Origin of the sequence: Agrobacterium pusense, from assembly GCF_013285525.1 — a bacterium.
GTDB classification, from domain to species: domain Bacteria; phylum Pseudomonadota; class Alphaproteobacteria; order Rhizobiales; family Rhizobiaceae; genus Agrobacterium; species Agrobacterium pusense.
Map to the genome: position 1 here is coordinate 2,096,963 of NZ_CP053856.1, position 57,671 is coordinate 2,154,633.

The 57,671-nt window shown below is 59.2% G+C and carries 48 protein-coding genes and 1 pseudogene (2 of these 49 running past the window's edge); 26 read left to right on the forward strand and 23 right to left on the reverse strand.

Annotated elements, in window-relative coordinates:
- Window positions 1-770, reverse strand: partial view of an endonuclease/exonuclease/phosphatase family protein gene (locus HQN82_RS10355; RefSeq protein ID WP_004443473.1) — the 5' portion only. The gene continues 76 nt to the left of window position 1, outside the view; only the first 770 of its 846 coding nucleotides appear in the window; the start codon lies at window positions 768-770; the stop codon falls past the left edge of the window.
- Between the two features lie 13 nt (window positions 771-783).
- Window positions 784-2,244, reverse strand: coding sequence for a phospholipase D-like domain-containing protein (locus tag HQN82_RS10360; protein ID WP_004443474.1), 1,461 nt, complete (start codon window positions 2,242-2,244; stop codon window positions 784-786).
- A 264-nt stretch (window positions 2,245-2,508) separates the two neighbouring features.
- Between HQN82_RS10360 and pdxY the strand changes: the two genes are divergently transcribed.
- Complete coding sequence (pdxY, locus tag HQN82_RS10365; RefSeq protein WP_004443475.1) at window positions 2,509-3,384, forward strand: pyridoxal kinase PdxY; 876 nt, start codon at window positions 2,509-2,511, stop codon at window positions 3,382-3,384.
- A 174-nt stretch (window positions 3,385-3,558) separates the two neighbouring features.
- A complete protein-coding gene (locus HQN82_RS10370) occupies window positions 3,559-4,200 on the forward strand; it encodes a carbonic anhydrase (RefSeq protein WP_004443476.1) in 642 nt (213 codons plus the stop codon).
- A gap of 176 nt (window positions 4,201-4,376) precedes the next feature.
- Here HQN82_RS10370 and HQN82_RS10375 read toward each other — a convergent pair whose 3' ends face one another.
- A complete protein-coding gene (locus HQN82_RS10375; RefSeq protein WP_173614862.1) occupies window positions 4,377-5,192 on the reverse strand; it encodes a lytic murein transglycosylase in 816 nt (271 codons plus the stop codon).
- A gap of 221 nt (window positions 5,193-5,413) precedes the next feature.
- The gene (locus tag HQN82_RS10380; protein ID WP_003522626.1) at window positions 5,414-6,448 is read right to left on the reverse strand and encodes an aspartate-semialdehyde dehydrogenase; all 1,035 of its coding nucleotides are present in this window, start codon (window positions 6,446-6,448) and stop codon (window positions 5,414-5,416) included.
- 511 nt (window positions 6,449-6,959) lie between these two features.
- Here HQN82_RS10380 and HQN82_RS10385 point away from each other — a divergent pair.
- The 3 genes from HQN82_RS10385 (at window position 6,960) to HQN82_RS10395 (ending at window position 12,077) form a co-directional block, all read left to right on the forward strand.
- Complete coding sequence (locus HQN82_RS10385; RefSeq protein WP_004443480.1) at window positions 6,960-8,843, forward strand: MFS transporter; 1,884 nt, start codon at window positions 6,960-6,962, stop codon at window positions 8,841-8,843.
- 192 nt (window positions 8,844-9,035) lie between these two features.
- Window positions 9,036-10,610 carry a Re/Si-specific NAD(P)(+) transhydrogenase subunit alpha gene (locus tag HQN82_RS10390; protein ID WP_173614863.1) on the forward strand — a complete coding sequence of 525 codons (1,575 nt, stop codon included), beginning with the start codon at window positions 9,036-9,038 and terminating at the stop codon, window positions 10,608-10,610.
- A gap of 21 nt (window positions 10,611-10,631) precedes the next feature.
- Window positions 10,632-12,077, forward strand: coding sequence for an NAD(P)(+) transhydrogenase (Re/Si-specific) subunit beta (locus HQN82_RS10395; RefSeq protein WP_112765887.1), 1,446 nt, complete (start codon window positions 10,632-10,634; stop codon window positions 12,075-12,077).
- 143 nt (window positions 12,078-12,220) lie between these two features.
- Here the strand turns inward: HQN82_RS10395 and rutF are convergent, their stop codons facing one another.
- From rutF to HQN82_RS10430, 7 genes are all read right to left on the reverse strand, one after another.
- A complete protein-coding gene (gene rutF, locus HQN82_RS10400) occupies window positions 12,221-12,745 on the reverse strand; it encodes an NADH-dependent FMN reductase RutF (RefSeq protein ID WP_004443483.1) in 525 nt (174 codons plus the stop codon).
- A gap of 26 nt (window positions 12,746-12,771) precedes the next feature.
- Window positions 12,772-13,362 carry a malonic semialdehyde reductase gene (locus HQN82_RS10405; RefSeq protein WP_173614864.1) on the reverse strand — a complete coding sequence of 197 codons (591 nt, stop codon included), beginning with the start codon at window positions 13,360-13,362 and terminating at the stop codon, window positions 12,772-12,774.
- A gap of 17 nt (window positions 13,363-13,379) precedes the next feature.
- The gene (rutD, locus tag HQN82_RS10410; RefSeq protein WP_162699326.1) at window positions 13,380-14,171 is read right to left on the reverse strand and encodes a pyrimidine utilization protein D; all 792 of its coding nucleotides are present in this window, start codon (window positions 14,169-14,171) and stop codon (window positions 13,380-13,382) included.
- Window positions 14,172-14,184: 13 nt separating this feature from the next.
- A complete protein-coding gene (rutC, locus tag HQN82_RS10415; RefSeq protein ID WP_112765888.1) occupies window positions 14,185-14,571 on the reverse strand; it encodes a pyrimidine utilization protein C in 387 nt (128 codons plus the stop codon).
- 26 nt (window positions 14,572-14,597) lie between these two features.
- Entirely contained in the window at window positions 14,598-15,338 is a 741-nt protein-coding gene (rutB, locus tag HQN82_RS10420; protein WP_004443492.1) for a pyrimidine utilization protein B, read from the reverse strand.
- Window positions 15,335-16,426: a pyrimidine utilization protein A gene (rutA, locus tag HQN82_RS10425; protein ID WP_112765889.1), complete on the reverse strand. Its 1,092-nt coding sequence runs from the start codon at window positions 16,424-16,426 to the stop codon at window positions 15,335-15,337. The genes rutB and rutA overlap by 4 nt, the downstream gene beginning before the upstream one ends.
- A gap of 461 nt (window positions 16,427-16,887) precedes the next feature.
- Window positions 16,888-17,499 carry a biliverdin-producing heme oxygenase gene (locus HQN82_RS10430; RefSeq protein ID WP_112765890.1) on the reverse strand — a complete coding sequence of 204 codons (612 nt, stop codon included), beginning with the start codon at window positions 17,497-17,499 and terminating at the stop codon, window positions 16,888-16,890.
- A gap of 294 nt (window positions 17,500-17,793) precedes the next feature.
- Here HQN82_RS10430 and HQN82_RS10435 point away from each other — a divergent pair, with 294 nt between their 5' ends.
- The 9 genes from HQN82_RS10435 to HQN82_RS10475 all read left to right on the forward strand — a co-directional run bounded on the left by HQN82_RS10435 (window position 17,794) and on the right by HQN82_RS10475 (window position 26,718).
- Window positions 17,794-18,678, forward strand: a complete 885-nt coding sequence (locus HQN82_RS10435; protein WP_112765891.1) for a dihydrodipicolinate synthase family protein — start codon at window positions 17,794-17,796, stop codon at window positions 18,676-18,678.
- 20 nt (window positions 18,679-18,698) lie between these two features.
- Entirely contained in the window at window positions 18,699-19,355 is a 657-nt protein-coding gene (locus tag HQN82_RS10440) for a GntR family transcriptional regulator (protein ID WP_112765892.1), read from the forward strand.
- Window positions 19,356-19,455: 100 nt separating this feature from the next.
- Window positions 19,456-20,784 carry an ABC transporter substrate-binding protein gene (locus HQN82_RS10445; RefSeq protein ID WP_045532247.1) on the forward strand — a complete coding sequence of 443 codons (1,329 nt, stop codon included), beginning with the start codon at window positions 19,456-19,458 and terminating at the stop codon, window positions 20,782-20,784.
- Window positions 20,784-21,722 (forward strand): carbohydrate ABC transporter permease, encoded by a 939-nt coding sequence (locus tag HQN82_RS10450; RefSeq protein WP_004443501.1) that lies wholly within the window; start codon window positions 20,784-20,786, stop codon window positions 21,720-21,722. The genes HQN82_RS10445 and HQN82_RS10450 overlap by 1 nt, the downstream gene beginning before the upstream one ends.
- A 14-nt stretch (window positions 21,723-21,736) precedes the next feature.
- Window positions 21,737-22,558 (forward strand): carbohydrate ABC transporter permease, encoded by an 822-nt coding sequence (locus HQN82_RS10455; protein ID WP_169538611.1) that lies wholly within the window; start codon window positions 21,737-21,739, stop codon window positions 22,556-22,558.
- Between the two features lie 32 nt (window positions 22,559-22,590).
- Window positions 22,591-23,649, forward strand: a complete 1,059-nt coding sequence (locus tag HQN82_RS10460) for an ABC transporter ATP-binding protein (protein ID WP_173614865.1) — start codon at window positions 22,591-22,593, stop codon at window positions 23,647-23,649.
- Window positions 23,650-23,669: 20 nt separating this feature from the next.
- Window positions 23,670-24,629, forward strand: coding sequence for a sugar kinase (locus HQN82_RS10465; RefSeq protein WP_112765893.1), 960 nt, complete (start codon window positions 23,670-23,672; stop codon window positions 24,627-24,629).
- A gap of 143 nt (window positions 24,630-24,772) precedes the next feature.
- Window positions 24,773-25,831, forward strand: a complete 1,059-nt coding sequence (locus tag HQN82_RS10470; RefSeq protein ID WP_112765894.1) for a DmpA family aminopeptidase — start codon at window positions 24,773-24,775, stop codon at window positions 25,829-25,831.
- Between the two features lie 20 nt (window positions 25,832-25,851).
- Entirely contained in the window at window positions 25,852-26,718 is an 867-nt protein-coding gene (locus HQN82_RS10475; RefSeq protein WP_112765895.1) for a D-amino-acid transaminase, read from the forward strand.
- Window positions 26,719-26,771: 53 nt separating this feature from the next.
- Here the strand turns inward: HQN82_RS10475 and HQN82_RS10480 are convergent, their stop codons facing one another.
- From HQN82_RS10480 to HQN82_RS10510, 7 genes are all read right to left on the reverse strand, one after another.
- Window positions 26,772-27,668: a LysR substrate-binding domain-containing protein gene (locus tag HQN82_RS10480; protein ID WP_004443513.1), complete on the reverse strand. Its 897-nt coding sequence runs from the start codon at window positions 27,666-27,668 to the stop codon at window positions 26,772-26,774.
- Between the two features lie 202 nt (window positions 27,669-27,870).
- On the reverse strand, window positions 27,871-29,382 hold the full coding sequence (locus HQN82_RS10485; protein ID WP_112765896.1) for a serine hydrolase domain-containing protein: 1,512 nt from the start codon (window positions 29,380-29,382) through the stop codon (window positions 27,871-27,873).
- A 213-nt stretch (window positions 29,383-29,595) separates the two neighbouring features.
- Window positions 29,596-30,336 (reverse strand): ABC transporter ATP-binding protein, encoded by a 741-nt coding sequence (locus tag HQN82_RS10490; protein ID WP_077987235.1) that lies wholly within the window; start codon window positions 30,334-30,336, stop codon window positions 29,596-29,598.
- Window positions 30,333-31,163 (reverse strand): ABC transporter ATP-binding protein, encoded by an 831-nt coding sequence (locus HQN82_RS10495; RefSeq protein ID WP_004443518.1) that lies wholly within the window; start codon window positions 31,161-31,163, stop codon window positions 30,333-30,335. The genes HQN82_RS10490 and HQN82_RS10495 overlap by 4 nt, the downstream gene beginning before the upstream one ends.
- Before the next feature lie 3 nt (window positions 31,164-31,166).
- Entirely contained in the window at window positions 31,167-32,069 is a 903-nt protein-coding gene (gene nikC / locus HQN82_RS10500; RefSeq protein ID WP_004443520.1) for a nickel transporter permease, read from the reverse strand.
- Entirely contained in the window at window positions 32,066-33,079 is a 1,014-nt protein-coding gene (locus HQN82_RS10505) for an ABC transporter permease (protein WP_034498671.1), read from the reverse strand. Before HQN82_RS10505 ends, nikC begins: the two co-directional genes overlap by 4 nt.
- Window positions 33,080-33,081: 2 nt before the next feature.
- Entirely contained in the window at window positions 33,082-34,677 is a 1,596-nt protein-coding gene (locus HQN82_RS10510) for an ABC transporter substrate-binding protein (protein WP_173614866.1), read from the reverse strand.
- A 231-nt stretch (window positions 34,678-34,908) separates the two neighbouring features.
- On the opposite strand from HQN82_RS10510, the gene HQN82_RS10515 reads away from it, so the two are divergent.
- A complete protein-coding gene (locus HQN82_RS10515) occupies window positions 34,909-35,949 on the forward strand; it encodes a dipeptidase (protein WP_173614867.1) in 1,041 nt (346 codons plus the stop codon).
- Window positions 35,950-36,007: 58 nt separating this feature from the next.
- Here HQN82_RS10515 and HQN82_RS10520 read toward each other — a convergent pair whose 3' ends face one another.
- Window positions 36,008-36,301, reverse strand: coding sequence for a hypothetical protein (locus HQN82_RS10520; protein ID WP_004443527.1), 294 nt, complete (start codon window positions 36,299-36,301; stop codon window positions 36,008-36,010).
- A 276-nt stretch (window positions 36,302-36,577) separates the two neighbouring features.
- On the opposite strand from HQN82_RS10520, the gene mprF reads away from it, so the two are divergent.
- The 5 genes from mprF to HQN82_RS10545 all read left to right on the forward strand — a co-directional run bounded on the left by mprF (window position 36,578) and on the right by HQN82_RS10545 (window position 45,512).
- The gene (mprF, locus tag HQN82_RS10525) at window positions 36,578-39,178 is read left to right on the forward strand and encodes a bifunctional lysylphosphatidylglycerol flippase/synthetase MprF (protein WP_004443529.1); all 2,601 of its coding nucleotides are present in this window, start codon (window positions 36,578-36,580) and stop codon (window positions 39,176-39,178) included.
- An 11-nt stretch (window positions 39,179-39,189) separates the two neighbouring features.
- On the forward strand, window positions 39,190-40,560 hold the full coding sequence (locus HQN82_RS10530) for a virulence factor (RefSeq protein ID WP_210259556.1): 1,371 nt from the start codon (window positions 39,190-39,192) through the stop codon (window positions 40,558-40,560).
- A gap of 224 nt (window positions 40,561-40,784) precedes the next feature.
- Window positions 40,785-42,116, forward strand: coding sequence for a telomere resolvase TelA (gene telA / locus HQN82_RS10535; protein WP_173614869.1), 1,332 nt, complete (start codon window positions 40,785-40,787; stop codon window positions 42,114-42,116).
- A 331-nt stretch (window positions 42,117-42,447) separates the two neighbouring features.
- Complete coding sequence (locus tag HQN82_RS10540) at window positions 42,448-44,835, forward strand: DUF1217 domain-containing protein (protein ID WP_173614870.1); 2,388 nt, start codon at window positions 42,448-42,450, stop codon at window positions 44,833-44,835.
- Window positions 44,836-45,122: 287 nt separating this feature from the next.
- Entirely contained in the window at window positions 45,123-45,512 is a 390-nt protein-coding gene (locus HQN82_RS10545) for a hypothetical protein (RefSeq protein WP_113380802.1), read from the forward strand.
- Between the two features lie 96 nt (window positions 45,513-45,608).
- Here HQN82_RS10545 and HQN82_RS10550 read toward each other — a convergent pair.
- The 4 genes and pseudogenes from HQN82_RS10550 to HQN82_RS10565 form a co-directional block, all read right to left on the reverse strand.
- Window positions 45,609-46,228, reverse strand: a pseudogene (locus HQN82_RS10550) (outer membrane protein).
- 257 nt (window positions 46,229-46,485) lie between these two features.
- Window positions 46,486-47,877, reverse strand: coding sequence for a sensor histidine kinase (locus tag HQN82_RS10555; protein WP_173615015.1), 1,392 nt, complete (start codon window positions 47,875-47,877; stop codon window positions 46,486-46,488).
- 35 nt (window positions 47,878-47,912) lie between these two features.
- Complete coding sequence (locus tag HQN82_RS10560) at window positions 47,913-48,587, reverse strand: response regulator transcription factor (RefSeq protein ID WP_022556873.1); 675 nt, start codon at window positions 48,585-48,587, stop codon at window positions 47,913-47,915.
- A 195-nt stretch (window positions 48,588-48,782) separates the two neighbouring features.
- The gene (locus HQN82_RS10565) at window positions 48,783-49,421 is read right to left on the reverse strand and encodes a TetR/AcrR family transcriptional regulator (protein WP_006698730.1); all 639 of its coding nucleotides are present in this window, start codon (window positions 49,419-49,421) and stop codon (window positions 48,783-48,785) included.
- Window positions 49,422-49,564: 143 nt separating this feature from the next.
- On the opposite strand from HQN82_RS10565, the gene HQN82_RS10570 reads away from it, so the two are divergent.
- The 6 genes from HQN82_RS10570 to HQN82_RS10595 form a co-directional block, all read left to right on the forward strand.
- Window positions 49,565-51,601, forward strand: coding sequence for an NADH:flavin oxidoreductase (locus HQN82_RS10570; protein ID WP_112767042.1), 2,037 nt, complete (start codon window positions 49,565-49,567; stop codon window positions 51,599-51,601).
- A 418-nt stretch (window positions 51,602-52,019) separates the two neighbouring features.
- Window positions 52,020-53,897, forward strand: a complete 1,878-nt coding sequence (locus tag HQN82_RS10575; RefSeq protein WP_004443556.1) for a TRAP transporter large permease — start codon at window positions 52,020-52,022, stop codon at window positions 53,895-53,897.
- A 65-nt stretch (window positions 53,898-53,962) separates the two neighbouring features.
- Window positions 53,963-54,973 carry a TRAP transporter substrate-binding protein gene (locus HQN82_RS10580; protein WP_004443559.1) on the forward strand — a complete coding sequence of 337 codons (1,011 nt, stop codon included), beginning with the start codon at window positions 53,963-53,965 and terminating at the stop codon, window positions 54,971-54,973.
- Between the two features lie 75 nt (window positions 54,974-55,048).
- Entirely contained in the window at window positions 55,049-55,852 is an 804-nt protein-coding gene (locus HQN82_RS10585) for an SDR family NAD(P)-dependent oxidoreductase (RefSeq protein ID WP_004443560.1), read from the forward strand.
- A 1-nt stretch (window position 55,853) separates the two neighbouring features.
- Entirely contained in the window at window positions 55,854-56,711 is an 858-nt protein-coding gene (locus tag HQN82_RS10590; protein WP_004443561.1) for an IclR family transcriptional regulator, read from the forward strand.
- A protein-coding gene (locus HQN82_RS10595; RefSeq protein ID WP_004443563.1) for an acetyl-CoA acetyltransferase crosses the window boundary here: on the forward strand, window positions 56,708-57,671 show its 5' portion. The gene runs 206 nt beyond the window's last position; only the first 964 of its 1,170 coding nucleotides appear in the window; the start codon lies at window positions 56,708-56,710; the stop codon falls past the right edge of the window. The genes HQN82_RS10590 and HQN82_RS10595 overlap by 4 nt, the downstream gene beginning before the upstream one ends.

Here is a 57,671-nt window from a genome sequence, read left to right on the forward strand (position 1 = left end):
TCATGCGCTTCGACCTGCTCGATCAGCCCTTCACGATTGGCGATGATCCGGTCCAGAGCCAGCACCGGCAGGTTGGACGGAAAACTGGGTACGGCTGGCGGCAGAGCGCCGAAAGCATCGCGAAACGTATTGAGTGATGAACCATTGCCGAGGCGCCATTCATTCAGGTCTCCCATGAGAATGGTCGGGCATTCATCCCTCGCTTCAAGAAGGCCGATCAGAGCCTTCGCCTGCTGGGCACGGGAATGCCGCAGCAGCCCGAAGTGAGCGGCAATGACCCGCAGGGTGCCGCCGCGCTTCAGATCCAGTTCGACAACGAGCGCGCCACGCGGCTCCAGTCCGGGCAGCTTCAGGGTATGAACCTCCTTGACCGCGCCCTCCTTGAACAGGACGACATTGCCATGCCACCCATGCGCCTTCACCCCGACCTGTACAGGCACGGGGACAAGGCCGCTTTCCCTTTCCAGCCGGGCGAGATCGAGCAGGCCGGTGCGTTCGCCGAAGCGGCTGTCGGCCTCTTGCAGCGCAATGATATCCGCCCCGATTTCCTGAATCACGCGACTGGTGCGATCAGGATCGAACTTGCGGTCCCGGCCCACGCATTTATGCACGTTATAGGAGGCGATAACGGGAAAATCATGCGCCTTTTCCGCAGGCTTGGCATTCTGCCGCTGACGGTGATTGCGCAGCGAGTCCATCACAAAGGCCGGCAGACTGGTATTCCGCGCCAGTACCGCTTTTTCGTTTTCCAGCACGCCGTCTTTTTTCACACGTCATCTCCGCTCAAAGATAGGGCGAGGCCAGCCACAGTACCCGTTCCACAAAACGAACAACGAACGGACGCGCTTTCAGTTCGCTCAGTCTTACAGGTATTGCGGCGTCGCGCGCCGTCGAGATCGTCTGCGTGATGGCCTGTCCGAATGCTTCGTCCATAACCTCCAGATCGATCTCGAAATTCAGACGCAAAGAGCGGGGATCGAGATTGGACGAACCGATGTAACTCCACCGTCCGTCGATCACCAGCATCTTCGAATGATTGAACGCTCCCGTCGCCCTCCATATCCTGCAATAGTTGCGCAACATCTGATCGAACTGCGCCGTCATCGCCCTGTCGACAAGCACCAGATTATTGCTTTTCGGCACGACGATATCAACGACGACGCCGCGTCGCGCCGCCGTAATCAGCGCCGAAATAAGCTCCCGATCCGGGAGAAAATAGGGCGACATGATGAGAATCGACGACCTTGCGATGGAAAAAGCGCCGGTCAGCATCTTGTGATTGGTCTCGATGCTTTTGTCCGGCCCGGAGGAGCAAACGCGGGCAACGATCTGCGAGCCCGGCACGCCTTCGGGAATGGCGATATCCCAGACCGGCGTGTCCAGAAGTTCCTTTGTCGTGAAACGCCAGTCTTCCGCCGCAATGGAGAAAAAATCCGCTACCACCGGTCCGCTGATCTTGAAATGTGTGTCGTGCGATTGTCTTCCCTGGCCGAATTCCTCGGTAAAGCCCTCGCGTATGTTCATGCCGCCACTAAAGGCGACACGCCCGTCCACCACGAGAATCTTGCGGTGGGTGCGCAGATTGGCGTAGGGCAGCCGCAGCCCCATGATGACGTTGCCGTTGAAGACGTTGGCGACGATGCCCCTCTCCCGCAGCGTCGGCAGGATGCTCGGAACCGAATAACGCGCGCCCACGGCATCGATGAGCACCCTCACCTCCACGCCGCGCTGTTTTGCCCGCTGGAGGGCGGAAACGAAGCGGGCGCCGATCCGGTCATTATCGAAAATATATGTTTCGAGGATGATCGACCGTTTCGCCTGCTCGATCGCTTCCAGCATCGCCGCATAGGCGGCGTCACCCGTGGCGATGGGCTCGATGCTGTTGCCAGTCGTCAGTGCATGGCGGGTCACCCGGTCACCCAGTACCTTCATCGCCGCGAAACGGCGGCCGAACCGCTCGGCCACCAGCTCACCGCCAGCGTCGAAACGGGCCACGCGGTCCATGATCTCGTCCTGCATGAAGGACCGCTGCTGGGTGATGTTGGACCGGCGGATGCGGTTGATGCCGGCAATGGCATAGATGACCGCACCGACGATGGGCGACAGCACGATGACACCGACCCAGCCCAGTGCCGAGCGAACTTCTTCCTTCGTCATGGTGGCGTGCACGGCCGCCACGGTTCCCATCAAAACGGAGAGAACGGCAAGAATATGCGGCCAATAGGCGATGATGAGAGCGAGCATGAATACAACTATAGGGCATCAGGCGGAAAAGTGTAACGCGGTTTTCCGAAAGCCGCCGCCTTAACGAGAAATCGGTGCAGCGATCCCGCAACGAGAGGCGTTCCCTGACGGCGGCAAAACGACCGCCATGTTTTTGCGGGACAGACCCTTGCGGGATTAACGGTGGAAACTGGTCTTGCGATATGTCATGAGAGCGCATCTTGATCTTTGGGCGGGGGCAGCATTGGTGGGCTTTCTGCCGCGTTTGAACGCAAGAAGGCCGTGATGCAGGACAATACCCAAGGCGCCGTCATCGTCATTTCCAGCCATGTCATGCGGGGCTCCGTGGGCAACCGCGCGGCAGTCTTCGCGCTGGAGACACTCGGTTTTCCGGTCTGGGCAGTGCCCACCATCGTCATGCCCTGGCATCCCGGCCACGGACCATCCACCCGCATGCGCTTTCAGGACGAAGACTTCGACAAGGCGATGACCGACCTCGAAAACGCCAAATGGATCGGCGAGGTCAAGGCGGTTCTGACCGGTTATTTCGGCAGCGCCGCGCAGGTGCGTGCCGTCGCAAGGCTGATCCGAAATCTCAAGGAAAAGAACCCGGCGCTGATTTACGCCTGCGATCCTGTCATGGGTGATCTGGGCGGGCTTTATATTCCCCTTGAGACCGCCGAAGCCATCCGCGATCACCTCATTCCGCTTGCCACGGTCGCCACGCCCAACCGATATGAACTCGCCTGGATGAGCGGCGCCGCGCTTGAGACCAACAGCGCCATCATGGATGCAGCGCTTTCCCTCGGCCCGCCAAAAATGCTGGTCACCTCGGCGGTGCCGATGATGACGGGCGGCACCGGCAACCTTTACCTCAGCGGCCGCCACGCGCTGCTCGCCGAACATCGCGCCATTGAAAATGCGCCTAACGGCCTCGGCGACCTGATGTCGGCGCTGTTTCTTGCCCGCCTGCTGGAAGGTCTGGATGACGAAAAGGCGCTGCAGCTCGCAACCGCCAGCGTGTTCGAAATTCTGGCCCGCACAAAAAAACGCGACATGAACGAACTGACGCTGGAGACGGATTCTTCAAGCCTCTCCACACCCATGGCCATGGTGCAGATGCGTCATCTCTTGCATCCTTCGCGCAGCAAGCGCAAATAGCGGCTAGAGCATTTCCGTGAAACGTGGCCCTCGGTCTTCGTCCGGAAATGCGACAAGCAAGGAGTTGGAGCGGTTTCACGGCTCGAAGAAAACCGAAAATGCTCCAAAGGATTGGTCTTCAACGCACCGAGTTCTTCCCTTGATCTCGGTCCAACCACAACGGTACTGCGATAGATGAAAGATTTTCCGGAAAACCTTCTCAACGGCTATAAGAACTTCATGAGCGGTCGTTATGCCGACGAGCGCGAAAGATACCGCGTTCTGGCCGATACCGGACAGAAACCGCAGACCCTGTTCATTGCCTGTTGTGACTCCCGCTCCGCGCCGGAAACCATTTTCGACTGCGGCCCGGGAGAGCTTTTTGTCGTCCGCAATGTTGCCAACATGGTGCCGCCCTTCGAGCCGGACGGGCAATATCACGCCACCTCGGCGGCCATCGAATATGCGGTTCAGGTGCTGAAGGTGAAGGATATCGTCGTCATGGGCCACGGTCGCTGCGGCGGCATTCAGGCAGCGCTCGATCCCAATCTGGAGCCGCTGTCGCCCGGTGATTTCATTGGCAAATGGATGAACATGGTCAAGTCGGCCGCCTCGCAAATCCAGAGCAACGACGTCATGACCGCCTCTGAGCGGCAGACGGCGCTGGAACGCGTTTCCATCCGCAACTCCATCGCCAATCTGCGCGGCTTCCCCTTCGTCAAGGCACAGGAAACCGCCGGCAAGGTGAAGCTGCACGGCGCATGGTTCGATATTTCGACCGGCGAATTGTGGGTGATGGACGGTAAGACCGGCGACTTCCGCCGCCCGGATCTGTGACTGGCAGGTAATAGCTACAGGCCAAACTCAACGCTCGTCACCCCGGACTGGATCCGGGGTCCAGCGCGATCAAGTCCTTGATCGCCAAAGACTCTTTCACGGCGCGGACGCGCCGTGACTGGATGCCGGATCAAGTCCGGCATGACGGAAGTGGAATTCGCGCGTGGAAAGCAGCCTTATTGGCCGTCAATCGCCTTGCCGATGAAGGCGATCGCCTGCTGGTAGACACTTGCGGCGTTCCAGCCCTGAATTGCCGCGTAATTCGCCTGCCCCTGCTGGTAGCCTGCACCGCGCTGCCAGCCATGGCCGACGAGGAAGTTTGCGGTGGAAGCCAGCGCATCGGCGCGCGAACCGACGAGATCGATCCGACCGTCGCGGTCGAAATCCACGCCGTAGCGCACGACGTTCAGCGGCAGGAACTGCGTCTGGCCGATTTCACCATGGGCGGCACCCTTGGCGTTGACATTCAGCGAGCCGCTGCCGACGAGTTTCAGAGCCGCATAAAGCTGCTCGGTGAAATAGTCCGAACGGCGGCAGTCATAAGCAAGCGTTGAAACGGCGGAAAGCGTGTGCTGGTTGCCCATGAAACCGCCAAAGCCTGTTTCCATGCCCCAGATGGCGAGCAGCGGACCAGCCGGCACGCCATAGGCACGCTCGATGGAGGCGAACAGTGCGGCGTTGTTCTTCTTCATGGTCTTGCCGCGTGAAATGATCGTCTGACCGCCGCGCTTCTGCATGAACTGCTCGAAGGACAGCTTGAAGCTGTGCTGACCGCGATCGGCGCGGATCGTCGCCTGGTTGTAGGAGACGCCGGAGAAAGCCCGGTCGAGCACCGAGGCGCTGACGCCGCGACCCGCCGCTTCCTGCTTGAAGGCGCTGACCCAGGCATCGAAGCCCGCCGAAGTGTTGCCGCATTGCGCGGCCATAACCGGCGTCGCTGCCAGAACCGAGACCATGGCCACACCAGCCAGAATTACCTTCATTGCCCGCATCAAAATCTGCCTTCGATATCCTTTGGGGAGTTTTTCCCGAGAACCAAACCGTCAATACTGTATGATTCAGGTGCCAAAACTGTCTTTTGGCGGCCTAAATTGCCTTTCGGCAGCAAGGCCTGCAAATAAACTGGCCGTGATCTCGCCAATTATAAAACCCGCCTGCCCCACACAGAACAGACGGGTTATACTTAACGAACCTTAAAAATTCGTATCTCGGATCAGGCGGCCGCCTTGCGCGGCTTGATGAAGCCACGATTGATCAGCAGTTCGGCGATCTGGACGGCGTTAAGGGCAGCACCCTTGCGCAGGTTGTCAGAAACAACCCACAGGTTGAGACCGTTTTCGACCGTCGCATCTTCGCGGATACGCGAGATGTAGGTCGCGTCTTCGCCAGCGGATTCAACCGGCGTGATGTAACCGCCGTTTTCGCGCTTGTCGATCACGAGGCAACCCGGTGCTTCGCGCAGGATGTCACGGGCCTGATCGGCGGTGATCTCGTTTTCGAACTCGATATTGACCGATTCCGAATGGCCGATGAAGACAGGGACGCGCACGGCCGTGCAGGTCACCTTGATCTTCGGATCAAGCATCTTCTTGGTTTCGGCCAGAACCTTCCATTCTTCCTTGGTGTAGCCGTCTTCCATGAAGACGTCGATGTGCGGGATAACATTGAAGGCAATGCGCTTGGTGAACTTCTTGGCTTCGACCGGGTCGGCCACGAAAACGGCGCGGGTCTGCTGGAAAAGCTCGTCCATGCCTTCCTTGCCGGCGCCGGACACAGACTGATAGGTGGAGACGACGACGCGCTTGATCTTGGCGAAGTCATGCAGCGGCTTCAGCGCGACAACAAGCTGCGCCGTGGAGCAATTGGGGTTGGCGATGATGTTCTTCTTGGTGAAGCCTGCAACCGCATCGGCGTTGACTTCCGGAACGATCAGCGGAACGTCCTGATCGTAGCGCCATGCGGATGAGTTATCGATGACGACGCAGCCCTGCTGGCCGATCTTCGGCGACCACTTCTTGGAAACATCGCCGCCTGCAGACATCAGGCAGATATCCGTGTCGGAAAAATCGTAGTTCTCGAGGTTCGAGACCTTCAGCGTGCGGTCGCCATAGGAGACTTCCGTGCCCTGCGAGCGGGCGGAAGCGAGCGGCACGACTTCATCGGCGGGAAAACCGCGTTCGGCCAGGATATTGAGCATTTCGCGACCGACGTTACCGGTGGCGCCTGCAATTGCAACTTTGAAACCCATGATCAAGCTCTCTTTCTGTCTCTCCTCTTTTTGGTGAGGTGGGAACCCGCATCATCAGATCGCGGCTTCCTCGATCCCCAGCCAAACCGGGGAGAGAGCGGTGGCCAGAGACGTCAGACGGTTTTAATCGTCGTTTTGGCCGTAATTCGGATAGAATAAGAAAGGCGCGGATCATCGCCGGCGGATTGTGCCGGTCCTTCCATGACGAACATGTCTGCAACATGCATGCGCAAGGTGATGCTCCTTCTTCGCGAGAAGCTATTAGAAGGTTTCTCGGTTCTGTCAAGGAAAAAGGCGCGTCATGCAGCCGCTCGGACCAAAGCACAAATCGCCGCAGCGACATATTCGGGACGTTTAACATTAGACTAAAGTCATAATCCGAAAGCATCGCTCTTATTGGGGTTAATTTTCTGTCACTCTCATGATCCGCGCATTGCAGCCGCAAGGTGAGTCCAGAGGAGAGAGTTGGGCTCCGCAATGCGTCGATTGGGACATCTGTGGAGGACAGACAATGGCAAATGTTGCAGCCGTAAGCGGCGCCGCCCGTCCGATGACGGGTGAAGAGAAGAAGGTGATTTTCGCCTCTTCTCTCGGAACAGTCTTCGAATGGTACGATTTCTATCTCTATGGCTCGCTGGCGATTTACATCGGCGCGAACTTCTTCAGCCAGTATCCGGAAACGACGCGTAACATCTTCGCTCTGCTGGCCTTTGCCGCTGGCTTCCTCGTCCGCCCCTTCGGCGCGCTGGTCTTTGGCCGCCTCGGTGATATCGTCGGCCGCAAATATACCTTCCTCATCACCATCCTCATCATGGGCGTGTCCACCTTCCTCGTAGGCGTCCTGCCCAGCGCATCGCAGATCGGCATTGCCGCTCCGATCATCCTGATCGTCCTGCGCATGCTGCAGGGTCTGGCGCTTGGCGGTGAATATGGCGGTGCCGCAACCTATGTTGCCGAACATGCCCCCAACGGTCGCAGAGGCTATTACACCTCCTGGATCCAGACGACGGCAACGCTCGGCCTGTTCCTGTCGCTGGTGGTTATCCTCGGTGTGCAGTTCGCGCTCGGCAAGGAAGCTTTCGCTGCCTGGGGCTGGCGCATTCCCTTCCTCGTTTCCGTTCTGCTGCTTGGCGTATCCGTCTGGATCCGTCTGAAGATGAACGAATCCCCCGCCTTCAAGAAGATGAAGGAAGAGGGCAAGACGTCGAAGGCGCCGCTCAGCGAAGCCTTCGGCCAGTGGAAGAACGCCAAGATCGCGCTCATCGCGCTTGTCGGTGCCGTCATCGGCCAGGCCGTTGTCTGGTACACGGGCCAGTTCTACGCCCTTTTCTTCCTGCAGAGCATTCTGAAGGTCGACGGACAGTCGGCCAACATCATGGTGGCGGCAGCGCTCATTCTTGGCACCAGCTTCTTCGTTATCTTCGGCTGGCTTTCAGACAAGATCGGCCGCAAGCCGATCATCATGGCCGGCCTCATCCTTGCCATGCTGACCTACTTCCCGCTGTTCAAGGCACTGACCTGGGCAGGCAACCCGGCACTTGCACAGGCACAGGCGAGCGTTCGCGCCACCGTGACCGCAGCCCCTGGCGACTGCAAGTTCCAGTTCAACCCGACGGGCACGGCGAAGTTCACCACGTCCTGCGATATCGCCACCTCGTTCCTGACACGCAACTCGGTGCCTTACGACGTGGTTGCGGGCGCAGCCGGCCAGCCGGCCACCGTGAAGATCGGCGACGCCACCATTACCAGCTACGACGCCGTCGCCGCCGGCGCGGACGCGGCAGCCAAGGACAAGGCGTTCCAGAAGCAGGTCAACACGGCGCTCCACGATGGCGGTTACCCGCTGGTGCGCGGCGCGGCACAGGTGCCGGACGCGAAACTGGACGCCTTCATTGCCGCAAACCCGGAACTGAACCTCAATGCAGACGCCGTTCGCGCTGCCGACAAGAAGATGGTTGCGACCGACAAGCTGGTGGCTGACAAGCTGCTGACCCCGGCCGAAACCGGTGGTGCAGCCGAAATGGCCGTTTACACCGTGGCCGGCGGCGGCGCCTTCTCCATGGTGGCCGATCCGGCTGCCGTGAACTGGGTTGTCATCATCGCGGTTCTCACCGTCCTCGTGATCTACGTGACGATGGTCTATGGCCCGATCGCAGCTTTGCTGGTCGAACTGTTCCCGACCCGCATCCGCTACTCCGGCATGTCGCTGCCATACCACATCGGCAACGGCTGGTTCGGCGGCCTTCTGCCCGCCACCGCCTTCGCCATGAGCGCGGCCAAGGGGGACATCTATTATGGTCTCTGGTATCCGATCATCTTTGCAGGCATCACGCTGGTCATCGGCATGCTGTTCCTGCCGGAAACCAAGGATCGTGATATCCACGCCATGGATTGAGTGGCAGTCGATGAAACGCAGCAATCACCCGGCGCTTCGGCGCCGGGTTTTTTGTTGCCGCCGTACCGCCATCGCCGAAAATGGGCTTTTCCAGCCTGTCAATCCGCCGCAGGTAGAAAAACAGCAAGAACAAGACAAAAACACTCGAAATGGGCTATGACGGCTTATCAGGACGGGAATGGGAGAGCAGTTTTGAGAATCGGGACACCTAAGGAATTATATGAGGGCGAAGCCCGCGTTGGCATGACGCCGGATAGCGCTCAGGCTTTGCAGAAACTGGGATATGATTGCGTCATCGAAGCCGGCGCCGGCAAGGCGGCCGGTTTTTCTGACGACGCCTATCGCGCCGCAGGCGTGACCGTGGTCGACAGCGCTGAGGCGCTTTACACCGGCTCCGACATCATCGCCAAGGTTCGTCCGCCTGAAACCTCGGAGATTGATCGCCTGTCTTCTGACAAGACGCTGATCTCGTTTTTCTATCCCGCCCAGAACAAGGACCTTCTGGAGCAGGCGAAGGAAAAGGGCGCTAACGTCATCGCCATGGACATGGTGCCGCGCATTTCCCGCGCCCAGAAGATGGACGCGCTCTCCTCCATGGCCAATATCGCCGGTTATCGCGCGGTGATCGAGGCCGGCAATAATTTCGGCCGGTTCTTCACCGGGCAGGTCACCGCCGCCGGCAAGGTGCCCCCCGCCAAGGTGCTGGTCATCGGTGCCGGCGTTGCCGGTCTTGCCGCCATCGGCACGGCCACATCGCTCGGCGCGATCACCTATGCCTTCGACGTTCGCCCTGAAGTGGCCGAGCAGATCGAATCCATGGGCGCGGAATTCGTCTATCTCGATTTTGCCGACCAGCAGCAGGATGGCGCAGCGACCGGCGGTTATGCCGCCCCCTCCTCGCCGGAATTCCGCGAGAAGCAGCTGGAGAAATTCCGCGAGCTTGCACCGCAGATCGACATCGTCATCACCACGGCGCTGATACCGGGCCGCGACGCCCCGAAACTGTGGCTTGCCGACATGGTGGCGATGATGAAGCCGGGTTCGGTCATCATCGACCTCGCCGCCGAGCGCGGCGGTAATTGCGATCTGACGGTTCCCGACCAGCGCGTCGTGTCCGACAACGGCGTCATCGTCATCGGCTACACCGATTTCCCAAGCCGCATGGCGACGCAGGCCTCGACCCTCTACGCTACCAACATCCGTCACATGATGACCGATCTGACGCCTGCCAAGGATGGCAAGCTCGTTCATAACATGGAAGATGACGTCATCCGCGGCGCGACGGTCACCTATGGGGGCGAAATCACATATCCTCCGCCGCCACCCAAAATTCAGGCCATTGCCGCGCAGAAACCGAAGGAAAAAGCAAAAGAGCTGACGCCGGAGGAGAAACACGCCAGGGAAAAGGCCGAGTTCAAGGCACAGACCAAGAACCAGGTCGGGCTTCTGGTCGCCGGCACGGCCGTATTGCTGCTCGTTGGCCTCTACGCGCCGGCAAGCTTCATGAGCCACTTCATCGTCTTCGTGCTTGCCTGCTTCGTCGGCTTCCAGGTGATCTGGAATGTCAGTCACTCGCTGCACACGCCGCTGATGGCCGTGACCAACGCGATTTCCGGCATCGTCATCATCGGTGCGCTGCTGCAGATCGGCTCCGGCAACTGGCTGGTGGTGATCCTCGCCTCGCTTTCCGTCCTGATCGCGACGATCAACATCGTCGGCGGTTTCCTCGTGACACGGCGCATGCTCGCCATGTTCCAGAAGTCCTGAGCCAAGCGGGGAATCAAATAAATGATCATTGGTATTGTTTCCGCGGCCTATGTTGCCGCAGCCGTTCTTTTCATCCTCTCGCTCGGCGGTCTCTCCGGCCAGGAAAGCGCCAAACGTGCCGTCTGGTACGGCATAACAGGCATGGGCCTCGCCATCATCGCCACCGTCTTCGGCCCTGAAATCAGCAAGGGCGTCGGGCAATGGCTCGTCGTGCTCCTGATGCTGGCCGGCGGCTCCGTGCTCGGCTACTTCGTCGCAAGCCGTGTACAGATGACCGAGATGCCGCAGCTTGTGGCGGCGCTTCACTCCTTCGTCGGCCTTGCCGCCGTTTTCATCGGCTTCAACGCCCATATCGAGGAAGCGCATGTCGCCTCGCTCGATGAAACCGCGCGTTCCTTGCTGACGGGCTTTTCCGCTATCCTCGCCCACAAGACGCCGGTGGAACTGGCGATCATGAAGGTCGAGGTCTTCCTCGGCGTTTTCATCGGCGCGGTGACCTTCACCGGCTCTGTCGTTGCCTTCGGCAAGCTTGCCGGCAAGGTGGATGGCAAGGCGAAGAAGCTGCCGGGCGGGCATCTGCTGAACGCTGGTGCTGCGATCCTGTCGCTCGTGCTGCTCATCATGTATTGCAACGGCGCAGGCGCATGGACGCTCGTCCTGATGACGCTTGCCGCCTTCTTTATCGGTTACCACCTGATCATGGGCATTGGCGGCGCCGACATGCCTGTCGTCGTCTCGATGTTGAACAGCTATTCCGGCTGGGCGGCAGCAGCCATCGGCTTCACGCTCGGCAACGATCTGCTGATCGTCACGGGCGCGCTGGTCGGCTCCTCGGGTGCGATTCTCTCCTACATCATGTGCAAGGCGATGAACCGCTCCTTCATCTCGGTCATCCTCGGCGGCTTCGGCGGCACGACGGGCCCGGCGATGGAAATCGAGGGCGAACAGGTCGCGATCGACGCCGAAGGCGTGGCCGCAGCGCTGAACGACGCCGACAGCGTCATCATCGTGCCCGGTTACGGCATGGCGGTGGCGCAGGCGCAATCGGCCGTATCGGAACTGACCCGCAAGCTGCGCGCCGACGGCAAGACCGTGCGCTTCGCCATCCATCCGGTGGCTGGCCGTCTTCCGGGCCACATGAACGTGCTGCTCGCCGAAGCGAAGGTGCCTTACGACATCGTGCTCGAAATGGACGAGATCAACGACGATTTCCCAAGCACCGACGTCGTCATCGTCATCGGCTCCAACGACATCGTCAACCCGGCAGCGCAGGACGACCCCAACTCGCCCATCGCGGGCATGCCGGTTCTGGAAGTGTGGAAGTCGAAACTCGTCATTGTCTCCAAGCGCGGCCAGGGCACGGGCTATTCCGGCATCGAGAATCCGCTGTTCTACAAGGACAATACGCGGATGTTCTATGGCGATGCGAAAAAGTCGATCAACGACCTTCTGCCGTTGATCAAGTAAATGAGAAGGGCGTTTCCGGGAGACCGGGAACGCCCTTCGAATTTCTGAGAAACGACTATACGTTTCGTCCGGGGTGACGGTGTGCGGATGCTATGGCCGCGCCAAACAGAATCGTCCCGCGGGATGTTGTCGATAGACCGCCTTCAAAGCACCCGGTAACGCCGGTTGAAATACATCAGCGCCTCATCACCCGCATTGATCTTCATATCCACAACCTCGCAGATGAGAATATCGTGCGTGCCGCCGTCATGGGCCTCGCGGATACGGCAATCGAATGAGACGAGCGCATCTTCGAGAACCGGCGCACCGGTTTCGAGCACGCCCCAGTTGCCCGCAGCGAAACGTTCCTCGGCAGGCGTCTTGCCGCCGAAAAGCGTGCTCAGCACCTCATGATGGGCGGCGAGCGTGTTGACGCAGACCACACCATTGGCCTTCACCACCCTGTAAGCGGAAGAATTGCGGTTGAGGCAGATGAGAAGCGTGGGAGGATTGTCGGAAACGCTGCAAACCGCCGTCGCGGCGAAGCCTGCCCGGCCTGCGGCGCCATCCGTCGTGACGATATTGACCGCCGCACCGAGCCGCGCCATGGCGTTTCTATAATCGAGGCTGCGTTGCTCTGCAGTCTTCGTCTCCATTGCCGCTTCCTTTTCAAGAGACATCATCTGCATCTAACCCATCCTTCCTTAACAGGCCATCAAGCCAGCACACAGGCGTCGTCAAAGCCAAGGCGCGGCAGGCGGCCAAAGAGTTTTGACGGATCGCCATGACCGAGATTGATGAGGATATTGGATTTCCACGTCGTGCCGGCAAAAAACGCCGCATCCACCTTGCCCTTGTCGAAACCGGACATGGCCCCGGTATCCAACCCCAGCGCGCGGGCGGCAAGGATCAGATATCCGGCCTGAAGCGTGGCATTGCGAAAGGCAGTTTCTTCGGCCACGGCAGGGCTGGAGGTAAACCACGAACGCGCATCGGCGTGCGGAAACAGTTCCGGCAGTTTCTCGTAAAATTCGCTGTCGATGGCAGCGATGACGGTGACCGGCGCGGCCATGGTCTTTTCGAGATTGCCCGAGGAGAGTGCCGGCCGAAGCTTTTCCTTGGCTTCCGGGCTGCGCACGAAGACGAAACGTGCCGGCGAGCAATTGGCCGAAGTCGGTCCCATCTTCGTCAGGTCGTAAAGCGCGTGCAGCGTCTCGTCACTGATCGGCTTGTCCGTCCAGCCATTGTGGGTGCGTGCTTCGGTGAAAAGCGTTGCGAGTGCTGCATCATCCAGTGCTTTCGTCATCGTGCTCTAAAATCCTGTCAGAATGTTTGGTCAACCGGCAGCAGAAACTGCAAAAGCCGGGCGTTGAAAAGGTCGGGTTCGGTAATATTGACCGCGTGAGCCCCGAAATCGAGAAGGCAAAGCTCGCTTTGCGGCAAACCGTCGGCAAGACGCAACGAGCGGGTATAGGGCACCAGAAGATCGTCCTTCGTTGCCACCACCAGCACCGGGCTCCCTATCTCGCCAAGCCGTGCGTCCATATCGAAGGCCCGCAGCGCCGCAATGCGGCGGAGCACATTGTCCTTGCCCTGAAAATGCGCCACGCCATGGGCATCGTCCCGTGCCAGCCGCTCCTGATTGTCAGACATCCACGCCGCCGGATAAAGGAACAGCGGCTGCGCTCTGACAAAAGCCTCGACGCCCGACTTTTCCAGAAGCTCAATCCGCACATCAAAGCAGCGCTCGGAATGCGGATCGGCCTTGCTCCACGCGTTGATAAGCACCAGCCGGTCGATAAGGCCGGGCCGCCGCAGCGCGATATCAAGGCCGATCAGGCCACCGAGGGCATGTCCCATGAAGTGGAATTTTTCGAGGTTCAGGGCTGAGACAATTTCCAGCACATCATCCGCCATGGCGGAAATGCCGCCATCGAGCGGCACCTCGCCGCCTGTCCTGCCTGTTCCGCGATGGTCATAGGTGACGACCCGGAAATGGCCGGAAAGAGCCTCGATCTGCGGCGTCCAGTAAGCACCCGATCCGCCCAGTCCCGAGGACAACAGTATAGTGGGGGCCTCAGGCTCGGTGCGACCATGAACCTCGAAATGCATCATCTGCCTTTTCGCCCTATTTACCGATATGGGCGACGGTGGCGATTTCCACCAGCGCGTCGGGCTTGACGAGGCCGCACTGGATGCAATAACGCGCCGGCTTGTCGCCGGGGAAATATTCCGCATAGACCGCGTTGACGGCCTGATAATTCGCCCAGTCGGTGATGAAGATGTGGTTCATCGTCACGTCTTCCATCGTGCCGCCGGCGGTCTCGATGACCGACTTGATGGTTTCCAGAACATGGCGGGTCTGCGCGCTGGCATCGCCCACATGCACGACATTGTTGTCCTTGTCGAAGGGCAGCGTGCCGGACACGTAAACCACGCCATCGGCGAGGGTTCCCGGCGAAAAGGGAGCGATGGGTTTGCTGGTGCCAACGGGCACGATGATCGTTTTCGGCATTTCGTTCTCCTCTTTGTGGTTCTCAATCAATCGGTGACGGGGGCTGCCTGCGAAATCACGCCGCAGAAATCATTGACGGTGGCAACCCAGCCGAAAAACTTCTCGACATTGTAGACCGTCGCCTGCTGAATAAAGTCCGGACCGAGATGATGGGTGGCATCCTCCAGCATCACCCCGAAATATTCGAGGTGGAAGGCATCGCGCAGCGAGCTTTCCACGCAGACATTGGTGGCGATGCCGACAAAGACCAGATTGCGGATGCCGCGGGCGCGCAACACGCTGTCCATATTGGTGTTGAAGAAACCGCTGTAACGCGTTTTCGGCACCAGAATATCGCCGGGCTGCGGTTGCAGCTCATCGACAATGGCGTAGTCCCATGTGCCCTTGGCCAGCAGCTGGCCCTGCAGTTCCGGCCTTTTGCGCATGGTCTTCAGCGCATTGGACTTGTGCCAGTTGGGCGAACCCGGCCCGCCCGCCTCGACATAGTCCTTGTCCCAGCCATTCTGGAAATAGATGACCTGGACACCGGCGGCCCGCGCCGCATCCAGCGTCTTCTTGATGTTGGCGATGGTGCCTTTTGCGCCTGAGATATCGAACCCGGCCAGATCGACGTAACCGCCCTCGGTCGAATAGGCGTTCTGCATGTCGACTACGACAACGGCGGTCTCGCTGGGTTTCAGGGTAATCGGCTCCGGCCTTGCGGGAAGCGTCACGCTTTCCGAACGGCTCTCCGGGCCCTTGTAACCTGCCACGACGGCTTCGCTCATTCCGCTGCCTCCCGTGCCGCTCGAACATGCGCGCGGCTCTTCATCAGCGGCTGCACGTATTTGCCGAATTTTTCGACCCCTTCGAGGAAATCATCGAAGGTCAGCATCACGCCCCCCGTTCCCGGCACCTCGCTCATTTCATCCAGCATGGCCGCCACTTCCTCATAGGAGCCGATCAACGTTCCCATGTTGATATTGACCGCAGAGACGGGGTTGGACATATGCCGGACATTGGTGTCGGAGCCGGATTTGGTGTCAACGGCGCTCTGCAGGCCAAGCCACTTGATGGCGTCTTCATCGGCACCTGCCTTGTAATACTCCCACTTCGCCCAGGCATCTTCGGATTTTTCCTCGGCAAGAATCATGGTCAGCACCACGGATTTAACCTCGCGGCCGGACTTTTCCGTTGCCGCCAGAAGCCGCTCATTGGTGGGCGCAAAGGCCTTTGGCGTGTTGACGCCAACGCCGAAGCAGAAGCTGTAGTCGGCGAATTTGGCCGAAAACGCCATGCCGGAATTGGACGACCCGGCGCAGATGAGCTTCACATCACCCTGCGGCACCGGCTTCATGCGGCAATCGTCCATCTGGAAGAACTTGCCCTTGTAGTCCGACTGACCTTCCGTCAGCAGCTCTTTCAGCACAGTCGTATATTCGCCGAGATATTCGTAGCGGTCGCCGAAATAATCGTCACCCGGCCAAAGACCCATCTGGCTATATTCCGGCCGCTGCCAGCCGGTAATGAGGTTGATGCCGAAACGGCCACCGGAAATGGAATCGATCGTCGTCGCCATACGCGCAACGATCGCCGGCGGCATCACCAGCGTGGCGGCGGTGCCGAACAGCTTGATCTTTGACGTGACGGCGGCCAGCCCCGCCATCAGCGTGAAGGATTCCAGATTGTAATCCCAGAATTCGGTCTTGCCGCCAAAGCCGCGCAACTTGATCATCGACAGCGCAAAGTCAAAACCATATTGCTCCGCCTTGAGCGTGATCGCCTTGTTCAGGTCGAAGCTCGGCTTGTATTGCGGCGCGTTTTCGGAAAGAAGCCACCCATTGTTCCCGATCGGGATAAAAACACCAACTTCCATTTTGCTGTTCCCTTTTTTGCGTCAGGTGTCTCCTGACTTGCCAAAAGAGTAGCAGGTTCTGTGCCAGACCAAATAAAATAATTTTATCAAATGGATAAAATTTCGGGACAGATCAAGCCTTGACCGAAAGGCAAATTTTTTATCATTTGGTAAAAATATTTGCCTGTTTATTCAGCAAATATCGAGAGCGGCACATCAAAGGCAAGTGGCCCCTACCACAGTCGCAGACTGATTTAAGAAATCCGAAGGCTCTTCTCCGTCATGCCGGACCCGATCCGGCATCCAGCCACGGCGCGTCTGCGCCGTGAATAGAATCTTTCGCGATCAAGGACTTGATCGCACCGGACCCCGGATCAAGTCCGGGGTGACGGCGGTAGGGAGCTAAGACTGAATCAAATGCGCACGCGCGAGGGGGCATTTCTGCGCGATGAGGACAACAACCGCGCAGTTATGCGAAACCCTCAGCCCATCCGCTGCTGCGCATAAGCATGGACCGCCCGAAACGCCTCTTCAGCGCCGGCAACAACACGCTCTTCTTCTTCCACCGTCAGCGAAATTTCATCGAGGGCCGCAGTAAAGGTGCGCCAGTGCAGGCCACGTCCTTCCGGTGCGCCGGCCAGATGGCGCGCGCCGAATTCTTCATCCAGACCGAGCTTGGCTGCATCCTTCAGCAGGAAGGCAGCGCCAAGATTGGAGCCCTCGACCACGTAAAGCCAGCCCATAGCCTCCGGCAGATCGAAGGGCGTTTCGGCGGTAAAGCGCGGTTCGGACGTTTCCGGAATGGCAAGACCGAGATCGGCAAGGTCCTGCTCGATCATGGGAAGACGACGACGGCCCTTGAGGTCGGGGAGCAGACCATCAAGCGTGTGATTGGAGAAAAAGGCATCGAGATCGCGGTGGAAGAGATATTGCGTTTCCACGAATTTGCCGAAGTTCTCCCGGCTCTCGAACGGCTTCGCCGCCATGATGAAGGCATCCAGATCGCCATGCGCAGCGCGCGTTGCAGCTTTCAGGCGCTTGACGCGGCTCTGCTCGATCTCTGCTACAGGCGCTGCCGGCTCGGCGATGGTCATGATGATGGTCCCTTTATCCCTATATTCAGACTGCCTGATAAAAATCTTTACTCCAACAGTCAAATTTATTTTCGCACTATCGACACGCCTTGGAAAGAGCATGGGGCCGCCATCTCCCTGGCAGGACAGCCTACTCTAAGCTTCCTTGACCCTTCGTCTCAACACCTGACGGCGCGGCCTGAAACGAAGAGAAACCTCAAATCGCACTTCCGGACAATCATATTGCAATTAGCTCTTTACAACTAACATGTCAGCATGCCATCAATTCGTAGTCACCTTGGAGGAGCATCTTAATTGACCCAGAAATTCGGCCTTTCGGCAGCCCTGACAACCCCTTTCAAAACGGACGGAACGGTCGATATCGATGCCATGATCGCCCATGCCCGCCGCTGCCTGTCCAATGGTTGCGACAGCGTGACGCTTTTCGGTACGACGGGCGAAGGATGCTCGATCGGCAGCCGCGAGCGGCAGGTCATTCTCTCCCGCTTCATCGAGGCGGGTGTTGCGCCTGCCCGTCTGGTCACTGGCGTTCTGGTGGATTCCGTTGAGGACGCGGCCGACCAGTCGGCGGAAGCGCTGAAAGCCGGTGCCCGCAATATTCTGCTCGCGCCCCCCTCCTATTTCAAGAATGTCAGCGATGACGGCCTGTTTGCCTGGTTCTCGGCGGTGTTCGAAAAAATCGGCAAGGATGCACGCGACATTCTCGTCTACAATATTCCTTCCGTAACCATGGTCACCTTGTCCGTAGAACTGGTCGGAAGGTTGAAAAAGGCATTTCCCGGCGTCGTCACGGGCGTGAAGGATTCCTCGGGCAACTGGAGCCACACCGAGCGCTTGCTGAAAGAGCACGGCGATCTCGCCATCCTGATCGGCGACGAGCGCGACTTGGCCAAGGGTGTTCGCCTCGGCGGTCAAGGCGCCATCTCCGGCGTCGCCAATTTCCTGACCCAGGAAGTGCGCGCCATGGCCGTCGACGGCAAGGATGACAAGCGCGTCGAGGATCTTGTTGTGGAACTTCTGAAATTCCCGGTTACACCAGCCGTCAAGGTGCTGGTATCACACACGACAGGGGAAAATATCTGGTCGGATGTGCGTGCACCGCTGGTGGCGATTTCACCTGAGGATCGGCGGCAGATCGAAGGCGCTTTCGACGCGCTGTTTCGCAGGCAGGCCGCCTGAACGGAGCTGAAAGGTTGAGCATGGACGACGCCGGCGAACAGACATTGCGGGAACGGGCGTATGAAAGCTTTACGCATCACCTTCTCTCGCGTGATGTTCGCCCGGGGCAATTCATCTCGCAGCGCCGCCTTGTGGAACTGACAGGTCTACCCCTCGGCGCGATCCGAGAGGCAATTCCGCGGCTGGAGGCGGAAGGGCTGATCAAGACCGTGCCGCAGCGGGGATTACAGGTCGCCCATATCGACATCAATCTCATCCGCGAAGCATTCCAGTTCCGTATCTTCCTCGAAAAGGAAGCCGTGGCGCTGTTTACCCGTTCTGCCTCAGACGCAGCTATTGCGAAACTGTTGAAACAGCACCGCGATATCGCCGAAGCGGCCGAAAATGGCGGGGAATCGCCGGAACTGGAACAGCACGCGCAGCAGGTGGATTGGGGCATGCACGATGCCTTCATTGATGCGCTCGGCAATTCGATCATCTCGAATGCCTACCGGGTCAATTCCATCAAGATGCGCCTCATCAATCAGGAGCGCTTTCGCATCGCCGGCCATGTGAAGTCGGTCATGAAGGAACATCTCGCCATTCTCGAAGCCATCGAGAGGCGATCCGTGGAAGACGCCGTGGAACGGCTGACCGCCCATATCCGCAACGCAAGGGACAGGGCGCTGGCGGTTTAAGGCAAATCCGGCGGGACAAAGAGGGTCTGCGCCGGCCTTGCAGGGAATAAGCAACAAGCCGGGGTGAGGAGAATTTCCGGCTAACTGGAGGAGAACAGACATGACGCATTCATTGCTCAACCCCACGCGCCGCGCCTTTCTGGCAGGCACGGCGGCGCTTGGCGGCAGCGCGGTGCTCGGCATTCGCCCGGCATCGGCGGCGGTGAACTGGAAGAAACACGCGGGCACGACGCTCGAAGTCAACCTCGTCAAAAGCCCGCGCAGCGAAACGCTGATCAAATATCTCGGCGAGTTCGAAGAACTGACCGGCATCAAGGTCAACGCCGAAGCGACACCGGAACAGCAGCAGCGCCAGAAGGTGGTGATTGAACTTTCCTCCGGCAAGCCGAGCTTCGACGTGGTGCATCTGAGCTACCATGTGCAGAAGCGCCAGTTCGAAAAGGGCAAGTGGCTGGCTGATATCAGCGGCTTCCTGAAAGACCCGTCACTCACCGATCCGTCGTTGGCCGAAAAGGACTTTGCCGAGGCCGGCATGCTGTTCGCCAAGGACAGCGACGGCGTGCTGCGCTCGCTGCCCTTCTCGGTGGATTACTGGATCGTCTACTGGAACAAGGAGCTCTTCGAAGCCAAGGGCCTGAAATACCCTGAAACTTTCGAGGAGCTGGTAACGGCGGCGGAAAAAATCACCGATCCCGCAACCAATACCTATGGTTTCGTGGCGCGTGGCCTCAAGAACGCCAATACGCCGGTCTGGACCTCGCTGATGCTCGGCTACGGCGCAAAGCCGATTGTCGACGGCAAGGTCAACACCGAGTCCAAGGAGGCGGTTGAAGCGGCCAAGCTCTATCAGCGCCTGATGACCAAAGCCGCGCCTCCAGGCGTCTCCGGCTTCAACTGGGCGGAAGCGCAGTCTGCCTTCCTGCAGGGCAAGATCGGCATGTGGTTCGATGGCGTCGGTTTTGCGCCGCCGATCGAGAACCCGGAAAAATCCCGCGTCGTTGGCAAGGTCGGTTATGGCGTCATGCCGAAGGGCCCGGCAGCGCAGGCCGCTGGCACATTCGGTGATGGCCTCGGTGTCGTCGAAGCCAGCAGCAAGAAGGAAGCCGCTTACCTCTTCTGCCAATGGGCGATTTCGCATGAAATGGGCGCTCGCCTTTTGCAGGCGGGCGCCGGCGTTCCGTTCCGCCAGTCCATCCTCGAAGACCAGAAGGTGCGCGAGGGCGTCAAGATGCCGGCTGCCTGGCTGGATGCGGTCGTCGGTTCCGGCAAGGTCTCGCAGCTTGCCCTTCCCGTTATCATTCCGGTGACGGAGTTCCGCGACATCTACGGCGTCGGCCTCACCAACATGATCGGCGGCGCCGACCCGGCGGCGGAACTCAAGAAGGCAACGGAACAGTTCACACCCGTTCTGGCGCGTAGCGAGGGATAATGGCCTCCGTGAGCATCGAAAACACCAAGACAGGCGCCAGTCGCAAAGAAGGGAGCAGGCCGGCAAGGCTTGCTCCCAACTACTGGCCTTTCGTCATACCGGCACTGGTCGTCATTTCGGCTGTCATCGTTTTTCCATGGGTCTTCACGCTCTGGATGAGCGCGCATCGCTGGACGCTCGGACAGGAGCAGAGCTTTATCGGTTTCGAGAATTACGTGAGGCTCGCAAGCGACGCCAGGTTCTGGGAATCGCTCTGGCACACGCTCGTTTATACCGTGCTGTCGGTCGTTGCCCCGCTGTTTCTCGGAACTTTGGCGGCGCTGGTTTTCGATGCGCAGTTTCCGCTGCGCGGTTTTCTGCGCGGCGTTTTCGTCATGCCGATGATGGCGACCCCGGTCGCCATCGCGCTGGTCTGGACGATGATGTTCCATCCGCAGCTCGGCGTCCTGAACTATCTCCTGTCCTTCATCCACATCGGCCCGCTGGAATGGATCTACAATCAGTCGACCGTCATTCCGTCGCTGGTGCTGGTGGAAACCTGGCAATGGACGCCGCTCGTCATGCTGATCGTGCTCGGTGGGTTGGCGGCTGTTCCGCGCGAACCCTATGAAAGCGCGGAAATCGACGGCGCCAATGCCTGGCAGAAATTTCGCTACCTGACCATGCCGATGATCGCGCCGTTCCTGATGATCGCCGTCATCATCCGCTCCATCGATGCCGTCAAGAGCTTCGACATCATCTATGCGATGACCCAGGGCGGGCCGGGCACGGCCTCCGAAACCATCAACATCTATCTCTACAATACGGCGTTTGCTTATTACGACATCGGTTACGGCTCGGCCATGGCCGTCGTCTTCTTCATCATCATCGTGGCGCTTTCCTTCGTGCTTCTGATGGTGCGCCAGCGCTCGCAATGGAACGAGATGGAGGAACACTGATGTCCGCAAAAATCCTGAAACGCAGAAATCTCGACCGGCTCGGCCTGTTCTTCGTGGCGCTGGTGATGATTTCGCCGGTCATCCTGTTCTTCATCTGGATGATCTCGCTGTCGCTGAAATATGAAATCGACAACGGCGCCTATCCGCCGATCCTCATCCCCGAACGCTTCGCCTGGTCGAACTATGTGAAGGTGTTCGAAGAGAACAATTTCTTCCTCTATTTCTGGAATTCGGTTCTCGTGACAGGGGCGGCCACCATTCTGGCGCTCGTCATCGGCGTTCCCGCCGGTTACGGCATCGCGCGGCTGAAGGCGGAAAAATCCGCCGTCGTGATCATGATCGCCCGCATGACACCCGGCCTTTCTTTCCTCATTCCGCTGTTCCTGCTGTTCCAATGGCTGAATTTGCTCGGCACGCTCTGGCCGCAGATCATCATCCATCTTGTCGTGACGGTGCCGATCGTCGTCTGGATCATGATCGGTTATTTCGAGACGACGCCGAAGGAGCTAGAAGAGGCCGCAAGCATTGATGGCGCATCCTCCTGGCAGGTGTTTCGCCTCGTGGCGCTACCGATCGCCAAGCCCGGCATCGTCGTCTCCTTCATTCTGGCGGTCATCTTCTCGTGGAACAACTTCGTCTTCGGCATCGTGCTGGCCAGCCGTGAAACCCGCACCCTGCCGGTCGCGGTCTACAACATGCTGTCCTTCGAACAGGTGAGCTGGGGTCCGCTGGCTGCAGCCGCGTTGATTGTGACGCTGCCAGTGCTGCTGCTCACCATGTTCGCACAGAAACAGATCGTGGCGGGCCTGACCGCCGGCGCCGTCAAGGGCGGCTGAACCATCAAACAAATAAATACGGGAACCTGCACATGGCACCGGTCAATATCCAAAACGTCCAGAAGCGCTTCGGCTCCGTCAACGTCATCCACGGCATCGATATCGACATCAAGGATGGCGAATTCGTCGTCCTCGTCGGTCCTTCCGGCTGCGGCAAATCCACCCTGCTGCGCATGATTGCAGGGCTGGAAGAGCTGAGCGATGGCGAAATCCATATCGGCCCGCGCGAGGTCAGCCACCTGCCCGCCCGCGACCGCAATATCGCCATGGTCTTCCAGAACTACGCGCTTTATCCGCACATGACGGTGAAGGATAATATGGGCTTCGCGCTGAAGCTGAAGAAGGTGAGCGCCGAGGAAACCAAAACCAAGGTCGATAGGGCGGCCGCCATTCTCGGGCTGGAAAAACTGCTCGACCGTTATCCGCGCCAGCTCTCCGGCGGCCAGCGTCAGCGTGTCGCCATGGGCCGCGCGCTGGTGCGCGATCCGCAGGTCTTCCTGTTCGATGAACCGCTCTCCAATCTCGACGCGAAGCTGCGCGTGCAGATGCGCGGCGAGATCAAGGCCATGCACCAGCGCATCGGCACGACGACCATCTACGTCACACACGACCAGGTGGAAGCCATGACCATGGCCGACAAGATCGTGGTGCTGCATGACGGCGTGATCGAACAGATCGGCGCACCGCTGGAGCTATACGACAATCCCGCCAACCTCTTCGTTGCCGGCTTCATCGGCTCACCCGCCATGAACTTCATTCGCGGCCGGGTCGAAGAAGGCGTCTTCCGCACTGCCAAGGGTCTCAGCCTGCCGCTGCCCGCCCATGCCGATATCGGCAAGCTCGGCGGCCGAGACCTGGTCTACGGCGTGCGCCCGGAACATATCCGCGCGGCCGAGACCGGCATTGAAGGCCGGGTCGAACTGGTCGAAGGCACCGGATCGGAAATCTATGCCAAACTCGATTGCAAGAGCGACGACATCGCCTGCCTGTTCCGCGAACGCCTCAATGTCCGCTTCGGCGATACGATCCACATTGCCATCGATCCGGCAACGGTGCATCTGTTCGACAAAGACAGCGGCAAGCGTATTTGAACACGGCAGGAGTGAGCAGCATGGCAGACAATCAGGGCGGCAAGCATGTCCTCTGCGTGGGGGCAGCCGTGCTCGACACCCTGTTTCGCGTTCACGACATGCCAAAGGGTGAAGGCAAGGTCCTGCCCTATGAAATGCTGCAGATCGCCGAAGGCATGGCGTCCAGCGCTGCCTATGCCGTGCATCGCATGGGCGGCCGCGCCAGCCTATGGGGAGCGGTGGGCGACGACGAGACCGGAAGCCGTATCCTTCGCGATCTTAGCGAAAGCGGCATCAACACGAGCGGTATGACGGTCGCGACCGGCGCACGCTCGGCCCTGTCAACGATTATCATCGATAACAGGGGAGAGCGGCTGATCGTGCCGTTCTACGATCACCGGCTGCACGAGAAGAAGCGGTCGTGCACGCCGCAAGACATCGCGCCTTTCGACGCCGTTCTGGTGGATGTGCGCTGGCCGGAACTGGCGCTTGATGTGCTCACGGTGGCGCGCACGCTTGGCAAACCCGCGATTCTCGATGGAGACGTTGCACCCGTCGAAATCCTTGAGAAGCTTGCGCCAGCCGCGAGCCATATCGTCTTTTCCGAACCCGCAGCTGCCCGGCTGACGGGGCTTGAAACGGTGAAAGACATGCTGCCGGTGCTGCATGCTCGCTACCCTGAGACCTTCATCGCCGTTACCGCCGGACCAGCCGGTTGCTGGTGGACCGAGGCGGGTGATCCCAAGGTGCATTTTCAGGAGACGATGTCCATCGAAGCAATCGACACACTGGCGGCGGGCGATGTTTTCCACGGCACGTTTGCGCTCGCAATGGCTGAGCGCATGGAAAGCCGCGCCGCCATCCGCCTCTCCTCCGTTGCTGCCGCGCTCAAATGCACAGTCTTCGGCGGCCGGGCCGGCGCACCGACGCGCGAAGAGACGGAAGACGCAATGCGGCACTGGCTGGAGCGTGATGGCGAACCCGCGCTGCGCGCCTCCTGAGGGCATCCATTGCCCGCATAAAACTATTCCATTTTTGCGATGCCGTTTCCCGGCGAACTAGGCTAACGTCAAGTCAGAGCAAAGCTTTTCGCAAGATGCGCTCGCCTCGACCTCAGCCCGCATTCCGCAAAAGTGATCGCCCGATGCATCAGACGACCCGCCCGAGACTGCGCGATATCGGTTTCCGGCCCGGCCATTTCGAAACCGGCCGGCTCAACGCCATCACCGATGTCGAAGGGGTGGCCGTTGGCCATTCGACCGTCATCGAAGGAGACAAAATACGCACCGGCGCAACCGCGATCCTGCCGCATGACGGCAACCTGTTTCAGGACAAGGTGCCCGCCGCCTTCGCCGTTTATAACGGCTTCGGCAAATTTGCAGGCTCAACCCAGATTGAGGAATTGGGCGAACTCGAAACGCCAGTTATCCTCACCAATACGCTGGCAACCGGTCGTGCCATCGAGGCGATCAACCGCCATACGCTGGGGCAGCCGGGGAATGAAAAAGTCGTCTCGATCAATGCCGTCGTCGGCGAGACCAACGATTCCCGCCTGAACGACATCCGCGCCGGCCGCCCCACCGTTGAGGAAATCTCGTCCGCGTTGAAAAATGCGACCATCGGCCCCATCGCAGAGGGCGGGGTGGGCGCAGGAACCGGCACGGTCGCCTTCGGCATGAAGGGCGGCATCGGCACCGCCTCCCGCCTCGTCACCATTGCCGGTGATGCTTACACCATCGGCGTTCTCGTACAATCCAACTATGGCGGCCATCTGCTGGTCTGCGGCAAACCCTATGTCAACCCTGATCACCAGGACAAGGATGGCTCCATCGTCATCATTGTCGCCACCGACGCGCCGCTCTCTTCCCGCAATCTGAAGCGCTTGGCGGCCAGAAGCTTCGGCGGACTTGCCCGCACGGGTGCGGCACTCAGTAATGGCTCCGGTGATTATGCGCTGGCATTTTCCACCGATCAGCGCCTGCGCCGCACGCCTGCGCGCCGCAAGACCGTTACGGACTACCCCGAGCTTTCCAACGACGCGATCTCGCCGCTCTTCGAAGCCACGATAGAGGCGACGGAGGAAGCGATCCTCAATTCGCTCTGCGCAGCAGAAACGACAACCGGCTTCAATGCCGGCACCGGCAAGGCCTCCACGGTCGAAGCCATTGCCATCGATGCCCTCAAAACCCTTCTTTCAGCCTGACTTTTCCAGACGGAGTTTTCATGACTAGCCCATCCGGTCGCATCGTTTACGTCAACGGCGAGTTCCTGCCCGAAGCGGACGCCCGCCTTTCCATCTTCGACCGCGGTTTTCTGTTCGGCGACGGTATTTACGAAGTTACATCGGTTCTGGAAGGCAAACTGATCGACAGCGATCTGCATATGGCCCGGCTGGAGCGCAGCGCCCGCGAAATCGACGTGGCCCTGCCGGTCACGACCGCGGAGATCGTCGAGGCCGAACGCCGCCTGATCGCCGACAACAATCTCGTCGAAGGCATGATCTATCTGCAGCTGACGCGTGGTGCGGAAGATCGCAACTTCCTGTTCTCTGCCGATCTGAAGCCGACGCTGGTCATGTTCACCCAGGCGAAGAAGCTGATCGGCACTCCGGTCGAAGAGGTCGGGATCGCCGTCAAGTCGGTTCCCGACCAGCGCTGGGAACGCCGCGACATCAAGACCGTCTGCCTGCTTCCGCAGGTCATGGCAAAGCGCATCGCGAAGGCCGAAGGCTGTGACGAGGCGTGGATGATCGAGAACGGTTTCGTCACTGAAGGCGCGTCCTCCACCGCCTATATCGTCACCGCCGATAAGAAGATCATCACCCGCGGCAACAGCAACAAGACCCTGCCCGGCTGCACCCGCCTCGCCGCCCTGCAACTGGCAAAGGAAGCAGGCTTCACGCTGGAGGAACGCCCCTTCACGCTGGAAGAGGCGCTGAATGCCGATGAAGCCTGCCTGACCAGCGCCTCCAACTTCGTGGTTTCGGTCACGAAGATCGACGGCAAGCCGGTAGGCAACGGAAAGCCTGGACCGATGGTAAGCCGCCTGCGCGCGCTCTACCTCGAAAACGCACGCCGCACGGCGATCTGATCGAACGCGTTTTGTTTATCACATTCCAGTCGGAGAACCGCGGCCGGAATGCTCTAGTCTTCGAGAACCGCCCAGATGCGCTCGACAACGGGCCGGCGGTTCTCCTTGGAGCGATAGAGCCTGATATCGACCGCGATATCGTAGGTCGGGTCTGCGGCCCGCACCAGAGCGCCGCTATCAAGCTCGTGCCGCATCAGGCTTTCCGGTACCCAGGCCACACCCCAGCCGGCCATCGCCATGGCCTTCAGCCCCACCGACATGCTGCCCTCATGCACCCGCTCGAATTGCGGCAGCCGCGCGCTCAGGAGATCGCGAAGCAAAGGCCCGAAGAAAGAGGCCTTTTCATAATCCAGATAAGCAAAGGGTTTTCGCGCATTTTCAACCAGCGCATGCAGCGGCGAGCCATCATTCGCAGGCGCGGATACCGGGATGATGTTCTCGGCGCCCAGCACGCGGAATTCGAAAAGCTGCGCATCGAGCAACATCGGCACTTCGGGATGGGCATAGGTCAGAAGGAAATCGCTTTGCCCGTCCACCAGTGAGTTGAGGTTTTCCTCCATGCTGCCGGAATCGGGCCGCAGAACCGAAAACAGCGGCCCGGCCTTCTCGTTCACCCGTTTCAGCCAATCCGGAAAGAAGGTGAAGGATAAAGTATGCAGCGCCGTCAGCCGCACCGTCCTGGCATCCGCCCCCTCCTCCTGAAGAAGCGTGCGCCGTGCGTGGTAAAGCTGTTTCAGCGTTTCCTGGGCGACAGGCACGAATTTCGCCCCCGCCTCTGTCAGCCGGGAAGGATAGGATGCCCGATCGACCAGCGTCGCGCCCACCCAGGCTTCCAGCTGCTTGATGCGCCGGCTGAAAGCCGATTGCGTCACATGCCGCTCATCCGCCGCCTTCGAAAAATTCAGCGTTCCGGCCAATGCCAGGAAATCCTCGAGCCATTTGACTTCCAAGGGTCTGTTCTCCCACAAAGATGCCATCCCGGCCTGCCGGGAACACGGCTCTTTATTAGGAGGAATAGGAGCTGATTGAAACCCGTTAGGAGGTTTCAGGCTGTTGAGGAAATAGCCCGAGCCCCATTCTCGTCATCCCTCGGCTTGCACATCCTCTGGACAGGTCCGAGCATGTGGCGCGCGACGGGGTGGGTCTCAGTCGTTAGCGGCTCCGTGAATATTCAATCATCCGCGCCCGGCTGCAAACCAGCTCGATCCGGTCGTCCCCCAGACGATTGAGGCAGACACGCTTCGTCCATGGCCCATCAATCAGCGTGAAGAGGAAACGGCCATTGCCGAGCGCCTTCAAGGGCATGCTGCGGCGGACGGGGCCGATGCCCATCGTCAGTGAGGAGCCGTTGATCGAAAATTCAGCGCCCTCATCCGAACGCCACGACCCCGACAGATCATCCGGCACCGTATGCTCCCCGACCGGTAGGAAACGGCGCGTCGCGTGGCCGGCCTCGCCGACGATTGCATCGCCCTCAAGCCTCAGACGCATGGGCGACGATGCGGAGCGGGAAGAAACCCAGCCATCGACATCTTCATAGAGCGTGTCATCGCCATCGATGAAGGTGGATGTGCTGCCCTTGATCTCCAGCCACCACGGACCGCTTTCGGTGACATAGAGGCCTTCCGGCAGGTTGGCGGCCGGCTTGGGCAAAGGCAGGCCGGTCAAAGCCGCCATGCTTTCAAGCGCGATCTTGAAACCGTTGGTATCTTCGCGATTGGACACCACGACGAATCCCGTGCCGTTTTCGGGATCGAGCAGGAAGTAAGTTTTGTAGCCGGGATGAGAACCGCCGTGGCCGACAAACCGGCGGCCGCCCAAATGCGACCAGCGCAGACCGAGGCCATATTCGCTCATCCGCCCGTCGGCGAGCGGCCGCTCAGCCGAAAGCCTGTCGAGAACACCCGCAAAGCTGCCCTCGCCCCGCATCAGCCCCTGCAGCCAGCGAGCCAGCGCGTCGGCACTGCCTGCAAGGCTGCCGGATGCGGAGATATGCAGTCCGGCAGCAGAAAGCTGCCAGTTCTCTTCAGACTTCCAGTAACCCGGCACCAGGCCGTTGACCGGATCGTTCCAGACGTCAGGCGCTTTCAGAAACACGTCGAACGGCGCGGCAATCTGCGTCTGCACGAAATCGTCGAAACGGAAACCCCGGCGCTCCAGCGCCGCTTCGACCAGACGGTAACCGGTATTGGAATAGGACACCTCGCTGCCGGCATCGAAATTCAGCCGGGTCAGCCGGGACAGGTATTCGAGAAGCGGTCCGGCCTTCGTTTCGGTATAGACGGAAAGCCCAAGCAAGGAGAGACACTCGCGCGTGTCCGGCAGGCCGCCGCTCATATCCAGCGCCTGCCCGACCGTGACGTCGCGCAGCGGCGATTGCAGCTCCGGCAGATGTTTGCCGAGCGGATCATCGAGACCGATCAGATCCGCATGGGCCAGAACCATGGCGCAAAAGACATGCTTGGTGACTGAGGCATACCGTACCACGCTCTGGGGGGTGAATGGTGCAAAGGTCGAGAGGCTCTCGACACCGCCGGCATGGGTAAAACGGATACCATCGAGATCAAAACCGATGACCGCCCCGCCCGGCTCGTTGCCTGTCCACTGCGAGACGAAGGTCTCTGAAAGGGCTGACGCGGCGTTCCAGTCGAGTTGCTGTGGCATGGTTTGGTCTCTTATCTCGTCGTCTTTACAGAAAAGCCTCGGCACCGCCGCTTGCTTCTTCTCCCCGCCGGGGAGAAGGTGGCCCGAAGGGCTGGATGAGGGGGCGACGCCAGCGATATGCGGAGAGCTGGCCCCCTCATCCCGCTGCCGCGGACTTCTCCCCGCCGGGGAGAAGAAGCGAGCGGCACCCGCTCGATCCATGGTCGCGTGGACTCAGGCCGGCTCTTCCAGCCGGATGCTCAGGCTACGCAGCTCTTCCGTATGCGGATGTTTTGTCCGTCCCTCGCGCAGATCACCCGCGCTCAGCTGCTCCACCATCTCCCCATTCAACATCACGCCCACGTGCGGGCAAAGATGCGCAATGACAGCCAGATTGTGGCTGACGAGAATATAGGTGAGGTTGCGCGCGGCACGCAGGTCCTGCAACAGGTTGAGGATTTCCGCCTGCACCGACACATCGAGCGCTGAAGTCGGCTCATCAAGCAGCAGCACCTGCGGATCGGCGATCAAGGCGCGGGCAATCGCCACGCGCTGGCGCTGGCCACCGGAAAGCTGATGCGGAAAACGGAACCGCACCGCCTGCGGCAGCGCCACATCCGAGAGCGCCTGCTGGATGCGCTTTTCGATATTGTCCATGCCATGCACCAGCGGCAGTTCGCTGAGGATACGGTCGATGGTCTGGCGCGGATGCAGCGACCCGTAGGGGTCCTGAAACACCATCTGCACCTGCCGGAAGAATTCCGGCGTACGACGCAGAGGGGCATCCTTGCCGGCAAAGGCAATACGCCCTTCCCAGCTTTCATTGAGGCCGGCCATGGCGCGCAGGATGGTGGACTTGCCCGAGCCGCTTTCACCGACGATGCCGAAGCTGCCGCCCTTTTCCACCGAAAAGGAGACGCCCTTCACCACTTCGCGGTCGCCGAACTTGATACGGAGATTATCGACGTCGATCATTGGCTGGACCACGCTGCATCACGGTTGAGAACGGGAAGACGCTCGCGCGGATGCGTCAGCGAGGGAATGCAGTTCAAAAGTCCCTGCGTATAAGGATGCTGGGCTTTCAGAAGCTCGGAAGCCTTCAGCTCCTCCATCACCCGGCCGGAATACATCACCGCAACACGATCGCAGAAATGCGAAACGAGCGGCAGGTCATGGCTGATGAGGATAAGACCCATGCCCCGCTCCGACACCAGCTCCTCGATCAGCCGCAGGATTTCCGCCTGCACCGTGGCGTCGAGCGCGCTGGTCGGTTCGTCGGCAATCAGCAGCTCCGGATCGGGGGCGAGCATCATGGCGATCATCACGCGCTGGCCCATACCGCCTGAAACCTCATGCGCATAGGACGAGGCGACCTGACGCGGATTGCGGATTTTCACCTGATCGAGCAGCGCGATTGCCGCTTCCATGGCGGCTCGCTTGCTGCCGCCCTTGTGGGTGCGCCATGCTTCGGCCACCTGCGCACCAATAGTCTTCACCGGGTTCAGCGAATATTTCGGGTCCTGCAGGATGAAGCCGGCCCGCTTGCCGCGGATCTGGCGCATCTGCCTTTCGCTGGCGGACAGCACGTCGATGCCATCGAAGGCGAGCTTGTCGGCGCGGATATCGGCATTGGAGGGCAGGAGCTTCATCAGCGCCCGCGCCGTCAGGCTCTTGCCGGAACCGGATTCGCCGACGATGCCGAGTTTTTCAGTGCCGAGTTTCATGGAGACACCACGCACCGCCTCGAAACGGCTGGTGCGGGTCTGGAAGGCGATCTTCAGATTTTCGATTTCGACCAGCATGGCTCAATGTCCCTTCGGGTCGAGAACGTCGCGCAGGCCATCGCCGAGGAAGTTGAAGGCGAGCGAAACGAGGAAGATGGCGATACCGGGAATGGTGGCGACCCACCATTGTTCGAAGATGAAGCGCTTGGCTGTCGCAATCATCGCGCCCCATTCCGGCGAAGGCGGCTGCGCGCCCATGCCGAGGAAGCCGAGGCTGGCGGCGGTGATGATGATGGAGCTCATGTCGAGCGTGATGCGCACGATAAGGCTCGGCACGCATAGCGGTGCGATATGCCGGGCGATGATGCGCCAGGCGGAAGCACCGGTCAGGCGATAGGCCGCGACGAAATCGCTGCCGCGCACCGTCATGGTTTCAGCGCGCGCCAGACGCGCATAAGGCGGCCAGGCGGTGAGCGCGATGGCGAGAATGGCGCTTTCGACGCCCGGTTTCAGCGCCGCGACAAAGGCCAGCGCAAGGATGAGCCGCGGAAACGCTAGAAACACGTCCGTCACGCGCATCAGCACCGTATCGACGATGCCGCCGAAATAACCGGCGATGCAGCCGATGGCGAGACCGATGGGTGCCACGAGAACGACGACGGCAATGACCATACCAAGCGTGACGCGACCACCGTAGAGAATACGCGAGAGAATGTCGCGACCAAGCTCATCCGTGCCGAACCAGTGTTCGGCGCTCGGGAACGCCAGACGGTTGCCGAGGTTTTGCGTCGCCGGATCGTAGGGAGCGAGCAGCGGCGCCAGCAGCGACAGCGCGATGAAGAGGACGATGATCGTTAGACCGACCACCGCCAGCGGATTGGACTTGAGGTTGAGCCAGATGCGATACCGGTTGCCCCAGGCAGCCTGTGTTCGCGAATGCGGCGTCTCATCCAGCGCCCAGTTTCTGAAATTAGCTAACATCATCGAACGCGAGGATCCATAACTCTGTAAAGCACGTCTGCGAGCAGGTTGAGGGCGACATAGATGAAGCCGATCAACAGGGTTGCTCCGACGACGGGGTTCATGTCCGCGTTCATGAGCGAGACGGTGAGATATTGACCAAGGCCCGGCCAGCTGAAGACGGTTTCCGTCACCACGGCGCCTTCGAGAAGGCCGGCATAGGTGAGCGCGAGAACCGTGACGAGCTGCACGGCGACCGTCGGGAAGGCGTGTCCCCAGATCACGGTCATGGCAGAAAGCCCCTTGGCGCGGGCGGTGATGACATATTCGCCCTTCAGCGCGTCGATCATGAAGGCGCGCGTCATGCGGGTGATATAGGCCATGCTGAAATAGGCGAGAATGCAGACGGGCTGCACCATATGGGCGATGGCGTCGTAAAAGGCGTCCCAGTCGCCCGCAAGCAGCGTGTCGACCGTCATCAGGCCGGTAACCTGCGTGATCATGCCGTCATAGATGATGTCCTGACGCCCGGGCCCCGGTGCGACGCCAAGCGTGGCGTAAAAGACGAGCAGCGAAATAAGCGCCAGCATGAAGACCGGCACGGAGTGGCCGGCAAGGCAGACGACGCGGATGACCTGATCCGTCAGCTTGCCCTGCTTGACAGCGGCCCAGACACCAAGCGGAATGCCGATCAGCGCGGCAAGAATGAGCGCTGCGGTGGCAAGTTCGAAGGTGGCGGGGAAAACGCGCTTGATATCGATCCAGACCGGATTGCGGGTCAGGATCGAATTGCCGAAATCGCCATGCAGAACCTGCGTGACATAATGGAAAAACTGCACGACCAGCGGCTGGTCGAGACCCATTTCGGCCCGGACCCGCACGATGACGTCTTCGGGCGCATTGTCGCCGACCGCCGCGATGACGGGATCGACGGGCATGACGCGCCCGATCATGAAGGTGATGATCATCAAACCGAACAGCGTCAGGAGGACGCTGCTCAGTATCGACGATATGCTTTTAACGCGCTTGTTCAATGTCACGCTTTCTTCGCATCGTGGTAGGAATTGCCCTCAGAGAGAACGCCGAGTTCGAAACCGGAAACGCCCTTGCGGAAGGCTGCCGTCTTGGTGGTCTGGAACATGAACACGAAGGGGCTGTTTTCCATGTGTTCGCGCTGCAGGGCTTCATAAAGCTCCACGCGCTTTGCAGGATCCTTCTCGTCACGCGCGGCTTCCGCCTTGGCGGCAAAGTCGTCGTTCTTGAAGCGCGAACGCCACAGGAAGGGCTTCGACTTGGCGTCGTCGCCATTGTCCTTGTTGATGTTGAAGACATCGGCGTTGGAATGCGGATCGAAATAATCCGTGCCCCAGGCCGACAGCGCCATCTGGTGTTCGCGGGCGCGCATCTTGGTCAGAACCTGGCGGTTCTCGGCCGATTGCAGGCGTACCTTGATGCCGATATCGGCAAGGTTTGCCTGGATGGCCTGCGCCAGATCCGGATAAGGCTGGGCGGAATAATGGTCCATGCTGATTTCGAAACCATCGGCAAGGCCGGCTTCGGCCATCAGTGCCTTGGCCTTTTCGACATCGCGCTGGAACGGAATGTCGTTGACGGCGCCGGGGAAGCCCTTCGGCTCGAAGCTCTGGTGGATTTCGTGCGTCAGCGGCACGATGTTTTCCTGCATGCCCTTGTAGTCCAGCGCCCACTTGATCGCTTGCCAGACCTGCGGCTTCGCAAGGTTCTCATTGCCCTGGTTGAGCGAGATCAGCACCAGCGAAGCGATGGACTTGCGCTCCAGCTCGATATTGGCGTCGTCCTTGACGGTACGCAGCTGCTCCGAGGTCAGGTCACGGGCAATGTCGATATCGCCCTTCTGCAGCATCAGCAGCTGGGAAGACGGATCGGTGACGTGGCGCAGGATGATACGCTTGATGTTGCCCTTGTAGGGACCGTTCGGGTTGACGTTGAGCGCGACGCTTTCGCTGGGTTTCCAGGCCTGCAGCACGAAATCGCCGGAACCGGCGCTGTTCTTCTGCAGCCAGCCATTGCCGAGGTCTTCACCGGAAGCATTGGCAAGAACCACCTTCTTTTCGACGATCGCGCCAATATTGGCCGAGAGGCAATAAAGCAGGAAGGAGATGGCGGTCGGCCTCGCCGTCGTCAGCTTCACCGTCTTCTCGTCGGCGGCAACAATGGTCGTCTCGACATTGTCAGGCGCAAAGCCGAACTGGCTTATGATGAAGGCCGGGCTCTTGTTCATCTTGATGGCGCGCTGCAGCGAGAAGGCAACGTCTTCCGCCGTGACCTTGGCGCCGCTCGAGAAGGTCGCGTCGTCGCCGATGGTGAAGGTGAAGACCTTGCTGTCCGCATCGGCTTCCCACGACTTGGCGATGACGGGATCGACCTTGGTGGAATCCTCGCGGTTGGCGCGCACCAGCTTCTGATACATGTTGGAGATGATTTCACCGCCGACAGCCTCGAAACCTTCATGTGGGTCAAGGCTCGTCATGTTGTCCAGCTGCTGCGCAACGACCAGAATATCCTTCGGCGTGGAGGCGAAGGCCGGGATGCGCGCATAGGACAGGAACGGAACGGCGGCGCCGGCAATCAACAGGTTGCGTCTTGAAATCATCGAAAATCCCCTTTCGGACCTTATTTTTCGGAAAATGGTGGGTTTGCCCCAATCCAGTCGTTTTTTTTATGTTTTCCCGCGATTACCACGAGCAAACGAGGCCCGACCAATTCCAAATTTGGCAGAGCCTATGCACGGATTGCATTTGCTCCCGCCTTGACCTTTCCTCTACCAATTCCGAAAACTTGTCCGCAGGCGCGTCCGCGCAATCCCATTTCCGAAGGTGAGACCATGACTGATCAAAAAACCGTACCCGTCTTCGATGGCCACAATGATGTGCTTTTGCGGTTATGGCGATCGGGCAACGCTTCTCCCGAAACACTTCTGATGGAAGGCGATACCGTCGGCCATATCGATCTGCCTCGTGCAAAAAAAGGCGGCCTCGCCGGTGGCCTCTGCGCCATCTATGTACCTTCGCCCAGCATGGATAAGGACGCCAACGGCGACTACCCGACGCCCACCGAGGCGGATGCGCTGAAGGCGACGCTTGCCATGGCGGGCCTTTTGTTCCGGGCCGAGAAGCAGTCAAAGGGCGCGCTGAAGGTCTGCCGCACGGCCGCCGATATCCGCAAGGCCATGGCCGAGGGCGCCTTCGCCTCCGTCTTCCATATCGAAGGCGCAGAAGCGATCGGTGCTGATCTCGATGCCCTCCACGTTCTTCACGAGGCGGGCCTGCGCACACTCGGACCGGTCTGGAGCCGCCCGAACATCTTCGCCTACGGCGTTCCCTTCCGTTTCCCCTCAACACCGGATATCGGCCCGGGCCTGACGGATGCCGGCAAGCGGCTGATAAAGACCTGCAACGAACTGAAGATAATGGTCGACCTGTCGCATATGAACGAACAGGGTTTCTGGGACATCGCCAGGATATCGGATGCACCGCTGGTGGCATCACACTCCAACGCTTACGCAATCTGCAACCACAGCCGCAACCTGACGGATCGTCAGCTGGACGCCATCCGCGATACGGGTGGCCTCGCTGGCATCAACTTTGGTGTCTTGTTCCTGCGTCAGGACGGCGTGAAGAACCCGGATACCGATCTCAACGAGATGGTGCGCCATGTGGACTACATCGTCAACCGCATCGGCATCGATCACGTGGCGCTCGGTTCGGATTTCGACGGCACCACCATACCCGGCGCCATGAAGGATGCGGCCGATCTGCAATTGCTGGTCGAAGCGATGCGCAAGAGCGGTTATGACGACGTGGCGCTTGCCAAAATCTGCCACGGCAACTGGATTCGGGTGCTGGAAAAGACCTGGGGCGCGTGAGGCAGAAATAAAGTTTCATCCCCGGCGCAAAGCGCCGGAGACAGAAAGCGGCGGGCCTTCAGGCCTTTGCCGCTTTTTTCCTGCCGGTCGCACGGAAGGTGAGAAGCCCGGCCACCAGCCCGATCATGGCCCATTTCATCGGCAGCACGTCCGCCGTCTCGCTGCGGATCGGCAGCACGGTTACGGTTCCCGGCTGCGATTCGTAACCCATCTGGCCCTTTGCCTTAGCCTCGGCAATCTGCTGCGGCGAAACGACCCATTCGGCACCGCGCATCTTGTCCACCGCCATATATCCGGCGCCCGCCACGAGCGCGACGACGAGTGAAACGACTATTCTTGTAGGCGTGTTCATTGGTATCTCCTTCAATCCAAAGGAGCGTGTAGTTGCATCAAATGCCGCCACCAAGCAACCGGCGCGATCAATTTCGTCGCGTTTTCATCAAACTCGGAAATCGCACATTTCGTGGTTGCATTCATCGGGATATAATTGGCAAAATCATCCGGAAACCTGTCCAAACTTCACATCGACACGTCACGCATTTCTGCTAAGCAAATTTCCGCAACTGAAACGAATTAGCGACACAATCCTGTGGTTCGCCAACCGACGGGACGGCGCTGGAAAAGATAAATGGCAGACAAGAGCGAAATTACAGAGACCGATATTGCCGACTCCGCGGTTGAAAGCTTTTTTGCCAGGAACCGCGCCTACCTGACGGCCGCGGCCATAACGCTCATCTTCGTGATGATGACGTTTGCAATTTATCGTCTCACCTCGGAAGTAAGATACGACGATGTGATTGCGGCCCTTCTCGACACGTCCTTTTCCTCGGTTCTTCTTGCTATCGTCTTTACCGCGCTGAGCTTCCTGTCACTGATTTTTTATGACGCCAATGCCATCGAATATGTCGGCAAGAAAGTGCGGTTTCCGTCAATGGCGGTCACGGCCTTCGCGGCCTATGCCATCGGCAACACCGCCGGCTTCGGGCCGCTGAGCGGCGGCGCCATCCGCTTCCGCGCCTATTCCCGGCTGGGGCTTTCCCCGGGAGACATCGCACGGGTCATCGCCTTCGTCACGCTGTCGTTCGGCCTTGGGCTTTTGTCGGTGAGCGCGCTTTCAACCTTCATCGTCGCGCCCCGCATCGCCGCAATCATCGGTTTCGACCCGCTCGTGCTGAGGGGCGCGGCGCTCGCCGTCATCGCCATTCTCGTGGCCACGGCCTATATCGGGCGCAATGGCAGGGCGATACGCCTCGGCAAATGGCGGCTGCGCCTTCCAGACAGCCGTACGTCTTCGCGTCAGTTCCTGGTGTCTGCATTCGACATCGCCGCCTCGGCTTCCGTTCTTTACGTGCTCTTGCCGGAAACGCATCTCGGCTGGCCGACCTTCTTCGCGATCTATGCCACAGCCGTGGGGCTTGGCGTTCTCAGCCACGTGCCCGCCGGCCTCGGGGTCTTCGAAACCGTGATGGTTGCCGGTCTCGGCAATGCGATCAGCGTTGATCAGCTGCTCGGAAGCCTCGTTCTATATCGCGTCATTTACCACGTGCTGCCGCTGGTGGTCGCCATTCTGGTGATGATCGTTTCGGAAATGAAGCAGTTTGCGGCAAAGCCCGTTGTATCCGATATCAGCCAGCTTGCCGTGCGGCTGGCGCCACCACTGCTCTCCACATTCGCGATCATTCTCGGCACCATGCTGATTTTCTCGAGCGTGACACCGACGCCGGGCAGCAACCTGGATTTCCTCTCGAACTTCGTCCCGTTGCCTATCATCGAGGCCGCTCACTTTCTGACCAGCATTCTCGGCCTTGGCCTCGTCGTCGCCTCCCGCGGCTTGGGGCAGAGACTGGATGGCGCATGGTGGATCGCCCTCGTTGCGGCATCTCTGGCGCTCATTCTCTCGCTTCTCAAGGCGATCGCGGTTTTCGAAGCGATCTTTCTCGGCTTGTTCATCGTTGCGCTCGCCGCCAACATGCGCAGCTTCAACCGTCACGCCTCTCTGGTCAAACAGGCGCTCGGGCCAAGCTGGCTCGCGGCCATGGCCGTCATCGTCGCCGGCGCGGCCACGATCCTTCTCTTCGTCTATCGCGATACCGATTACAGCCATACGCTCTGGTGGCAGTTCGAATTCTCCGAGGAAGCGCCACGCGGACTGCGCGCCCTTTTAGGCCTCGTGCTTGCCTCCTCCACCATCGCCATCTTCAGCCTCATGAGGCCGGTAGCCTTCCGCCCGGATGCCATCAAGGCCGAAGATATCGCAAGTGCTACAGACATTGTCATGAAGCAGGATGCGGCCGATGCCAATCTGGTGCGCATGGGCGACAAGCACGTGATGTTTTCCGAAAGCGGCAATGCCTTCATCATGTACGGCATTCAGGGCCGCTCATGGATCGCGTTTGCCGATCCGGTCGGCGATGAAGATGATTTCCCTGACCTCGTGTGGCAATTCGTCGAAGGAGCCCGTGCCGCTGGCGCACGTGCCGCCTTCTATCAGATTTCGCCCTTCCTGCTGTCCCATTGCGCCGATGCGGGTCTGCGCGCCTTCAAGCTGGGCGAACTGGCCCTGGTCGATCTCACCGCATTCGAACTCAAAGGTGGCAAGCTTGCCAATCTTCGCCAGTCGCTGAGCCGCGGCGCGCGCGACGGGCTGACCTTCGAGGTCATCGAAAAGACCCAGGTGCAGGATGTTCTGGAAGAGCTGAAACAGGTTTCCGACGGCTGGCTCGCCCACCATAACACCCGCGAAAAACGCTTTTCGCTCGGTGCTTTCGAGCCGGACTACATTCTGTCGCAACCCGTTGCCGTGCTGCGCAAGGATGGAAAGATCACCGCCTTCGCCAATCTGATGGTGACGGATACGAAAAAGGAAGCCACCGTCGATCTCATGCGCTTTTCGCCGGATGCGCCGCGCGGCTCGATGGACTTTCTCTTCGTCAGCATCATGCAATATCTGCGCGAGGCCGGTTACGAGAGCTTCAATCTCGGCATGGCGCCCATGTCCGGCATGTCTAAACGCGACGCGGCGCCCGTCTGGGACCGGATCGGCAGCACACTGTTCGAACACGGTGAACGATTCTACAACTTCAAGGGGCTTCGCGCCTTCAAGGCCAAGTTCCACCCGAAATGGGAACCGCGTTACCTTGCCGTGCAGAACGGTGCAGATGCCGCTCTGGCGCTGATGGATGCGACGGTTCTGATCAGCGGCGGTGTCAGAGGAGTGATCGGAAAATGAGAAGATTCAGCATGCTCAAAGCAGTTCTGGCCGCCTCCGCCCTGTTTGCATCCCCCTTGTTCGTTTCTGGCGCCGTTTTTGCTGAGGACAAGCCCGCATACGAAACCGGCATGATCCCCGCCGGGCACATCATGGTGCCTGATGGCGACATCCTCGCCAGCGTCTTCCTGATTTCCGATGCGGACGGATGGTCGGCGGCCGATGAGACCCGCGCCAAGGCGCTGGTAGAAAAGGGCGCCGCCGTGGTCGGCATCGACTTCAAGGAATATCTGAAGGCGCTCGAGGCCGACGATGACGAGTGCATCTATATGATCTCGGACATCGAGTCACTCTCGCAGCAGATCCAGCGCACCGCCGGCACCAGCAGCTATCGCCAGCCCATCCTTTCCGGCATCGGCAAGGGCGGAACGCTGGCGCTGGCGATGATTGCGCAGAGCCCTGTCTCCACCGTGCGGGAGGCCATCGCCGTGGACCCCAAGGCCGGCCTGCCTCTCGAGAAGATCCTCTGTACCCCCGCCACCAAAGATAAAGTGGATGGCGAAACCGTTTATGGTCTGACCGACGGTCCCCTTCCTGCCCCCGTCAGCGTGCTGTTCACCTCTGCTGCGGATCAGAAGGGCCGCGACCACGTCAACGCGCTCGTGAAGCTGCATCCCGATATCGACGTGACGGATGTGGATGACATGGCGGACGAGGTTCTAACCCAGACCCTGTCCGACCAGGTCGACGCCGCAGGCGACACCGACAGTCCGCTCGGCCTGCCGATCAAGGTTCTGGAAACCAGCCCTGTCATGGATACCATGGCGGTGATCTATTCCGGCGACGGCGGCTGGCGCGATCTTGACGAGGAAGTGGGCGGCGCCTTCCAGAAGGAAGGCATACCCGTCATCGGCGTCGATTCACTCCGCTATTTCTGGAAGGAAAAGAAACCACAGGAGGTCGCAAGCGATCTCGGCCGCATCATCGATACCTATCGCAAGGAATGGAAAGTCCGCAATGTGGTGTTGATCGGCTATTCCTTCGGTGCCGATATTATCCCCGCCACCTATAATCTGCTGCCCGACCGCGACAAATCGCATGTCGTGCAGCTGACCCTGATGGGTCTTTCCACCGAAGTGGATTTCGAAATTTCCGTCGAAGGCTGGCTTGGCGTGGCCGGCGAAGGCAAGGGCGGCAAAACGGTCGACGACATCGCGAAGATCGATCCGAAGCTGGTGCAATGCATATATGGCACGGAAGAAGAAGACGAAGACCCCTGCCCCGGCCTGAAAGCCAAGGGCGTGGAGGCGGTCGGCATCGAGGGCGGCCACCACTTTGACGAGGATTATGAAGGGTTAGCCAAGCGTATCGTGACGTCGCTGAAGACCCGGCTGTCGAAATAACGGCGTCTCACTCACCACCTTGACCCGGGCTACGACAGGAGCCCTCGACAATCCTTGGCGGCGAATGGACCGCCGACGCTTTTCCGCATCGCGCTTGCGGAATCGCCTAAACTATTATTCAAAAGAACCGGACTGCAGTGGATGTTGATCTATTTCTGCAACCCTGCTGCTGTTGATCGCAAACCATCGATTTATATATCCGGACCGGTTCAGGGAGCCGCCGCATGCTTTCCTCAAAACGAAAAACAAAAACGCCGGTCCTGGTGGAACGCATCGACCACTTTGTCGCACAGGTCAAAGAGGCGATGAAAAACGACGACGCCTCGCGCAACAGAAAGATCCGCGATCTATGGGACGCCGAGGTCCGCTACCATTTCGACAATGGGCGCACCGAAAAGACTCTCGAACTTTACATCATGAAGTACCGTAACGCCTTGAAGGCCGAATTCGGTCCCAAGAGCACGCCGCTTGCCATTTGCAACATGAAAAAACTGCGCGAGCGGCTGAAAACCTACATCGAACGTGCCGACTATCCGAAAACGGGCGTAGCAACCTCGATCGTCGAGAAAATCGAACGCGCGGAATTTAATACAGCCGGCCGCAAACCCACCGTTCTTCTGCGCATCGCGGATTTCATTTCTGCGATGAACGGCATCGGCACGAAAGAAGAGATGCAGACCCTGTGGAATGCTGAAATCAGCACCATGAAGGGCAGAGCCCAGACAACGATCATCTCCTACATCACCAAATATCGCAACGCCATCCGCGAGGCGTTTGGCGACGATCACCCGATGCTGAAAATCGCCACCGGCGACGCTGCGATGTATGACGATGCGCGACGGGTGAAGATGGAGAAGATCGCCAGAAAGCACGGCGCGCTGATCACCTTCGAGAATTACCGCCAGGTTCTGAAGATCTGTGCCGACAAACTCCTGTCAGCCGATCCCCTTATGATCGGCATCGGCCTGATCGGCATGACCGGACGCCGACCCTACGAAGTCTTTACCCAGGCGGAATTTTCGCCTGCTCCCTATGGCAAGGGCATTTCCAAATGGAGCGTCCTGTTCAACGGCCAGGCCAAGACAAAACAGGGCGAGGGAACGAAGTACGGTGTGACCTATGAGATCCCGGTGCTTGCCCGCTCGGAAACCATTCTTGCCGCCTACAAGCGCCTGCGCGAAAGCGGGCAGGGAAAATTGTGGCACGGCATGTCGATCGATGATTTTTCATCGGAGACGCGCCTGCTGCTCAGGGACACGGTTTTTAACCTGTTCGAAGATCTCTGGCCGAAGGAGGAGCTTCCCAAGCCCTATGGTCTTCGGCATCTCTATGCGGAGGTGGCCTATCATAATTTCGCACCTCCCCACGTGACCAAGAACAGCTATTTCGCCGCCATTCTCGGGCATAACAACAACGATCTCGAAACCTCCCTCTCCTATATGACCTACACGCTGCCGGAGGATCGAGACGATGCGCTTGCACGGGCAAAGCGCACGAACGAGCGGGCATTGCAGCAAATGGCCGCCATTGCGCCGGTTTCCCGCAGCAATCCATAACGCAGCCGCTCCTGCCTTGCGGCCAAGCACGCGATGGATAACCCAACGCGCAGGACTGTCCCCGCGGAGATTTCGACATGTCGTTGCGCCCCGATCCGGGCGCGCGCTCCTGTTCCCCTGCTTTGGATAAACCGCCGATTTTTCTACCACTTCCAGCGACGATGTATTGTACCGACACCGCTACGAACAAAAGAACTAAATGAATCAATATTTTATAAATTAAACACTAAAGAATTATATGAAGTATAAATTAAATAAATACAGCCACACGCAAGTTATATCCGAGATAATATTGACAGTTTTCACGATTGAATATTGTCCGGAGCTTGGGGTGCTGCCCGCATATACAACTTACACCCTCTATAATCGCGACCTGGCATCGTCACTGAAACGCGTCGCAAACGATCCGATCGTATCGCGCGACGCCAAATATTACGCCGACAATATTGGCAAGATCAAAAATCTCTATGAGTTTCTGAAGGACCACAGGCTATATTCCTACGCCATTAAGGCCTATGGCCTCGGCGAGATGACCTACGCCGCCGCCTTCATGAAGAAGGTGCTGGAAAGCAATCTCAACGACCCGAACAGTTTCGCCAACAAGCTGAAGGACACCCGCTACCGCGACTTTGCGGCGGCGTTTGATTTCGGCACTATCAAATCGGAAAAAACGGTTCAAACCCAGCAGGACCGACTGGTTGCCGCCTATCACGATGCACACAAACAACGAGACGACGAACTGAAGGAGGAAACGCGGTATTACAACATCGTCATCGACACGGTCAGCCATGTGGATGACATCTTCAAAAACACGCGGTTGCGGGACTATGTTTTCAAATCCTTCGGCATCGACGCCGAAGCCTTCAACTACAAACATCTGCGGGATGTTCTGACCAGCGATATCAGCAGCGCCGACAGTTACGTCAACAGAACCTACAAACCTCTGGTCGAGGAATGGCAGGCAAAGACCGCCGATCTGCGCATCGAACGCGCAAAAGTCCCCTCCGCCGATAAGGCGTCGCTCGCCAAAATCGATTATCTGCTTGGCCAGTACAACAAGCGCATCGCCAATGCACACAAGCTCTTCGAAATGGCGGCAGCGTTTAATTTCCGCGATGACGGTTTCGTGGATGACGGCACGAAAGCGCAGACGGCAACCCAGAAGCGGCTGATCAACGAAACCTATGTTTTATCGTATCCTCGCCTGACGCAGACCGGTGCAGTTCTCAATCGCGACTTCTTCGCGCAAAAGATGAACGAGATTACCGATGCCGGACAACTCATATCCAATTCCCGTCTTAGAACGATGTTGATCGTCGCCTTTAACCTCAGGGACGACACCGATACCGACAGGAAAATCCAGTGGGCGCTTCGCGAAAATCCCGACGATCCACAAAGCGCGCTTCACGCCGAGAAGGACAAAGGCTTCATTGATCTTGCGAGAGCGTTCAATTTCGACGGGGAAGGCAAGATCGCTGCCGGAAAGACGATCCAGACCGCCGCCCAGCTCAGTACGATGATGACACTTTATTTTAGCCGCTACGACGACGCACAGGAGGCGGCGGACCAAAAGACGATCAAGGACTACAGACGCTATATCGGCCTTACGAAAAACCTGGAGGACTTCCTCTCCGCTGCACCGGCAGCCGTTACTATTCGCAACTTCGCGCTGAAGGCATTCAACATCAGCCCCGAAGAGGTTTCCACGTTCAAGTTGAAGAAGGTCTTCACCAGTGACCTGTCGGACCCGAAAAGTTATGTCCGCAGCCTCAAAGACGAAAGGTTCGTCCGGCTGGCGAAAGCCTATAATTTCGATGCCGAAGGCAGGATAGGCTCGCCACGGCTGGCCCAGGCCGAAAACGAGATTACCCGCATCTCCCGGAACTACGTTCTCGAAATGACCCGATGGAACACGGCCTCGAAGAGCAGGGAGAAAACAGGCAAGCAGGATGAGGAACTCGCCGCCTATCGCCAGAAAAACAGCAAAGACAAGATAAAGGAAAAGGCAAAGACGGAGGCCGCCTATTACCGCCAGCAGATGGAGACGTTGGAAACCGTTGATCAGTTGCTTGCCGATCGCCGTCTGGTGGATTTCATGCTTGTTGCCGAACGCATCGACCCCAAATCGGTCAGCACCGATTATCTGAAAAAGATCTTCAAATCCGACCTAAAGGACCCGAAAAGCTTCGCCAACGCCGAAAAGGATCCCCGCTTTCGCGCGCTTGCCGGTTCCTTCAACTTCGACACCAAGGGGAATATTCGCGCGACAGCCAGCCAGCATGTCCAGAACAACCGCGGCCTGATGGAAACGCGTGACAAATACGTTCGGCAGACGCTGGAGGAAAGGGCGGGAGAAGAAAACGCCGGTGTTCGTCTTGCTCTCTATTTCAAGCGGATGGCCGGCGGCATTTCCAATGCCTACGACATACTGGCTGACAATGCGCTTTCGGAATTCACCCGCACCGCCCTTGGAATTCCCGCGGAAACCACAAATTCCAAGGTCGAGATGCAGGCAAAGATGATCGAAAAGAAACTGAAGATGAGGGACCTGCAGGAAGCCGGCAAGGTCGACAAGCTGATTGACCGCTTTTTGCTGAGGTATGAAATGAACAATTCGCCTTCCGATCCCCGTCTCGACTTGTTCGGCAATGGCAAAATGTCCATCAGCGGCAATACGCTGGCAACCCTCGCCCAGCTTCGGAACGCCCGCAGCCGCTAACTCGTCTGCCTGAAAAGGCTGGCTGGCTCTCGGATGGAAGCTGATACTGGCTCCGGTGGCCAGTGTCAGGGCGGTCAATCCCGCCCGTAGCCCTGGTGCGTAGAGCAGTATCATCACAGTCAACAACAGCCTGTCAGCGCACCAAAGCCGAAATTCCGTTCAGGTGCGCCCCGCTGAAGCACGGGCCCGTCGAGACGACCGTCCATCGCGCCGTCTGCTAGTGTAATGTACCTGCAATGACCTGTTCCTATCCCTGCTGAAATTTACCGCAGCTGAAAGGAATTCCCATGTCCGACAGGTCATCACTTGCAGTCCCGCCAGCAATCACCCTCATCGCCGCCACATCGCTCTTGCTCACAGCCTGCGCATCAACCGTGATGAAAACTTATGTCGGCGCACCCATCACCAGCGTGATGCTGGACTATGGGCCGCCTGACAATGTCTATAGCCTCGGCCCCGGCCAGCAGGCCTATCAGTGGCGCAAGAACAAGACGCAGGTTGTGGCCGGATCATCAAGCGGCGAGGTCCGCTCGACGCGGCATGGCGAGCGTTACGACGTGTCCGAAACGCCTGGTTATGTCGAGCGCATCGATTGCTACTACACTTTCTACACCCGCGGTTCCGGTAACGACTGGTATGTAACGAGCTTCCGGCAACCCTCACTCGAATGCGAATGATCCTCTTACGGCCCCTCGCCGTTCGAGCCATTTCCCCTTACCGCCGCTTCGACCTGAAAGCGGCGGTCTTATGCTTCTGCGTCACATGTCAGCGGATCAGAAACGATAGTTGAGGCCCGCCTTGACGACGTGATCGCTGACATCCGTCTTCGATCTGCCGCTGGAGGTCGTCGTCGATACATTTCCCGTGTTCACGTAGTTATATTCAAACTTGGCCGATAGGCCGCCGCCGAAACTCTGTTCGACACCCGCTCCCACGAGATAGCCACGCTTCCAGTCATCCGGTCCGGTAACGCCGTTTCCATCCTTGAATTTCGTCGTGGTCAGACCTGCGGTGCCGTAAAGAAGGGTACGATCAAGCGCCACACCGGCCTTCAGCTTGGCGGCGCCACGAAAACGCTCTCTCAGGCGGCCATTCGGCACCCGCGCCTCGTTGCCGAGATACGAGCCCTCCAGCTCCGCCCCGACGACACCGGAGCCGAACTGGAAATTGTAACCGGCCTGTACGCCACCCGTCAGACCACGGCCACTGGCCAGAGGATTGACTTTTGGTGAGGCGACGCCGCCATGTGCGCCGATATAAGCCCCATTCCAGGAAAAGGCTGGCGGCTGGTATAATCGAATTGCTGCGCATTGTAGTTGGCAAGATCAGCGGAATAGGCGCTCGGTGCGGCCATAATACTGATGGCAACAAGCGATTTTGCAATGAACGACATGAATGACTCCAGACGAAACCAGGGGCGTCTCAATCTGAGGCGCCAGGGTTTCCGTTCGCGTTGAAGAACCGGAAACCGGCTCCCATGGTCTCCTGTGCGAATGAGCGCAGCAGATACGGGCATTTTCCGCGCAAGAATTGCGCCTGGATTACACGCGGCTGTTTTATTTAAATATAATTGTTATTTTTCATGTGCTTATACTTATTTCTTTAATCTTATTTTAAGAACTTCAAGAGTCCGGACTTCCCGGAGGCGATTCATGGCCCCGCACCGCTCCCTGGCGTGACGGAGCGGATCTCCAGCCGAACGCAGAAGCCGGGATCAAGGTCGAGGAACAGCACCCTGCCCCCATGCAGCTCAGCTGCTTTCTGCACGAGATTGAGGCCAAGGCCGGCACCGGAGGAGCTGGTGTTGATGCGATGGAACGGTTCGAACACCTGCTCGCGTTCGTCAACGGGTATGCCCGGACCTTCATCGCAGACATCTATGGTTCCTGCTGCACCCACCCGGACGACAATGGCGCCCCTGCCGCCGCCGTGATCGATGGCATTGCGGATGAGGTTGACGACCGCCATCTCAATGATCGACGTCTGGACCGTCAGCAGGGCTTCTGTTTCGCTCGGCTCGAAATCGAACTCGTAACCGGCATCCATCGCAATCGGGGCAAGATCGGTCGCGATGCGTTCGACGAGAACATTCAAATCCTGCTCTTCCGCAGGCAGGTCTACCCCGCCCACCGCCTGCATTTCGAGAAGCTGGTGTGCGACGCGGGTAAGCCGGTCGATATCCGCCCGCAGCTGCCGGCTCAGCGTGTCATCGGGAAGAAGATCGGCGCGGACGCGCACGATCGCAATCGGCGTCCTCAGTTCATGGGCGGCGTCGGCCAGGAAGCGGTTGCGGCGATTATAGCCCTCGTCCAGTTTCGAGAGGGCAACATTGAAGGCATCCACCAGCGGAATGATTTCACTCGGCACCTTCGAGCGAGCGATACGGGCGGACCGGTTCTCGAAATTGATCGACTGCGCTTGGGTGACCGTTTCCATGAGGCCACTCAGTGAACGGCCGACCGCACGTGGGGTCACCAGCAATGTCGCAATACCCGTCAGCAGCAACATGGGCACCACGGCCACAAGAATAATGAATCCAATTCCCGGCAGCACGGTCAACCAGCGAATGGCACCATCCGCATCCTTTTCCAGATCCAGCTGTATGTTGATCCAGATATTCACGCCATCATTCGCGAGACCTTTTTCCGTCCCGGCAATGAACTGCAGCCGTCCGGCGGGCGTATCGCGGTTCTCCATCGTGGCCCGGACTGTTTCCCCAGCCTCTAGACGCGCCCTTTCGATGCCCAAAGGAAATGCCCCCGTCACGACGGAAGTGGGGATATCTCCATATCGAAGGACGATTCCTTCCGCGTCCCGCACCATGAACCAGAGATTGCGATAGCGCTGTTTCAGCGCCTCCAGATCGGGTGTAGCCGACACCTGTGTCCGTCCCTGCCCATCCTTTGTCACGCTTTCCGCAATGATGCGCACAGCCTCTTCATTGGCGCCTTCCAGCCTTGGATCGATGATCCAGATCCAGCCAACGAGAAGAACGACGAAGAGAACGAGCAAGAAAGCCTGCAGGACGAGAAGGCGCTTCATCAGCCCCCATCGCAGGGATTGGTTGTGCTGCGAACTCATGACTTTGCCCGAATGAGATAACCGATATTGCGCACGGCTCTAATCTCCACCGTGGCTCCCGCCTGCGCCAGCTTCTTTCTGATACGGGAGATGTGGGCATCGAGCGCATTGGACTCTATCTCGTCGTCGAGCGTATAAACCGCCTCGATCAGGTTGGACCGCGTCACGATACGGTTCGGGCGCCGCATCAGGGCTTCGAGCGCCAGATATTCCCGACGCCGCAACTCGAGGATGGAGCCGGCAACGCTGACTTCATTGCTTCTTTGATCAATGCTCAAATTTCCGAAAATCGCATATCTGTCGGAAATGGAAGGGCCGCGCCTGTGAAGGGCCCTGAGGCGGGCGAGCAGTTCCTCTATCGCAAAAGGCTTGGCGAGATAGTCATCCGCGCCGGCATCCAGCCCGTCAACGCGGTGATCGACACTTCCAAGCGCCGTCAGGACAAGGATCGGTACGGAATGTTTGCTGCGGCGAAGCGCCGATACAAGGTTCAGCCCCTCACCATCGGGCAGGCGGCGATCCAGGACAAGCACATCGTAGGAGCCGTCACGCGCAAGGACATCGGCATCGCTGATGGTACTGACATGATCGGCAAGCACATCGCGCCGGCGCAAGGCTTCGAGCAGCGCCCGCGCCATTTCGGGTTCGTCCTCGAGAAGCAGGATTCGCAATGACTTTCCCCCAAAGATGAGCTCTTGCCATCCCCACCACTGATTGGTGAATGTTGCAGATAGATTGCAGCCCGGCCGCCCCTTCTTCTTGTACCATCCCAAACGGCGTAATCCGACTGGCATCGAAGGCGTTGGCCGCGCCACTTATCGCTGTCCCGAGGGTTGTCCGCGCTTGTCGAGTTCCGCACGCAGGCGTCAGGCCCCGGGGCCTGGCCTGTATCCGTGCCTCGCATAAAAACGATCAAGCTCCCGTTGTTGCGGCACCTCGCCGGTATAGATGGCGATATAATCCGCAATTCTCTTCATCCGCACTGCCACATCTTCCTCGGCCTGCATGGAAATGTAGCCGATCTGCACGAGATAAGTGGTGCGGGCGCGCACATCCGCAGTATTTTCGGGGTGGCCGAAACGGACGAACATGCGCGAAAGCGCCTCCATTCTCACAGCATCCGCCTTGCGAACCTCGGCAAGGATATCATCGGACTGCAGCGCCCAGCTGCGCACCGCGAATTCGAATTTGCTGTCAAAAAGCGAGGGATCCAGCCAGCAATCGAAGACGTTCAGCATCGCCTCGGCCAAGGTTTCCGCGTAGGCCTCCGATTGCCTGAGGATGCTTCCCGTGTTCTTGTCGCGCCAGCGGGACAAAAGCGCCGCCAGCAACTCCTCCCGATCCTTGAAGAACCAGTAAAAGCTGGTGCGCGAGAGATTGAGCTTCTTCGCCAACGGCAAAATCTTGACGGAATCCACCCCCGATTCCAGCAGGGACTCGTAGGCGGCCTCAAGCCAACCCTCCTGCGATCCACGCCAACCGGTTTCGTTCAATGTCGCGTCCATGACAGTTGAGTACCAAATCAGTCCCTGCGCGACAAGGCGAGGCGTACGCTCTTGTCTAACTTATAGACACTGGTGTTTTGTTAATTGACACATATGTACATTTTCTCTTAGCCTCGCACCATAACCCCCCTTGGAGCAGGCCCATGTCGAACGATCCCCTTCTTCAACCCTATCAGCTGAAGCACCTGACGCTGCGCAACCGTATCATCGTGACGTCGCATGAGCCCGCTTATCCGGAAGACGGCATGCCGAAAGGGCGTTATCGCGCCTATACCGTCGAGCGTGCGAAAGGCGGCGTGGCGTTGACGATGACCGCAGGCTCAGCCGCCGTTTCGAAAGACAGCCCTCCCGTCTTCAACAATTTGCTCGCTTACAAGGATGAAATCGTTCCGTGGATCAGGGAAATGACCGACGCCGTCCACGAGGCGGGGTCGGCAATCATGATCCAGCTCACTCATCTTGGCCGGCGCACCCGGTGGGACAAGGGCGACTGGCTGCCGGTGCTCGCACCGTCACACCAGCGGGAAGCCGCTCATCGCGCCTTTCCGAAAAAGATCGAGGATTGGGATATTGAGCGTGTCATCAAGGATTTCGCCGACGCCGCCGAGCGTATGAAGGCTGGCGGCATGGACGGGGTGGAACTGGAGGCCTATGGTCATCTCATCGATCAGTTCGTCTCCCCGCTGACCAACGAGCTGGATGGCCCCTATGGTGGCTCGCTCGAAAACCGCATGCGTTTCTGCCTCGACGTTTTCCGGGCGATACGCAGGCGCGTGGGTGAGGACTTCATCCTCGGTGTTCGTTACACCGCCGATGAATGTCTGGAGGGTGGCACCGGAAAGGCAGAAGGCCTCGAAATCTCCAGACTGCTGAAAGAAAGCGGTCTGATCGATTATCTCAACGTCATCAGGGGGCATATCGACACCGATCCCGGCCTGACCGACGTTATCCCGATTCAGGGCATGGCAAGTGCGCCGCACCTCGATTTTGCCGGGGAAATCCGTGCAGCGACACGTTTCCCGACCTTCCATGCCGCCAAAATTCAGGACGTTGCCACAGCCCGGCATGCCGTCGCCACCGGCAAGGTGGACATGGTCGGCATGACCCGCGCGCACATGACCGATCCGCATATTGTGCGCAAGATCATGGAAAAGCGGGAGGACGATATCCGCCCCTGCGTCGGCGCTAATTACTGTCTCGACCGCATCTATCAGGGCGGCTTTGCCTTCTGCATTCACAATCCGGCAACCGGCCGCGAGGAAACCATGCCGCACGCCATCACCAGGGCTGCGAAAAGCCTGAAGGTGGTTATCGTCGGCGCCGGGCCGGGAGGCCTCGAAGCCGCAAGGGTCTGTGCCGAACGCGGCCATACGGTCGTGGTCTTCGAGGCAGCGAGCCATCCGGGCGGGCAGATTCGCCTCACCGCGCAGAGCGAACGCCGCCGGGAAATGACCGGCATCATCGACTGGCGCATGAGCCAGTGCGAAAAGCTCGGTGTCGTCTTCCACTTCAACAGCTGGGCGGAAGCGGACACGGTTCTCTCGCAAAAACCCGATGTGGTGATCATCGCCACAGGCGGACTGCCGCATACCGAGGTGCTGTCTAAGGGCAACGAACTGGTCGTCTCCGCGTGGGATATTATTTCCGGAGACGTCAGGCCGGGTGCCAATGTTCTCGTCTATGACGACGCGGGAGACCATGCCGGCCTTCAGGCGGCCGAGCTCATCGCCAAGGCTGGCGGCAAGGTGGAAATCATGACACCGGATCGCTCCTTCGCCCCTGAAGTCATGGCCATGAATCTCGTTCCCTATATGCGCTCGCTGCAAAAGCTCGACGCCACATTCACCGTCACTTACCGGCTGGAAGCAGCCGAAAGAAGCGGCAACCAGATCGTCGCCCACGTCGGCAGCGACTATGGCGGCATTTCCAGACAGCGCACCGTCGACCAGATCGTCGTCAATCACGGTACAGTCCCGCTGGATGAACTGTATTTCGAACTCAAGCCCGGCTCGACAAATCTCGGGGAGGTTTCCTATGACGCCCTGCTCGCCGGAGAGGCTCAGACCGTCGCGCGCAATCCGACAGGCACATATCGGTTGTTCCGCATCGGCGATGCCGTCGCGGCGCGCAACACCCATGCGGCGACCTACGACGCCCTGCGCCTCGCAAAGGACATTTGAGGCGCGGGTCGCGTTGCGGCCCGGCCCCAGGGCGCATCGAGGGATCATTCGATGCCGACGATGTTCACTTTTCAGGCAGGATGGTGGCTGTCGCCCGGATCATCGCACAGGCACAAGCTCGAATGGGCCAAAGTATGATCCACTATATGGACCTCTATACGTGAGTCTAAAACTGCGTAATTGCGGCCTTTTACTATTGATTTTATCATTCTTCCTGTGTATCCCGAACGTATGGTTTTGTAACGGTCCATATCGTGGAGGCGATATACCGATACGCTCAGACTTTTGGAGGGGTCTGGCCGGTCTTGCGATGACAGATATATCCTGATGCCGGCCATGATCGTGGCTGGGGCCCGGACATTCTGCCTTGCTGACCACCATCCATTGCGAAGGTTGTTCTGCGGGAGAGGAGGCCCCAATGACCATGACCGCAAACGCGAATGACGACGTCTTTGTGCTCGACGGCGAGCTACTGCACACGGAGCCGGTAACAGGCTCCTGGTTCATGCGGCCGGTCGAGGCCATGGCAGCCATTCTTTTGGCGCTGATGATCGGCCTGCTTCTGCTCGGCGTGACATCACGTTATGCCTTGCATCTGCCGATTGTCTGGATCGATGAAACGGCGTCGTTGTGCTTCCTGTGGTTTGCCATGCTGGGTGCGGCCATTGCCATCGACCGTAGCGAGCACCTGCGCCTGACGCTGTTCCTCAACATGTTTCCGCAGCGTTTTCTGGGTTACATCAATTCCTTGGCGCTGGTGCTGGTGGCGACATTTCTTGCGGCTATCATCAAGCCCGCAATCGAATACGCCATCGAGGAATGGGTCGTCACATCGGCGGCGCTGAACATTCCCATGACTTTCCGCGCCGCAGCCCTGCCATTCGGCGCCTCCCTGATGTTGCTCCTGGTCATGAACAACCTCTTCCGGAGGGAAAGGCTGCGGGACATCGTCGCTGCTATCGTCACGGTTGCGGTGGCTGCCGGCCTGCTGTTTCTGGCGTCGCCCACACTGGAATCCTTTGGCAATTTTAACCTGGCGATCTTCCTCGGCCTGTTCGTGGCGGTGTTTCTGGCGCTCGGCGTGCCCATTGCCTTCTGTTTCGGCCTTGGAACATTGTCCTATCTGACTTTCACCACCTGGGTTCCGATGATCGTTATGGTCGGGCGCATGGATGAAGGAATGTCGGGCATCATTCTGCTGTCGGTGCCGGTATTCGTGCTGCTGGGCTGCGTCCTTGACGCAACCGGCATGGGCAAGGCGATCGTCGAACTGCTGTCCTCGATGTTCGGCCACATCCGCGCGGGCATGTCCTATGTTCTGCTCGGTTCGCTGTTTCTGGTCTCGGGCATTTCCGGCTCCAAGGTTTCAGATATGGCAACGGTCGCACCTGCGCTGTTTCCGGAAATGAAGCGACGCGGCCACAAGCCCAAGGAAATGATCGCACTGCTGGCCACCGGCGCCGCCATGGCCGATACCGTTCCGCCGTCCATCGTTCTCATCGTCCTCGGTTCAGCAGCGGGCGTATCGATTGCCGGCCTGTTTACCTCCGGCTTCATGATCGCCATGGTGCTGCTTCTGGTGCTGGCGGTATTGGCACGGTGGAAAGCGCGGAACGAAAACATGGATGGCGCCAGACGCACTCCGTGGCCGCTGGTCGGCAAGGCGGCACTGGTTGCCGCACCCGCTCTGGTTCTGCCTTTCCTCATCCGCAGCCTTGTGGGCGGCGGTGTGGCAACGGCGACCGAAGTATCCACCATTGCAGTGCTCTATGCCATGATTATCGGCGCGGTGCTTTATGGCGGGATCAGCCTGAAAAAACTCTACTCCATGCTGGTGGAGACAGCGGCGCTCTCGGGCGCGATCCTGCTGATCCTCGGCTGCGCCTCCGCCATGGCCTGGGGTTTGACGCAAAGCGGTTTCGCCTTCGAATTGACCGCGATGATAACCGACCTGCCGGGCGGCTGGATGACCTACATGATCGTGTCGATCCTGATCTTCATGATCCTCGGCTGCGTGCTGGAAGGACTGCCTGCAATTGTTCTGCTCGCGCCGATCATGTTCCCCATTGCCCGCACGCTCGGCATCAACGACATCCATTATTCGATGGTCGTGGTGGTCGCCATGAATATCGGCCTGATGGCGCCGCCCATCGGCATCGGCTTCTACATTGCCTGCAAGATCGGCAATGTCTCGCCCGATGAAGCCATGGGTGCCATCTGGCCCTATCTCGCAGCCATGGTCATCGGCCTGCTGCTGATTGCCGGAATTCCGGGTCTGTCCACAATTCTGCTCTGACACCGTGGCGGGTCCGCCCGCCATGCCGACGAACGACACATGCTTTTATTTGGGAGGAGAAAGCAATGATCATCAACAGACGTACCATGCTCGCGGGCGCCGGTTCTGCCGTTCTTGCCACCGCGTTCGTATCGCGCGCACGCGCCGCGGAATTCAGCTACAAATATGCCAATAATCTGCCGGCTGCGCACCCCATGAATGTGCGCGCCAAGGAAGCGGCCGATCGTATCGAGAAAGAAACCGACGGGCGGGTCAATATCAAGATATTCCCCAGCAGCCAGTTGGGGGCCGATACCGACATGCTGAGCCAGGTGCGTTCCGGCGGCGTTGAATTCTTCACGCTCTCGCCGCTGATCCTGTCCACGCTGGTACCAAACGCGTCCATCAGCGGCATCGGCTTTGCCTTCCCGGATTATGATTCCGTATGGGCGGCCATGGACGGCGATCTCGGCAAATATGTACGCGGTGAAATTGCCAAACAGAATCTCGTCGCCATGGATACGATCTGGGACAACGGTTTCCGCCAGATCACCAGCGCGTCGAAACCCATCACCACGCCTGCCGATCTCGAAAGTTTCAAGATCCGCGTGCCGGTGAGCCCTCTCTGGACCTCGATGTTCAAGGCCTTCAAGTCGGCTCCCGCTTCCATCAACTTCGCGGAAGTCTACACCGCGTTGCAGACCGGCGTCGTCGACGGCCAGGAAAACCCTCTGGCCATCATTTCCACCGCGAAGCTCTTCGAAGTGCAGAAGTTCTGCTCGGTTACCAATCACATGTGGGATGGTTTCTGGTTCCTCGCCAACAAGCGCGCGTGGGAGCGGCTGCCGGACGACCTGCGCACCATCGTTGCCAAGAACCTCAATCAGGCCGGCAAGGATGAACGCGCCGACGTGGCGAAGCTCAACGCCTCGGTGAAGGAAGACTTGATCAGCAAGGGCATGGCCTTCAACGATACTGACGCATCGCTCTTCCGTGCAGCCCTCAAGGAAGCCGGATTCTATTCCGAGTGGAAAAGCAAATATGGCGACGAAGCCTGGGCCATTCTCGAAAAGGCCGTTGGCGCCAGCCTGACCTGACGGGTCAGCAAATAATCGGTCCCGCCGCAAGCGGGGCCGATCCGATCACTTCTGGCTGTTTTAATGGAGACTGTTTTGACAGGTCGCCTGACGGGAAAACGCGCGCTTGTATTTGGCGCAGGATCATCGGGGCCGGGCTTTGGCAATGGCAAGGCTGCGGCCGTGCAATTTGCCCGCGAGGGCGCGCGCGTGGCCTGTGTCGACCTCTCCGCCGGCGCGGCTGAAGAAACCGCGCAGATCATCCGCGAAGAAGGTTTTGAGGCAATCGCCGTTGCCGCCGATGTCACGAAGCTGGAATCCGTATCAGCGGCAGTTGCACGAACCTGCGATGCCTTTGATGGCATCGACATCCTGCACAATAATGTCGGCGTGACGCATATGGGCGGGCCGGTGGAGCTGGATGAGGAGCGCTTTCGCGCCTCCGTCGATCTCAACATCGGCTCTGTCTATCGCACCGCCAAGGCTGTTCTGCCGGTGATGCTGAGGCAGGGCGGCGGCGCCATCGTCAATATTTCCTCACTCGCCTCGATCCGCTGGACCGGCTATCCTTATTTCGCCTATTACGCCATGAAGGCCGCGGTCAACCAGGCCACCGTGGCGCTGGCGATGCAATACGCACGGCAAGGTATTCGCGCCAATTGCGTTCTGCCGGGCATGATCGATACGCCGCTGATCTACAAGCAGATCAGCAACCAGTACGCCTCCGTCGAGGAAATGGTGGCGGCGCGTAATGCCGCGGTGCCCGTGGGGCGCATGGGTGATGCCTTCGATATCGCCCGCGCCGCCGTTTTTCTGGCATCCGATGAAGCAAAATTTATCACGGGCATCTGCCTGCCGGTCGACGGCGGCCAAAGTTGCGCAGTGGGGGCGTTTACCTGATATGGCCACGGTGGTTGCGGCGGAAAACGATCTGACAGGGGCACGTGCCGTGGACCGGGCGCTGGCGCTGCTGTCCATGGTGGGGCGGCACGCCGAACGCGGTGTGTCGCTTTCCGGCATCGTCGCCGAAAGCGGGTTGAACAAGCCAACGGCCCGCCGCCTGCTGCTGGCGTTGATCCGGGCAGGCCTCGTGGAACAGGACGAGGAGACACGCCGATATTATCTCGGCGAGGAAGCCTACGTGCTGGGCAGCCTGTCATCACGCCGTTTCGGATTGTTGCAGATGGCCCAGGACGGACTGACGCGTATTTCCCGCCGTACCGAGGATTCGAGCTTCCTTTCGGTACGCCGCGATACGTTTTCTCTCTGCCTCTATCGCGAGGAAGGCACCTGGCCCGTGCGCACCCATGCGCTCCAGGCCGGTTTCGAGCACCCGCTGGGTATCGGCGCCGGATCTCTCGCCATGCTGGCCGCCCTGCCCGATGCCGAAGTGGATAGCGTCATTGCCGCCAATAGCGGCCTCATCGCCGCGAATTATCCCGGTATCACGCTCGACGGGCTACGCCGTGATGTCGAATTGACCCGGGCGAACGGCTACTCGCTCAATCCCGGCCTCATCCTTTCCAATTCATGGGGTATCGGTGTCGCAATCCGCACGCCGGATGGAGCGGTGGCGGGAGCGTTGAGCATCGCCGCCGTCGATAGCCGCATGCGGCCGGAGCGTCAGCCAGAACTGGCGGCGCTGCTGCGCGAAGAGGTGACACGTATCGAAACACGCATCGCAGAAATGATGGCCAGCCGTGCACGCACGCGCGGCGACGGCGAACCGAAGCGACAGGCAAGGAGAACGAGCAAATGAGCAAAGCGCAGATCGTCGGCTGGGCGCATTCGCCTTTCGGCAAATCGACCCTTGAAAATACCGAACAGCTGATGGCGTCAGTCGTCGCGCCGGCCATAGACCATGCGGGCATCGACGTTGGCGATATCGACGGCATTTTTGTCGGTGTGATGAACAATGGTTTCTCGAAACAGGATTTTCAGGGCGCCCTGGTGGCAATGGGTGATGAAAGACTGGCCTATACGCCCGCCGTGCGCTTCGAAAATGCCTGCGCGACGGGATCGGCCGCCCTGTACAGCGCGATGGATTTCATCGAGGCGGGGCGGGGCCGCATTGCGCTCGTCGTGGGCGCCGAAAAAATGACGGCGCTTCCCACCGCCGAGGTAGGCGACATTCTGCTCTCTGCTTGCTACCGCGCAGAAGAGGCCAATATCCCCGGCGGTTTTGCCGGCCAGTTCGGTCGCATCGCCCAGGCCTATTTCCAGCGTTATGGCGATCGCTCGGAGGAGCTTGCGATGATCGCCGCCAAGAACCACGCCAACGGCGCGGTCAATCCCTATGCCCATATGCGCAAGGATTTCGGCTTCGAATTCTGCAACACCGTGTCCGATAAGAACCCGTATGTCGCAGGCCCGCTACGCCGTACCGACTGCTCGCTGATTTCCGACGGCGCGGCGGCCATCGTTTTGGCCGACGAAGAAACCGCAGCCAGCCTCCACCGGGCGATCGGCTTTCGGGGCAGAAAACAGATCAATGACATTCTGGCGCTGAGCCGCCGCGACCCGCTGGCCTTCGAGGGCGCCCGCCGCGCATGGGCCGGCTCGCTGGAACTTGCGGGCGCTACGCTCGACGACCTTTCTTTCGTTGAAACGCACGACTGCTTCACCATAGCCGAACTTATCGAATATGAGGCCATGGGGCTTGCAAAACCAGGCGAAGGGCACCGGGTCGTGCACGAAGGCACCGCGCTGAAGACCGGCC

Excerpts from the sequence above, each read along its gene's own strand:
- HQN82_RS10375 (WP_173614862.1), bottom strand. The coding sequence starts at position 5,192 with ATGCGGGCAATGAAGGTAATTCTGGCTGGTGTGGCCATGGTCTCGGTT.
- HQN82_RS10430 (WP_112765890.1), bottom strand. The coding sequence starts at position 17,499 with ATGACCATCGCCGAGCCGGCAGCGCCTGTAGCAGAGATCGAGCAGAGC.
- HQN82_RS10380 (WP_003522626.1), bottom strand. The coding sequence starts at position 6,448 with ATGGGTTTCAAAGTTGCAATTGCAGGCGCCACCGGTAACGTCGGTCGC.
- HQN82_RS10450 (WP_004443501.1), top strand. The coding sequence starts at position 20,784 with ATGGCCTCCGTGAGCATCGAAAACACCAAGACAGGCGCCAGTCGCAAA.
- HQN82_RS10440 (WP_112765892.1), top strand. The coding sequence starts at position 18,699 with ATGGACGACGCCGGCGAACAGACATTGCGGGAACGGGCGTATGAAAGC.
- HQN82_RS10370 (WP_004443476.1), top strand. The coding sequence starts at position 3,559 with ATGAAAGATTTTCCGGAAAACCTTCTCAACGGCTATAAGAACTTCATG.
- HQN82_RS10565 (WP_006698730.1), bottom strand. The coding sequence starts at position 49,421 with ATGGACGCGACATTGAACGAAACCGGTTGGCGTGGATCGCAGGAGGGT.
- HQN82_RS10555 (WP_173615015.1), bottom strand. The coding sequence starts at position 47,877 with ATGAAGCGCCTTCTCGTCCTGCAGGCTTTCTTGCTCGTTCTCTTCGTC.
- rutD (WP_162699326.1), bottom strand. The coding sequence starts at position 14,171 with ATGATGCATTTCGAGGTTCATGGTCGCACCGAGCCTGAGGCCCCCACT.
- rutB (WP_004443492.1), bottom strand. The coding sequence starts at position 15,338 with ATGAGCGAAGCCGTCGTGGCAGGTTACAAGGGCCCGGAGAGCCGTTCG.
- HQN82_RS10590 (WP_004443561.1), top strand. The coding sequence starts at position 55,854 with ATGGCCACGGTGGTTGCGGCGGAAAACGATCTGACAGGGGCACGTGCC.
- pdxY (WP_004443475.1), top strand. The coding sequence starts at position 2,509 with ATGCAGGACAATACCCAAGGCGCCGTCATCGTCATTTCCAGCCATGTC.
- nikC (WP_004443520.1), bottom strand. The coding sequence starts at position 32,069 with ATGATGTTAGCTAATTTCAGAAACTGGGCGCTGGATGAGACGCCGCAT.
- rutC (WP_112765888.1), bottom strand. The coding sequence starts at position 14,571 with ATGCCGAAAACGATCATCGTGCCCGTTGGCACCAGCAAACCCATCGCT.
- HQN82_RS10530 (WP_210259556.1), top strand. The coding sequence starts at position 39,190 with ATGCTCAAAGCAGTTCTGGCCGCCTCCGCCCTGTTTGCATCCCCCTTG.
- HQN82_RS10570 (WP_112767042.1), top strand. The coding sequence starts at position 49,565 with ATGTCGAACGATCCCCTTCTTCAACCCTATCAGCTGAAGCACCTGACG.
- telA (WP_173614869.1), top strand. The coding sequence starts at position 40,785 with ATGCTTTCCTCAAAACGAAAAACAAAAACGCCGGTCCTGGTGGAACGC.
- HQN82_RS10510 (WP_173614866.1), bottom strand. The coding sequence starts at position 34,677 with ATGATTTCAAGACGCAACCTGTTGATTGCCGGCGCCGCCGTTCCGTTC.
- HQN82_RS10465 (WP_112765893.1), top strand. The coding sequence starts at position 23,670 with ATGGCAGACAATCAGGGCGGCAAGCATGTCCTCTGCGTGGGGGCAGCC.
- HQN82_RS10470 (WP_112765894.1), top strand. The coding sequence starts at position 24,773 with ATGCATCAGACGACCCGCCCGAGACTGCGCGATATCGGTTTCCGGCCC.
- HQN82_RS10485 (WP_112765896.1), bottom strand. The coding sequence starts at position 29,382 with ATGCCACAGCAACTCGACTGGAACGCCGCGTCAGCCCTTTCAGAGACC.
- HQN82_RS10490 (WP_077987235.1), bottom strand. The coding sequence starts at position 30,336 with ATGATCGACGTCGATAATCTCCGTATCAAGTTCGGCGACCGCGAAGTG.
- HQN82_RS10575 (WP_004443556.1), top strand. The coding sequence starts at position 52,020 with ATGACCATGACCGCAAACGCGAATGACGACGTCTTTGTGCTCGACGGC.
- HQN82_RS10475 (WP_112765895.1), top strand. The coding sequence starts at position 25,852 with ATGACTAGCCCATCCGGTCGCATCGTTTACGTCAACGGCGAGTTCCTG.
- mprF (WP_004443529.1), top strand. The coding sequence starts at position 36,578 with ATGGCAGACAAGAGCGAAATTACAGAGACCGATATTGCCGACTCCGCG.
- HQN82_RS10580 (WP_004443559.1), top strand. The coding sequence starts at position 53,963 with ATGATCATCAACAGACGTACCATGCTCGCGGGCGCCGGTTCTGCCGTT.
- rutF (WP_004443483.1), bottom strand. The coding sequence starts at position 12,745 with ATGCAGATGATGTCTCTTGAAAAGGAAGCGGCAATGGAGACGAAGACT.
- HQN82_RS10360 (WP_004443474.1), bottom strand. The coding sequence starts at position 2,244 with ATGCTCGCTCTCATCATCGCCTATTGGCCGCATATTCTTGCCGTTCTC.
- HQN82_RS10515 (WP_173614867.1), top strand. The coding sequence starts at position 34,909 with ATGACTGATCAAAAAACCGTACCCGTCTTCGATGGCCACAATGATGTG.
- HQN82_RS10495 (WP_004443518.1), bottom strand. The coding sequence starts at position 31,163 with ATGCTGGTCGAAATCGAAAATCTGAAGATCGCCTTCCAGACCCGCACC.
- HQN82_RS10445 (WP_045532247.1), top strand. The coding sequence starts at position 19,456 with ATGACGCATTCATTGCTCAACCCCACGCGCCGCGCCTTTCTGGCAGGC.
- HQN82_RS10395 (WP_112765887.1), top strand. The coding sequence starts at position 10,632 with ATGATCATTGGTATTGTTTCCGCGGCCTATGTTGCCGCAGCCGTTCTT.
- HQN82_RS10405 (WP_173614864.1), bottom strand. The coding sequence starts at position 13,362 with ATGACGAAAGCACTGGATGATGCAGCACTCGCAACGCTTTTCACCGAA.
- HQN82_RS10545 (WP_113380802.1), top strand. The coding sequence starts at position 45,123 with ATGTCCGACAGGTCATCACTTGCAGTCCCGCCAGCAATCACCCTCATC.
- HQN82_RS10460 (WP_173614865.1), top strand. The coding sequence starts at position 22,591 with ATGGCACCGGTCAATATCCAAAACGTCCAGAAGCGCTTCGGCTCCGTC.
- HQN82_RS10520 (WP_004443527.1), bottom strand. The coding sequence starts at position 36,301 with ATGAACACGCCTACAAGAATAGTCGTTTCACTCGTCGTCGCGCTCGTG.
- rutA (WP_112765889.1), bottom strand. The coding sequence starts at position 16,426 with ATGGAAGTTGGTGTTTTTATCCCGATCGGGAACAATGGGTGGCTTCTT.
- HQN82_RS10385 (WP_004443480.1), top strand. The coding sequence starts at position 6,960 with ATGGCAAATGTTGCAGCCGTAAGCGGCGCCGCCCGTCCGATGACGGGT.